This window comes from Collinsella aerofaciens (assembly GCF_015561195.1).
In the GTDB taxonomy this organism is placed as follows: Bacteria; Actinomycetota; Coriobacteriia; order Coriobacteriales; family Coriobacteriaceae; genus Collinsella; species Collinsella aerofaciens_AC.
Genome location: NZ_JADMSU010000014.1, coordinates 1 through 41,420 on the forward strand (window position 1 = coordinate 1; position 41,420 = coordinate 41,420).

Consider the following 41,420-nt stretch of genomic DNA (forward strand, 5'->3'; position numbering starts at 1 on the left):
GATTCGACAAGGGGCGACCATTGTGCAATCGCAAGAAGATGACGGGGCGGAATGTCAATCCTGGTCTAACAGAGCCTAACAAAATGCCGAACCGCTGCTCGAGGCGGCGCTCATGATGGCAGGGTATAATTTGATTGTCACAGACAGCAATTTGGAGGTGCCCCCATAAATGCCCCCGACGCGCTCCAAAACATCCGCTCAAAACACCCCGTTGCATATGTGGTTCTCTATCTCTTTGTCGGCTGGGCATTACTGGTTGTCATCACCCATGCTATAGCCTTTGGAGCAGAACTGCTGATAGCCAGCTCGGACCAGCCCGTCGTCAAATGGGAAGCGACCGATGAGTGCACCGACGGGACCCGGACCGTTTACTACAACAGCCCGTCCCTTTACCAAGAGCTCAAGGTCAAGATAAAGGACTCCAAGGTTGTCGATGCCGAACCAGGCGCTTTCTTGACAATCGGAGCAACCCTCGACGCCGAGCAAGTCGAGTACACGGACAGCCGCGCGACGTATCGTGTCGACCTCAGCACCCTAGGCCGACCGTCACGCATCTGCCTGCTCGAATGCGAGACACGCGGCACCACGCTACACATGTCCGAAATTCAAATGCGCCCGGATAAAGAGCCCCTAAAGGGCTAGGGGTCCTAAGCCCAGCAAGCGATTCTCAACAGTAAAACGACAGCCCACCGGTTGTTTCTTTCCAGCGTTTGCAAATCAGCGCATGGTTAGATGAAACAAACTGCATGATATCGCGTAAATCCCGAGCAGGAATATCGCCCTTGTTATGGGCCAGCTTGCATCCGCCGGAGCGGGTAAGCCATATCTTGGTTGCCTCGGCAGTGGGGCGCTTGACCGCAACGTGAACATGGACAGGTTCGCCGTTCTCCCCCGTCCAGAAGAAGATGATGTACGGCCCGAGTCGAAACAGACTAGGCATAGACTCGTCCGCCTTCGTAGGCAAAACGCAGGATGAGCGGGGCATTGTTGCGCACGAAATCATCGAGTTCTTTGAGGTTCGCTTCGCTAAAGCCCTCGTGTGACACCCAATTGAATGCCGGCAAGATACACTCCGCCGTGTCAAAACCCCAATCGCGCGGGCGCTCCACAACAACCTTCACCGTGTTGTCCTCCCGGACTTCGGAATACGAAACCTGCGTATCGTCCTCAAGGCGGACATATTCCCACATCATAAGCTCGCTCCGTTCAAAGGGTTCTCTTCTTGAGCAGTATACCCGCCTGCGCAGCTACTCCACCGGCTTGAAGATGGTGGACTGGCCGAAGACGCTGCGGATGAGGGCTTTGGCCTCGTCCTCGGTCTGCGGGATGTTCGGGGCTGCGCCCTGATGGCCGAAGGGGCTGCCCGCACCGGGGTTGGACTCCCAGGGAGCCGCGGGGGCGTCGTCGCTTGTGGGGGCCGCGGATGCCGCCGCGGCGGGCTTGGGCGCGGACGCCGCACCCGGCACGTCGAACGGAGGAAGATCGTTCCCGCTCGCATCGCCGGCAAAGCCGCCGACCATAGCGTCGTCGTAGGGCACCTGCTCGGATTCCCACGGCGCGGGCTGCGCGACAGGCTGAGCCTTGGGGGCAGCCGAGCGCTCGAGCGCACGGGGTGCGGGCTCGGTCGGGAGCTTACCCGTGGCAGGAGCGCCGGCGGGGTTGTCGGAGCGTAGCCAGGGGGCTTTGCCCAGGTCAGACGACTTGGGCGCGGGCGAGACGGGCTTGAGCGCGGGGACCGGAGCAGCCGGTTTGGACGCCGCGGGCTTAGGCGCCGACGGGGTCGATGCCGCTACCGGCGCCGCTTGCTGCTGCGGCGCGCTGGCACTCGAGGACACAGGGGCCGCCGAGGACACGGGTTGCGGGTCCGCAGATGCCGCAGCCCGTGCAGATGGAGAATGCTCCTCATGTTGAGGAGCCGGCGTGCCACCCCCATCCAGGACATAGTCGACGGCACGACGACCGAAGACCGCGCAGACCGTCGGCAGGACCACCGACTGCGTATCGGCGCGACCGAGCATCTTAATGGCAAAAGTCGAACCCGCGGGGAACGAGACCGTGAGCTTGGAGCCGTCGTCGGCCGTGGCGCGGGCGTTGAGCAAAAGCCCTGCGTAGGAAGCCTGATGCGCCTTGACACGCTCGACAACCTCGGCCCATTTGCGCTGCAGCTCTCCGGCATCCTCGACCGCGGGCGTCTCGGCAGCACCAGCGGCGGCAACCTGGGCGGCATTGTTGGACTGGGGCTTAGGTGCCGCAGCGGCGGCAGGCGCGGAGGCCGCAACGGGCCGAGGCGTCGGAGCCGGCACAGACTGAGGTGCAGGCGCTGCAGGCTTGGAAGCCGACACGGACGCAGCACGAGACGCCGGCTGGGCCGCCGGAGCGGCAGCACCACGGTCCCAAGGCATACCGCCCTGGCGCGCGGACGTAGCAGCAGGGGTAGCAGATGCCGCCGGAGCGGCAGCTCGGGCACCCGAGATAAGCGTCGGCTGCTGGGCGGCAGCGGGTACGGATGCTGCAGGCGCGGCGGCCTGAGCAGCAGCCACGCTCGCCGGCACCGCGGCATTGGCAACCATGGCCTCCAGGCGTGCCACGCGCTCGGCCAATGCCTCAATCGTTATATCAGCCTCGGGACGTGCCAGGCGCGTGCAGGCGATCTCGAGCACCAGGCGCACATCGCTCGCGCCCCTCATCTCCAGTGCGGCATCGTCGAGCACTGTCAGCACACGGGCCAGGCGGTCGGCAGGATGCTCGCCAAAGGCAGCGGCCTCGGCAGCAAGCGCCTCGGCCTGCTCGGAGCCGCCCTCAAACAGCTCGGCACGGGCACCGGCAACGCAGGCAACGTACACGTCACGCACATGCGCCACCAGGTCGCGCGTCAGTTCCAGCAGGTCGTTTCCTTCCTCGACCTGCGCACGAATCAGTCCATAGAGCTCGGCAACATCGCGATCGGCAATGGCACGGGAAAACTCGCCCAGAATCTGGTCCGAAACCTCGCCTAAAAGCGAGCGGGCGTCGTCCGCATGCACAGAACCGTTGCCAAAGACGCTCAGCTGCTCCAGCGTGGACAACGCGTCGCGCATGCCGCCCTTGGCATGACGCGCCACGATAGCCAGCGCCTCGTCGTCGTAATCGAAACCCTCCTGCTCGCACACGTATGCCAGGCGATGCTCAATATCCTCGTTGCCGATGCGATGGAAATCGAAACGCTGGCAGCGCGAGAGGATGGTCTCCAGAATCTTTTGCGGGTCGGTGGTGCACAGCACAAAGATCACGTGTGCCGGCGGCTCCTCAAGCGTCTTGAGCAGCGCGTTGAACGCCGCCGTCGTGAGCATGTGGACCTCGTCGATGATATAGATCTTGTACTTGCCGCGCACCGGGGCAAAGTTGACGGAGTTGATGATTTCCTCGCGCACATTGTCCACGCCGGTACGGCTTGCGGCATCGAGCTCGTAGACATCGGGGTGGTTGCCCTCGGCAATGAGTTCGCACTCCTCGCAAGTACCGTCGGGCATGCAGCCGCTTGCACCCTCGGCGCGCGCCGCCTCGGCATTGCGGCACAGCAGCGCCTTGGCCAGAATGCGCGCCATAGTGGTCTTGCCCGTGCCGCGCGGTCCGCAGAACAGGTAGGCGTGGGACAGGCGCCCCTCGGTGATGGCGTGTTCGAGCGTCGAGACGATATGCTGCTGGCCCACCACGGAGTCAAAGGTGAGCGGGCGATACTTTCGGTACAACGATTCCATGGGTGCTCCCCCGGGTATACTGAGACTTGTTGCCGCGACGGCCATGCGGTCGCACGGCATACTGCATTCATAATAACCCGTACGGCGAGCCCGCCGCGATAGGAGTCCAAAGAGCATGGCAGACGCAGAGAGCAACCTCATTCCCTCCGAAGCAGCCGACCAGGTCGAGGTCGCGCTCGAGAAGCAGGCCGCGGCCGATGACGGCATTCTGTACCTCAACGAGTATCAGTACGAAAACGACCTCGTCACCGACTTCGCCCGCCTGGTCGCCTCGCCCAGGCGCCGTGGCTCCCTGTACGTCGCCGCCGCGATTGCCGTGCTCATCGGCATCGGCATGCTGGTGGCCGGCGGCAGCTGGATCAAGTTCGGCGTCGTGCTGATCGTGTTCGGCGCCTTTTTGGCCTGGTGGAGCAAGAACCTCCACCACACGCTCGCCCGCGACTTTATCGATGCCGTCGAGGCCGACGAGTCCATGGGCGGCCGCTACCGCCGCGTCGCCGCCAACGAGGACGGCCTGATGGTCTGGGGCAAGAGCGGCAAGTCGCAGTTCTTCCCGTTTGAGAAGCTCGACCACGCGCTCGACGGCGAGCGCATCTTTGTGGCTATGTTCGCCGACCAGGGCGTGACGATCCCCAAGGACACCTTCGTCCGTGGCGATGCCGAGCAGTTTGGCCCCTTCCTCAAGGCGCGCATCAACAAAAAACTCCGCATCGAGACCAAACGCAAGAAGATGAAGGCCGAGAAGGCCGCCGCCGGGGCCAAGCAGGGCGACAAGCCCCAGGAGACCAAAGGCAAGCAGCGCAAGCAGAAGAAGAACAAGAAGAAGCGCTAAGACCAAACCAGACAGACAGCCTCGCATCCCGCTATCCTCCCCATGCACCCGAGCGTGCTACACTAGCAGCATCTATGCCACCGCGAACGCCGGAACGGGCCGCGCCCGTGCCCGCCGCTCGCAAACGAACTTTAAACGCACGAGGGTTGGCCATGCCGCTTTTCTCGCAACATACCGCCCGGTTCTCGCCGGACGTTCCTTTGGAGGGCACCAGCTCTCGCGAGCTGCTCAAGCGGTACCAGCCGCTCGAGACACTTGCGACCGGCGGTTTTGGCTCCATCGAGATCTGCCGCGACACGCACCTGCGCCGCCGCGTCGCCATTAAGCGCATCCCCCTTATCAACGGCGCCGGCATGCCCGCCAGCGACATCATGGATGTCCTGCGCGAGGCGCACACTGCCGCCATGCTTCAACATCCCAATATCGTGCAGGTCATCGACTTTACGCATGACACCGCCTATGCCTACCTGGTCATGGAGTATGTCGACGGTATGTCGCTGGCCGAGTTTTTGCATCGCGTGGACGGCCACTCGCTCACCTTTGACGAGGCCGCGGCCATTGCCGATGCCCTGGGCCAGGCGCTCACCTTCGCCCATAGCAATGGTGTACTCCACCTGGACATTAAGCCCGCCAACGTGCTCATCGACCACTCGGGCAATGTAAAGCTCACCGACTTTGGCATGGCGCGACTGTCGTCCGCCGGTGGCTTTGGCGGCTCGCGCGGCGGCACCATCGGCTACATGCCGCCCGAGCAGCTCGATATCGAGACCGGCACGGTCGACGAACGCGCCGATGTCTTTGCCCTTGCCTGCGTTATCTATGAGGGCTTGTGCGGCAGCGCTCCCTTTATGGCGGCCACGCCCGCCGACTCGCTCGACCGCATCATCGGCGGCGCCACCTATCCCAGCGAGCTGATACCACACTTTCCCCCGGGAGCCGAGGCCGCGCTCATGAGCGCGCTCTCCCCCATGCCGCAGGACCGCCCCAACAGCATCGAGGCATTTTGCGACCAACTCCTTGCCGGTCTGGGCAGCGTGCGCGAGGGCCGTCGCAGTCTGGAGCAAATGGTTGGCGAGCTTTCGGATGACGAGCAAGAGCTCGACGATATCGAGCCGTCGTACTACGAGGACGACGCCATCGAGGTCGACCCCGCGCTCGGCTGGGCGGGCACGCGCTGGAGCCATGCGCGCGACTACACCATGCACGCTATCTCGGCGCTAACGTGCGGCACCTTTAGCTTTTTGCTGATGCAAACGGCCGGGGTCGCGGCGCTTCCCGGCCTGGTCATTGCGGCCATCGCGATCGGAGCGGCGGCTGGCCTGGCCCCCCAGATTGGCTCGGCCATCTCGGCTGTGGGCTTTTTGGTGCTCATGGCCAACGCCACCATGCAGGCGCAGGGCATCCTGTCGATGTTGCCCGTCGCGGTGATCTTTGCCGCTGCCATGTCCGGTTGGTGGATCGCCTGGGGTCGCACCGAGGCTGCCGCGAGCGCCGCACTCACCTGCGCGCTTGAGCTTGGCTGTCTGACCGGCAATACCTTCCTGGCAGCTGGGGTCGCCGCCGGCGTCGCGTCATTTTGGCTCGGCCCGGCAAGCGCCGCCGCGGCAACGGGCATGGGCGCGCTTTTTGCCCGTCTGGCCACGGTCGCGCTTTCAGCCGGAGGCGTGCTGGGGCTCGGCAACGTTGCCGCAGCGCTGGAAGACCCGCTCCTTTGGGCTGCCTTTGCGCTGGTCGCGACAACTGCCGCGGCGTCATCTGCGCTGCTCAATGCCCATGCCAAGCGTGCCGATCAGGGCCCAAACCTTGCCGCCATCGCCGCCATCGCTGTCACCGGCATCGGCTGCGCAGCGGCATCCTGTCTTGCACACCATATGGAAATTGCCAGCCTTGCAGCCGCGGTCGCCGCCAAGGCGGCAGTTGCGGGAACCCTATCCTCTATAATCGTTGGGATATGCCTATATTTGCTCGGATACCAAAGAACCTATACGGAGAGTGATCTTTCGTGAACTTCCTGAACATCTTCGAGGACCACGTGGCCGGCATCTTCGGTGCCACCCGTGCCCCGTTCTCCTTTAAGAAGCTTGCCAAGCAGGCCGCTCGCGACATGGAGGATCAGACTCTGGTGATCAATGGCGTCAACACGGCGCCGGCACTCTATACCATCCTGATCGCCGCCGACGACGATCCCATGCTCGCCCCGTTCTACCCCGAGCTTTCGCGCGAGGTCCGCGAGTTTGTGAAGGCACAGGCCGAAAAGCGCCGTTATGTCTTTGTCGGCGAGCCCCTCGTGCGCTTTATGATCGATCCGCAGCTGCGCGCCGGCAAGTTCTCGGTCTTTGCCGAGAACGTCGATGCCCCCACGCTCGGCCGCCTGTACGAAGAAGAGCGCGCCTATCAAAACGGTCTGGGCCAAAACAACTCCGCGGCAAGCCGTGCCGCCAGCGCCCCGCGCGCCGGCCAGCAGCAGTTTGCTGCCCCGCAGCAGCAGCGCCCCGCCGCCATGCCCCAGCAGCAGCCGACGCCTCGCGCCGCCGCTCCCGACCCGCTTGCCATGGCAGACCCCTTCGCGCCTAGCGTCCCCGACCCCGCCGCCGCACCCATCCCGGTGCCGCAGACCGTCTCGCGCGACGCGCTTGCCGGCATGGGCGGAGCCGCCGCGACCGGTGCCGCCGTGGGCCTAGGCGCCGCAGCCGGCATCGCCTCCAACATGGCGAGCACTCGCGCCCCACAGCGCCCGCTCGCCCAGCTCGTCGACGTCGTGAGCGGCGAGAGCCATAGCATCACCTCCGCACAGGTGACTATCGGTCGCGAGCGCTCAGTTTCCGATATTGCCCTGCGCGACCCCAACGTGTCGCGCCGCCACGCCCAGCTCACCTTTACGGGCTCGGATTGGTCGATCGAGGACCTCAATTCCACCAACGGCACGCTCGTCAACAACCGCCGCATTACGCGCTGCCCGCTGCGCAACGGCGATCTGCTGACGTTTGGCCTGAGCACCTTTGAATTTAGGGGATAGTCTCTTATGAACATCGATATCGTCCTTTTTGCAGGCCGCATCGTCCTGGTCGCCCTGCTCTATATCTTCCTGTTCGCCGTCATGAAGACCGGCGTGGGACTTGTGCGCGGGCAGCGTCGCGACTCGGCTATCTGGACGATCGATGTGGACAAGGGTCCGCGCGGTATCCGCGGCATCCACGTAGACATGCTCGGCCCCGTCATCGTCGGTCGCTCGCCATCTTCGGACATCTGCATCAACGAACCGTTCGTCTCGGCCTCGCATGCGCGCTTTTCGCTGCAGGGCCCGGCGCTCATCATCGAGGACCTCAACTCGCTTAACGGCACGCTCGTCAACGGCCGCCAGCTTGTGGAGCCCGCAACGCTGCGCGAGGGCGACGAAGTCCAGATTGGCGACGTGGTCATGAAGGTGAACCGTCGATGATCGACGAGGAGAACAAGTCCGCAACCATGACCGAGGCACCGGCTGCCGCCGTAGCTGCACCGGCCCACGCCGCTCCGGCGGACTCCACACCCGTGGAGCCCGAGGACACCGTGTTCTCCCTGCCTCTTTCGCATGTAACGTATGATATTTCGGATCTCGCCGATAACGAAGGCGAAGAGGATGCCGTAGCGGCGCCCATCGGCGCACATGCTGCGGAACAGCCCACAGCGCCCGAAGCAACCCCGGCGCCGGCTCACTTTGCAGAGCCCGTCGCCGCGGCAATCAACGAGAGCGCTGCGGTGTTTGCGGCACCCGAACCCGCCGCGCCGGCGTTTCCCATAGCCCCGGCATCCGAGGTTGCGCCCGCGTCTACGCCGGCGCCCGAGGCTGGGCCATCCCCCGAGGACGGCCCTGCACCCAAGGCCCCGCAGCCTGCGCCCGCAAGCGAGTCCGATGCCGTGGCCGAGCCCGCCGCCCAGTCGCAAAGCACACCCGCGCCGTCGCACTTTGCGACGCCCGAGCCTATAGACGCCAGCCCGCAAGACGACGAGTCGACCGCCTGCGCGTCCGAAGAGCCCGGCTCCCCGGACACCGGCGATTCCGAATCAAACGCCGAGACCGACACCGTCTCTCCCGGTGACACAGCCGAGATCGACGTTGCCGCCGTTGAGGCCAAGCTCAAAGACCCCGGCTCGACCATGAGCTTTGAGCCCCTGACCGAGGAGCGCATCGAGACCGACTCGACCTATGATGCCGGCACCACCACGCAACTCATGTGGGGCGCCCGCTCTGACGTTGGCTGCGTACGCCCGCACAATGAGGATTCCTACCTGGTGCAGTCGCCGCTCTTTTGCGTATGCGACGGCATGGGCGGTCACGCCGCCGGCGAGGTAGCCTCTTCCATCGCCGTCGAGACTATTGCCAAGACGGCCCCGCAGTCCGCCGACGCAGCACGCCTGGCCGCAGCCGTCGAGGCAGCCAACGCCGCCGTAATCGAGGCCGCCTTGAATGGCCTGGGCAAGCCCGGCATGGGCTGCACAGCCACTTGCGCCTATATCGAAAACGACACGCTCGCCATCGCCCACGTGGGTGACTCTCGCGCCTACCTGCTCCACGAGGGCACGCTCATCCGCGTGACCCGCGACCACTCCTACGTGGAGGAGCTCGTGGACGCCGGCGAGATTACGGCAGACGAGGCTCGCGTCCACCCCAACCGTTCGGTCATCACCCGTGCGCTGGGCTCGGACCCCGCCATGTATGCCGACCACTTCACTCTGCATATCGAGGAAGGCGACCGCCTGATCCTGTGCTCCGACGGCCTTTCGAGCATGATTCCCGATAGCGATATCGAGAACATCGCCACGCAGTCCTCAACCGCGCAAATCTGCGTCGACAACCTAGTGGACGCGGCGCTTGCCGCCGGCGGCCACGACAACGTGACCGTAGTAGTCGTTGACCTGGTTGACGATGGCGTTATGCGCGAAGCGCAACGCGTGCGTCGCCGCAACATTACTATCGCCGCCATCCTGGCCCTCGTCTTTGTGCTGGCAGCTGGCATCTGGGCCTACACGGGTGTCACCGGCTCGTACTACCTGGGTACCTACCAGGGCAATGTCGCCGTTTGGCGCGGCCTGCCCGGCAAGCCGCTCGGACTCAAGCTCCACTGGCTCGAAAGCGAAACCAGCATTAAGCTGTCCGACCTGCCCGAAGACACGCAAAACCGCCTCAAGGCGGGCATTCCGCAAACAAGTGTCGACGATGCGCAGGACACGATATCCAAGTACCGCCACCAGATCGACGAGGAGCAGACCCGCCAGGTGATCGACGCGCAAACGATTCGCGACAACACCAATCAGGGATCGACCTCCGAATCAGATTCTGAGAAAACCGCCGAACAGTCCGCCGAGGCCGAAGCCTCCGATAAGAATTAGAAAGGGAGTGCCGCTTATGAGTCGCCGCAACACCGAGCTGCTCTTGCTCATCGCCTCGGCGTTCCCCGTCATCCTGCTGTATGCGATGTACGTCCTCACCGCGGGCGCTGCCATCTCCTTTGAGACGCTCGCCGTACCGATCGGCCTCTTTGCCGCCTTTGCCGCGGCCCACATTGCCGTGCGCATCTTGGCGCCCGGTGCCGACCCCGCTATCCTACCCATTGTCTTTGTGCTTTCGGGCATCGGCATCACGTTCGTGACGCGTCTCGCCCCCGCTCTCGCCATCTCACAGCTCATCATCCTGTTTGTCTCGGTGGCCCTGATGGTGGGAACGCTCGCGTTGGTTAAGAACCTCGACGTGGTCATGCGCTACAAGTACACCTTTGGCATTATCGGCATCATTCTGCTGATGCTGCCTATCTTTATCGGCACCACGATCTCGGGCTCCAAGCTGTGGATTCGCATCGCAGGCTTTACCATCCAGCCCGGCGAGTTCGCCAAGGTCTTTATCGTGCTGTTCCTGGCCGGGTACCTGGCCGAGAACCGCGAGCTGCTCTCCATCTCCAACCGCAAGATCTTGGGCTTTAAGATCCCCCGCCTGCGACTGCTGCTGCCGTTGTTTGCCGTGTGGGGTGTGTGCCTGCTCGTCGTCGTCTTCGAACGCGATCTGGGTTCGGCCGTGCTGTTCTACACCATCTTCTTGCTGATGCTCTACGTTGCCACGGGACGATTCTCGTATGTCGTTATCGGCCTTGCGCTCTTAGCCGTTGGAGCCGTGGGCGCCTACAAGTTCCTGTCTCACGTTCAGGTGCGTTTCCAGGTTTGGGTCGATCCGTTTAAGGACGCCCAGGGCCAGGGCTACCAGATCGTCCAGTCGCTCTTCTCGCTTGCCGATGGCGGTCTGGTCGGTGTTGGTATCGGCAACGGCATGGCCAACAACATCCCTGTCGTCGAGTCCGACTTTATCTTCTCGGCTATCGGCGAGGAGATGGGCCTTTTGGGCGGCGGCGCCGTGCTCATCCTGTTTATGCTCTTTGCCGTGCGTGGCCTCACCACGGCTGCCCGCGCTAAATCCGACCTCGCCGCCTTTAGTGCCACGGGCCTTACGGCCGCCATCAGCTTCCAGGCCTTTTTAATCGTGGGCGGCGTTACCCGCCTGATCCCGCTGACCGGCGTCACCCTACCCTTTATGAGCCAGGGCGGTTCCTCGCTGCTGGCAAGCTTTATCATCGTCGCGCTCCTGCTGCGCGCCGGTGACGAAGCGACCGGACGCGAGGCCGAGCTTACCGGCACCGGCACCATGACCGCCATCACCGATGATCAGGTCGCATCTGCCGCCGCCCCGACGGGCACGCGCTTTGCCACCTCGTCTTCCTACGGCAACGGCAGCCATTCCGTCGGCTCGCGCATGCGCCGTCGCCTGCTCGACACGCCTGAATCCGGTGTGCTCGGCCGCGTTGCGCTCGCCAACCGTCTAACCCGTGCGGTGCTCGCCTTTACGGCGCTGTTCGCCATCCTTATCGGCAACCTCACCTATGTCCAGGTCATCAAGGCCAAGGACTACCAAGATATGCCGACCAACAACCACACCATCGCCCGCTCCAAGTACATCCAGCGCGGCTCCATCATCACGTCCGACGGCGTGACGCTCGCCGAGTCGCTGCAGCAGGAGGACGGCACCTACGTACGCTCCTACCCCAACGGCAACCTGGCAGCGCACGTGGTTGGCTACGTGAGCCAGCAGTATGGCACCACCGCCATCGAGAGTGTCATGAACGACACGCTCACCGGCTCTAAGGATTACTCCAGCTGGAGCAACGCCATCGCGTCGCTCGCGGGCCAGACCCAGCCGGGCAACACCGCCAAGCTCACCATTGACTCGCGTATCCAGACGGCGGCCGAGCAGGCGCTCAAGGGCTTTAAGGGCGCTGTAGTGGTCATCGACCCGCGTACCGGCGCGGTGCTCGCATGTGCCAGCTCGCCCACCTACGACAACACCAACATCGACGCCCTGCTGCAGGCGGGCGGCGGCGAGGACGGCTCTATGTACAATCGCGCCATGGACGCGCTGTACACGCCGGGCTCCACGTTTAAGGTCGTTACGCTTTCCGCGGCACTCGAGACCGGCACCGCCAGCCTTACCAGCACCTACCAGGCGCCCGGCTCCATGGACATCGGCAACGCGCCGGTCACCAACTATGCCAACGAGAGCTACGGCACCATCAGCCTGCAGCAGGCCTTTGCCGTGTCTTCCAACGTCGTCTTTGGCCAGGTGGCAAACGAAGTTGGCGCAAACACGCTCGTGCAGTTTGCCAACGCCTTTGGCTACGGCCAAAAGCTAGGCCAGGACCTGACCTCCGCGGCCTCCATCATGGCCGACCCGTCGCTCATGACCGAGTGGGAGACCGCCTGGGCCGGCGCCGGCCAGCCTGTCGGCATGGACCACACGCCCGGGCCGCAGACCACCGTCATGCAAAACGCCGTGATTGCCGCCGCCATCGCTAACAGTGGCGTGGTCATGGACCCGTACTTTGTAGCCCAGGTACTCGCCCCGGACGGAACTGTGGTCAAGACCACGCAGTCCCGCTCGCTGGGTCAGGCCGTCAGCTCCGCCACGGCCGACCAGGTCAAGCAGGCCATGCTCGCCGTCGTCCAGTCCGGTACCGGCACCGATGCCCAGGTCCCCGGCGTCAAGGTCGCCGGCAAGACCGGCTCGGCCGAGACCGGCGGCACCAACGTCAACTCGATGTTCGTTGGCTTTGCGCCTTACGATTCACCCACGGTCGCCATCTCGGTGGCCTTGGAGGATTACGACAAGCATGACGTCAAGGCCGCCAAGATCGCCGGTATCGTCCTGACCGCGGCGCTTGCCGCACAGGGAGCGTGATGTCCATGATCGAATCGGACACCCGAGGCGCGCCGCGGCCGAAAAGTTAGCGGCAACGCGCCACACGGCCCCAGCGGCCACATCGTAGGTACTACACACATCGTTGAGCGAATAGTTATGTTAGGAGCAGGAATGGAACAGAGGGTCCTCGGGGGAAGATACCTCCTCAAGGATAAGGTGGGGACAGGCGGCATGGCGACCGTCTTCCGTGCGCAGGACCAGGTCCTCGACCGCACGGTAGCCGTCAAGATCATGCTGCCGCAGTATGCTGGCGACGCAACCTTCGCCGCACGCTTTAAGCAGGAGGCCCAAGCAGCAGCCGGTCTCTCCTCCCCCTATATCGTGGGCGTCTACGATTGGGGCAAGGACGGCGACACCTATTACATCGTCATGGAGTACCTGCGCGGTACCGACCTTAAGAGCGGCATCAAGAGCCACGGCGCCCTCGACCCCAAGAAGGTCGCCCAGATCGGCTCGCAGATCAGCTCCGCGCTTTCGGTCGCCCACAAGCACGAGATCATCCACCGCGACATCAAGCCGCAGAACATCATGGTGCTGCCCGACGGCAACATCAAGGTGATGGACTTTGGCATCGCGCGCGCCAAGAACAGCCACCTCACGCAAGACAACAACGTGCTGGGAACCGCCCACTACGTCAGTCCCGAGCAGACCCGTGGTCAGGACCTCGGCCCCACCTCGGATATCTACTCGCTGGGCGTCGTGATGTACGAGTGCGCCACCGGCCGCGTGCCCTTTGACGGTGATGACGCCATCTCGGTCGCACTCAAGCAGGTCAACGAGCTGCCTATTCCGCCGAGCCAGATCAACTCCGGTGTCGACGCCGACCTTGAGCGCATCATCCTCAAGTGCATGGAGAAGGACCCGGCAAACCGCTTCCAGACCGCCGACGAGCTGCGTCAGGTGCTCAACAGCTACCTGTCGGGCCGTGCCGTCAACATCTCGGAGCCCACGCGCATCATCGGTGCACCCGGTGAGCTGGGCGCCACCAAGACTCGCGAGCTTTCCGATCAGACGCGCGCCATGGTACGTCCCGTCTCGGGCGTGAGCGGCCAGAATACCGCCCGTAGCTCGGTTTCGGGCTCCACCGGCTCCTACGAGGTCGAAAAGCCCAAATCCAACAAGAACAAGATCATCGCCGCCGTGGTGGCAGCCGTTGCCGTCATCGGTATCGTGGTGGCCTTTGCCACAGGACTCTTTGGCGGCGAGCAGGTCACCGTGCCCGATGTGCTGGGCAAGGACCAGCAGACTGCCGTCGAGCTGATCAAGGAAGCCGGCCTCGAGGTCGGCACCATCGACCAAAGCTACAACGACGATGTCGACGAGGGCAAGGTCGCCGAGCAGACGCCCAACGGCAACACCAAGAAGGCCAAGGGCACTAAGGTGAACCTGGTAATCTCCAAGGGCCCCAAGCCCTCCGAGAAGGTTGAGGTTCCCCAGCTTCTCGGCCTGACCAAGGACCAGGCAGAAGCCGCGCTGGCAAGCGTTGGCCTGAAGGGCAACGCCTCCGAGGAGGCCAACGAGGCCGATGAGGGCCAGGTCTTTGAGCAGGGCACCGAAGCCGGTAAGGAGGTCGAGAAGGGCACGACCATCTCGTATAAGGTCTCGAGCGGCCCGGATACCACGTCCGTCCCCGACCTGACCGACATGACCGAGGCCCAGGCGCGCAACGCCCTCGATATGGCAGGCTTCGGCGTCGACGTGAGCTACCAGGAGAACGACTCGGTTACCGAGGGCACCGTGATCAGCTGGAACCCCAGCGGTAAGCAGAAGCCCGACGCCACGATTACCGTCGTCATTGCCAAGAAGTCCGGCAAGGCCACCGTCCCGGGCAACCTGTACGGCAAGAGCATTTCCGCCGCCGTTACCGCGCTCAACAACGCCGGTTTCTATAACATCGCATTCTGCGATCAGAACGGCAACCCCGTGAGCGGCAACGAAAACGCCACCGTTACGGGCGTCTCCCCCACCGGTAAGCAGTCCACCGACAACACGATCACGTTGACGGTTTCGATTTCTGGCTCTGGTACTGATTCAGGCGACGATTCCGGTACGACCAACTAGTCGCCACCCCACCGCTCATTACGGCTCTCGCCGCAAACATATTCGCTCACAGGCGCCTGCTTGCTCCCCCAGCAAGCGGGCGCCTCGTTTTTGACATGGCATGAACCAGAAGAGCCCGGCACCATAGCGGTGTACCGGGCTCGATCAATCTCTGCTGTCCCCGGGCGGATTCGAAAACTCCCCCCCCGCGGGGAAATGAGTGACGCGGGTGCCGACGGTCCGAATCCTGCCCTTAGACCAGAAGAGCCCGGCACCATAGCGGTACCGGGCTCGATATTCCTCTGGTGCCCCCGGGCGGATTCGAAAACTCCCCCCGCGGGAAAATTGGTGACGCGGGTGTCGGCGGTTCGATTCCGCCGGCAGCCCCTACAAACCAGAAACGGCGCCGCTCTCGCGGCGCCGTCATTTTCCCTGGTGCCCCCGGGCGGATTCGAACCGTCGACACCCGCTTTAGGAGATATGATTTAATGCTACCCCCTACCATTCATCAAGCATCATTGAACATCATATAACCGCAGATAAACATAGCAGTTTGTGTCTTTTGCCTCCGGTAGCTGCGCCTACGCTTTTACAAACATATTACTAACAGCTTTAGCTAAACTGCACTCAATGAATTGTTGAAAACTATTCAAAGAAACGGAGTGCAAAGATGTCAGAACAGCCACTCATTAGCGGAAGGGGCACGTGTTGGAAAGACAAGAGATCACCTAACACCTATCGCTATTATTTTTCCCTTGGAGTCAAGGACCCTAAGACAGGGCGCTACAAACGATCCCCAACTTATACGGTTCGTTGCAAGACTAAGACAGAAGCTAAGGCTGCAATGCAGGCCAAGCTGGCTGAAATCAACTCCTCTGGCACGATCACTAAAACTAAAAAGCCCACTTTGCTTGCGTCCTACTGCTGGGCCTTTCATGAAAATAGGGACACCGAGCTTGCGCCAACGAGCTATGAAAGAGAAGCGTACGATTGCAGGCATATCGAAGACCTATTCGGTGCGTTTCAGACAATTGAGGGGCTAACTCCCGATCTAATCGAAGAAGCATATGCCGAAGCTCGTCGTACGGGAAAATACAAACCATCAGAGCTTGTACGAATCAATTCGAAACTGCGTCAGATTCTGTCGAATGCAGTCGCAAAGAGAGTAATTGACCGAAACCCCTGCGCTACCGTTCATGTTCGCAGACCACGCAACAAAAGAGAATCACTGACAATCGACCAAGTAGCTACCCTATGCACACATCTTCAACACATTGAGCTCACCGCCGAAGCTGTTGGTACGCTAGTACTAGTGTATACGGGTATGCGGAAAGGCGAGATGCTGGGCCTCGAATGGCGCGATTGGGACCCTGCCAATAAAACCTTGAAAATTGACAGGCAGTACACCAACGACCATGAACTGAGGGCACCCAAGTCACAAGAAAGCCAACGCAAAATCCCCGTTGGAGAAACCTTGGCCGAACGTCTTCAATCATGGTCAGCCATACAAAAAGAGCTCCTGGCCTCTCTGGGGCTGTCCCAGACTGGCAGCACTCCCATCATTAGCGATATTGCTGTCAAGCAGAGAGTCCCTACTGTCTGTCACATGAAAAACTACATCTTCAACCATTGGTTTCGCGATTTCGCAGTTAGCTGCAATCTTGGAATCTATGAGCCGAACAATTCGACTGGCGGAAAACTATATAAGGGCATCTGCCCGCATCAGCTCAGGCATTGTGTAAGCACTTTTATGCTGGCGAACGGATCGGACGTTAGAAGCGTGCAAGGTATTCTTGGCCACGCGGACCCCAATATCACGCTCAAAACGTATACAAGCCTCGTTCAACAATCAGAAATAAAAGCAGTTAAAGGCTACGAAGACTTCATCAACGCCTATATACAGAAAAGCGAGAAATAGCATGTTATTCATTCATCGTTTCATCAATAATATTACGGTACTATACTACTATTTCCGCAGGTAGACGCTTTATTTGATTGACATCTAATGAGTTTTAATAGATTCTAAAGCTGTCAGATGGCTACGCATGTAGTCATAAAAACCGGCCCCCCAAGTGCTTATGAACCTGGTAAGTCTTACAAGCACAGGGAGGGCCCTCATTGAAAGGATAGCTCATCATGGCTACTCCACAGATTAGCACTCAGGCGTCCACACCGACTTTCCCCACTGGTGCCGCTCAGTGCGATCGGTTGCTCCGCGTTAACGATATCCGCGAACTCACTGGCTGGAGCGAAAACACCGCGCGCAAGTTTATGCGCGAGTCCGGCAAGCTCATCCAAATCCATCGCTCGAATTACATGTTTGAAAGCTCCTTCTACGAACTTTTCAAGCAGCTTGAAGGTCGTACCGCCCACCTTGACTAGGCGGTAAACATGAGCGAGCTACCGTCGATTTCCGACAAATATTCCGATGATGTTACTGAGCAACGAGAGATTAGAAGGAAAATGGATAACGCGAATTTTATTTCGGTGCCCGACTGGGCGTGTTGTGCCACCACTGTCGCTGCCGAGCGCCTCATCCTCGGCCTAGTATGGAAGCTTGGAAATCCTTCCAAAAACAAACGAGCCATGGGCTTTTACGCAAAAAGCAAATGGATTGAGGAGCGCTACCACCTGAGTAAGAACACGATCTCCCGGGCCTATACCTCTTTGAAGGATAAGGGGTTTATTCAAAAAGCGGGCGATGGCAGCTGGATGCTTAATTACTCCGCAGTCTACCCAGCCGCAATCGAAAACGGCTGGGAGCCCAAGAAATCTTAAGTCCATAGCCCGACTATCGAGGTCGTGAAGGTCGGTAATCGCCAAGCGTCTATAAGAGCATGCCGCGGATGTAAAATGAAACAGGGTCGAACCGAAACAGTTCCCGGACAATTGGCGTCCGGCCAGACACTTCGATTCGACCCTTTTTCATGCCCGCATCTAAAACAATCCCATAATCATTCTCGACATCTTTAACGCCATCACTCTCCCGCCACCAACACGTCGTAGGTGCCATTTTCAACGAATCGATATGGCCGTCCATTCATGGTCTTTAAGGCGCGTGATACCATGAAAACGTGCGGTATTTCTCCAACCGAAAACCTGCGTGAATGCATGACTTGAGACGCCTTTTAGAACTCACCGATCGCAGGGCGAACACAACTCAACAGCGGCCGCGTATTTGTTCCCAGCCGTACGGCGTGGCGGAGCCATGCCTGTTGTTGATTGGAGTGTCGCACCATGGCAGACGAGAGAAAAATCAGGGAGATCTACGGTTACGGCCTGAAATCCGTCCTCGATGAGGCCGCCGAGCGGATCGAGGCGACATGGCGGGAGAAGCTGCTGCGCGAGACCGCCGACCTCAAGACCGAGAACGCACTGCTCATGGCCCAGGTGGATGAATTCAGCCGCAAGCTCGTCGAGGCGACGGATCGGAATGAAAAGCTTGAGGCCGACTGCAATGAGCGGGTCGCCTTTATCGAGGAGAAGTTCGAACTCGATACCGCGAGTCTGGAACTCGAGAACAACGAGCTCCACGCCGCGAGCGTCAGGCACCTCTCCCGTGCTAAGGGGCTCGGCAGGCAGGTTGTCCAACTCCATGCCGAGGCGGAGGCCATGGTCGATGAGATCGAGCGGCTGCGCGGCGAGCGTGACGCCGCGTTGAAAGCCCAGGTTGAGCTGAGCGATGCGCTTCTGGCCCAGTACGACCTGATGGCCGAGGTCGCCGCCCTCAAGGACCGCCTTGCTGTAGCCGAGCAGCGGGCGGCTGTGGCCGAGGCCAAGGTCGAGGTCATGACCCAGATGAAGGGCGAGTAGCCCCGTGCTTCTCCTGTCGGGCTGCTGATTTCTAGGAACCTTCTAGAGCGCTTCTAGAAGGTTCCTAGAACCGGGCGCAGCACTTTCGATCGGCACGATGTCTCGATAGACCAGACGGTGCTTGTCGTCACGCCACTCGTCACCGTGGTAGTGCCCGAAGAACCAAGCGCGGTAGTCGAGCCGTTCGTCGAGTTCGCCCAGGAATCGTTGCAGCAGGTCGTCTCGATACTCGCGTCCGCGCTCGCGGCACAGCTTCTCTGCCAGTGCGGCAGGAGCCTCGTGGGTCACAACGTGGTCGACCTTCCAGCCCACGCGGTCGAGCGAGGAGCGGCAGTGTTCAATCTCTTCCTCGCTCGGCATCTCCTCGGGCCACCAGCTCCTCCCCTCCCTGCGATACTGCCTGTCGTTGCTCGCGGCACCGCCCATGGCAAGGACCGTGAGCCCGTCGATATCGAACACCTCTCCACGCATCAGGTGCAGCACGTGCGGTCGCGCCTCATGGACGAGCCCGCCGTTCCACTCCCGCACCGGCAGCCCAGCCAGGGCGTGGTGGTTCTCATGGTTGCCGTCTACGAAGCACGTGGTCCAGGGCTTCGACTCGAGCCAGTCGAGCCAATACCTCTCAGCATTCGAGCCGTCCCAGACAAAGCCGAAGTCGCCGGCCACGATCACCGCGTCATCGCGCGTCAGGGTCCGGCCCAGTGGCCAAGACCTGAAGGCGAACCTGCTGGCCCCGTACTCGGCCCTGCCGTGCACGTCTCCTGTCACATAGACAGCCATCAGTACGCGCCCCACGGCAGGAGTTTGTCCCCGAGCCTCACGATCCGGTCATACAGCACCGTGTGTCGTTCCTCCGGGTTGCCGTCTCGGTGAAAATGGCCGTAATACCAATGTTTATAGTCCAGGCGGTCCTCGAGCTCGTCGAGGAATTCGGTCAGCCGGTCCACATCAGGGCGTTCCCAGCCTGGGTCCGGGTAGAGCGTCGGCGAGAGCATGCGCGTCGGGCAGGTATGGGTGATGACGCAGTCGACCTTCCAGCCGACCTCGTCGAGCTTTGTCCGCGCGGTATCGAAATCGCGCTCGTCCGGGAGCTCCTGAGGCCACCAGCTGGAATACGGCACGCGGTATTCCCTGTCCACGCTAGTGGCACCGCCCATGGTGAAGACCGTCGATCCGTCGAGCTCAAAGACCTCGCCGCGCGTCAGGCGCCGAATGGGCGAGGCGTCCGACAGGCGCTGCGTCAGCCCGCCATGCCACGGCTCCATGGGGCGCTCCTCCCAGTGATCGAAGCGCTCGTGGTTGCCGTCGACGAACAGTACCGTGTAGGGGCGCGACTCCAGCCAGGCGATGTCGGCGCATTCCTCGGCAGAAAAGTCCCACGGAAAGCCAAAGTCACCGGCAACGATGAGATGGTCGTCGCTGGTAAGACTATCGCCGAGCTCCCAGTCGCGGAGCTTTTGCATGTCGAGCCCACCGTGAATGTCGCCCGTCACATAGACCGTCACAGAATCACCTCTTCCCCCTTGTACGCCGCCAGCTCGCGCTCGACCTGCCTGTCGCCGGTCTCGTTGACCCACCAGGGCCATTTCACCCGGCCGCACGGCTCGTCGACTCCGGCGAACCATTCCCTCAGCCCGTCGAGGCTCACCGGGGAGTGCCCGTTGGCATCGCAACCGACGTCGTAGCGCAGAAGGCCCTGCTTGCGGTTGAACTCGTTGTACGCGCCGCCGCTGCTGTGGATGTGCCCGTGGAGGTGCCACGATCCATGGCTCATGCCCTGCCAGTCGGCCATGGGGTAATGGCTCAGGACGATCTTCTGCCCGTCGATCTTGAGCACGCAGATCGGCGGCTCCACGGTGAAGGCGCCCGCGACCGACGGCTGGGTCCAGTCCTTGTCGTGGTTTCCCGGGACGAGGTGGATGCGCCTGCAGGCGATCTGCTTGCGCAGGGCATAGGCGTCCTGGGCGGTCATCTTGAATGAGAAATCCCCCAGGATGTAGAGCTCGTCGTCCACGGCAACCCTGCCGTTGATGCTGTCGACGATGGCGTCGTTCATCTGCCAAATCGTCTCCCACGGGCGGTCGGTGAACTTCAGCACGTTCTCATGCCCGAAGTGGGTGTCGCTGGTAAACCAGATCATATTTATGTCTCCTTTTATCGCTAAAAAACGTTCTCCTTCGAGGTCAGGAGACGTTTTATGAGCGACATGAGGTGCATATCCCTCATGTTTCAAGCTCCAATCTGCCGGATTTTCCCAACTAAAAGTTTACGCCCACGCGCGAACAGGATTTGATTTTTGAAATATGGACGAATTCCTCGTCAGGAGGGTAAAATGATGCCGACGGCAGCCCAAGTTGTGGTGAGCTGGGCAGAGCCGTTGCTTAGTAGAGTTAGGTCATCGTCTTAGCGACGGTGGCCTTTCTTTTTGGGCTTCGAACCCTGCTTGAGTGCCTTGGAAAGGCCGACAAGGGCCGTGAGGAGCGAGACCATAGCGGTCAGGAGCTTCACGAGCTCGGTGAAATCGGTCATGGGCATCACCTCCCATCGGATGGAGGGCTCTGCCCGGCACGAGGGCTGCCGCCAGCAAGGACGATTCTATCAGAGCGGCTGACTCCCGCCGATCAATTCATACTCCTCACCCTCGCCGAATTGCGAGCATGAAAGAATCGGCACTGGATGGCAGCGCGCTAGGGCACCGACGATAGGCTTTCCAAAACTAGCGAGGCGTGTCTCCGCGAGCGTAATCGCCTCGGTCGACCGCGCGATCGACCTGCGGCGAGATGTCGACGTTGCCACCATGGGCTCGGCCTGCGGCGCGAACGCGGTCATCGCCAGCATCGAGAACGGCGCCGGCATAACGGTTGCGAATCTCCCTTGCGTAACCGCGCCGGGCAAGAAGCTCATCACGAACCGCCGGATCCTCGAGCAGATCTTCATCGCACTTCGGTGCGATGAACTTAGGGAAGAGATTGTAGGCGACGCCCTTGCTCGCCTTTGCCTGCTCGACCCACGCCGAATACGCCTTCTTCAGCCGTTGAATGTAAATCTCGCAACGCCTCTCATAAGGAAGGGCTCGCTCGGCCTCCAGCACGTTATTTTTGAAGGCCGCCTCAAGTTGCTTGACAGCAAACCTCCCGTCAAGACGAGTCAGGTTGAAAGTGCACTTCGGGTTGCCGGCCTCTTTGATATCAAGATCTGTCGCATAGACTCGATTGTTCTTGATGAAAATATCTACGCCCCATGAGGCAAGTAACTTTTTAAACTGCTCCATATTCTTCGAATGACCTTCGTTGATTGCAAGATGGATCAACTCGCGCAGATTGTTTTTATAACTGTACTCACCGCGACCGACAATCTCCTTTTCTGTGTCGCGCGGCTGGCGATCGCGAATCTTCGAATTCTTCTTTCCCTTTTCAAGTTGAGTAAGATTCCAGTCCTTATCGAGTTCGCGGACCCACGCGGCGCGTTCGAATTTTCCGCGACGCCCGCCCGTCTCGCAACGCTTACCCGTCAAAAGATCCGTGCGGTTAATCGCCATATGAACCGCGTAACGTTTTCCCGCCTTATCGCTTTCCTCATGCAACGCGACAATCACTTGTTGATGCGGGTAGTGTTTTGCAAGCCATTGCTCCGCGTAGGCCATACATGCATCGGGGGTCATCTTGCCTCCGTTGCAGCTGCACTCCTCGGGCAGAAACGCGAGAATCTGATGAAGCATCGTTATGTTCTTTGCGCCGGCACGCGCGGGCCTGTCGTGATGAAACATCTTCCGCGTCATAGCCATTTCGGAAAACCAGTGCTTTCCGTTCGCGAGATTCCAGCCGCCGCGGGCCAAAGCATTCTTTCCGTTAATGTACTTGCGCAGGTGCTTCGCGTAGCGCTCGGACGAAACACCTTTCTGCTTAACGACGGTCATCGAGCTCACCACCATCGGTGAAATAGCGCCGTTCGAGCTCTTCGATGAAGAGAGTGACTTTACGGGCATTTTGGTAAACCTTTTCGAGTGTGCGGAAAACAGCTTTCTCGTTGTAGGCCGGAAGGCCTTGCGCATGCACGAAGTACATCAGCTGGTTGAGGTTCGTCCCCTCGCGATACAGCTCGTGATAGATTTTCGCGACCTGGCTCATATCGAAATCGATCTTCTCGATTTTCCCAGTAAGCATCACGCGGCGGGCATACGCACTGACGGTCGTGCCGAGCGCATCCGCCTGCTTGCGGATCGCCTCGTGCTCCCCATCGGTGACTTTAACGTAAATGACCGCCGAGCGCTTTTCGTTCGAATCCTCTGAAACGGTTTGCAGCTTTTTACTGCGGCCACCGTCATCATTTTTGGAAATGACTAGATCATCGAGCGATTCACTCCGATGACTCAAGGCATAGCGAATGAGTTCAGCTTTCGTCATGCCTGCCTTGTCCGCCAAAGCGGAAAACGTTTCGTATTCTTCAGAAGTGAGTGTTGCCCTAACGGTGTGTGGACGCTTGCAACTCATCATGCCCCCAGGAAAGCAGAGTGAATCGGTGAGGCCACCGATTCAAAACCAATATGAGATTGCTTTCCTTTTTGGGAGCGACTGACGTCGCGCCGATTTTTGAAGTGACGCCGTCACTTTACTTAGAAATGAAAGGCGAACTTCATTTCTAACTTTATCGCCGTGGGAGGCGATAAACAAGATGTGTTGGCAGATAAAGGGGGCGAGTATGGCCCCATTTATCTAGCCCAACACCAATCTTGCAATCACCGGTACGGCGATTGGGCGGAACGCAGTGTAGACATGGAATGAGAGGCCTCATTCCAAGCGAGATGCCTCGCGTTGTCGAAACGAAAGTGAAGACCGTGAGCAGAAGCGAATTTTTAACGCGAAGGATGCTGAGTGTTAGAGATTCGCTGTAGCGAGAGCGAAGCGGTAATGTGAATGCGAGGGATGCCGAGTGTTTGCATTACCGCGCAGCGGACTCCGGGCGAGGGCTGGAGCAAGTTGATGGAAGACCTTACCGATTTGCGGAAGGTTTTGCCCGAAGCATCTGGCACCGCCGGATTCTTTTGGAACGGCCTCTCGTTTGATTGCTTTCCTATCGCTTACTCCCAGACTGGGCGTTTAAAAAGGGCGGCCGAAACCGGCCGCCCGCAAATAAATATCTATTTACCAAATGTAAGAGGAGAGGAACGATGTACATTACTCCCAGTGACCGGCGACGTCGACAACCCAATGCTGTCCCGTAGCCTTCTGCTCATAATGACCCTGGTCCTCAGAGGTGGTATACGAATCATCGACAATTGATCCGCCGATGCCGCCTGAAAACGCATCATTTTCACTCCACGAATAGGCGGCATCTTCGGAATCGAAGGGTCCTACCATAGTGCCACCGTGGTTTACCCAATAGCGGGGATGACGCGTGTATACCACATTCGGCACCCAGACCTGGCTGTAATCGGTCTCCCAGTGCCCCTGCTCGGCAACCCATTTCTTCTGGCTACCGCCATTGGAAGAGGAATTGTTGCCGCTTGAACCTTGAGAACTGCCGGAATTCTGCTTGGACTGGGAAGAATCGCCCTTGTTGTCCGACTTCGAGGAATCGGAAGACTTGTTATCCTCCTTCTTGGAGTCATCGGACTTCTGGTCCTTGCCGTCGGATTCTTTCTTCTCCTCGGTCTTGGCTCCAGAGGCCTGCGCCGCCTTTTCTTCGCTCGGCTTCTTTTTGTCTTTATTCTTTACCGCTGTGGCGGCCCTTTCCGTAGAGCCGCTTCCTTGCTTTGCAACGCCGGAACATCCAAGTTGAGGTGCCGAAAGGCACACCAGAAGCGCAACGATAATAGCCTTTGTTCTCACACCGATCTCCCCGTCCATGAAACCGGGCGTTGGACACCGGCCGATATCCAACGCCCGGCTCGCTTTTACATCTGCTCGCGGCGCTTCTTCTGGTCGAGAAAGACGCCGGCCGCCACGAGGACGGTACCGCCGATGGCGAACGTCTCGCCGATCAGTCCCGCGCGGTCGCCGGTCTGAGCGAGGCTGCCGGTCTGGGCGGTCTCCGTGCCGGCGAGGTGCTTCGGGCTGTATGCCGCTTGCTTCTTTGTGGCCTCCTCCGCCTCCTGACGGGCGATCTCATCGGAAAGCTCCTGCTCCGCTGCGATGCGGTCGGACTTCGCCTGCTCGTAGGCGGTGAGTGCCGCATCATAGCCGGGCTGGAGCCCGTCCACCGCATCCTGCTTCTCGTCCAGGATGGCCTTGGCTGGCGCGACCTTGGCACGTGCCTCGACTGCGGCGGCGAAAAGCGCGTTGAGGGCATCATCCGCGTTCGCGTCATGGCCGGAGGCGAGCGCCGCATCGGCATCGATGGAGTTCAGCTTCGCCAGCTTGGCGTCTGCCTGTGCCTTCGCCTGCTCGGCGGCGGAGACCAGGGACTCCGCGGCGATGGCGTTAGCCTTTGCGGCATCGAGATCGGCCTTGGTGTCATTGACGGTCTTGGCTGCATCCTGCTCGCGCTGCTGTGCCTCTGCGAGCTTCGCGGCAAGACCGGTGAGGATGTCGAGGTTCGACTGTGCGTCCTCGAGATCGGTCTGGGAGCCGGTGAGCTTGTCGGCGGCAACGCCGGTGTCGGCCTTTGCGGTATCGACGGCACGCTGGGCATCCGCGAGGGCACTTGCGGTGCCGTCCGCCTTTTGCTTGGCGGCGGCGAGGACGGCCGCCTTCTCGGCCTGATCGGCTGCCGCCGCGTCATGGACGCTCTTTGCTGTATCGAGCGCCTTCTTGGCGTCGGCGACGTCCTGGAAGAACTTCGCGAGGTCGGCGTTCGCATCGTCCACGCCCTGCTGCTTGGAAGCGGTGTCCGCCTTGGCGGAGTCCAGCTTGGACTGTGCGGTTGTTACGGCTGCGTTGGCGGCATCAAAGGCTACCTGCTTCCGCTGGACGGTCGACTTTGCCGTATCGACTGCCGCGTTGGCGGCATCGAGATCCGATTTCGCCGCATCCAGCTCGGTCTGGGCATCCGTGACACCCTGCTGCTTGGCGGCGACATCAGCCTTGGCGGCATCGACGGCACGCTGGGCATCGGTGACGCCCTGCTTTGCGGCATCGACACCTGCCTGTGCGGAATCCGCTGCGTCCTGCTTCCGCTGGACGGTTGCTGCGGCGCCGGCGCCTGCCTGCTGCTTGGATGCGAGATCGGTCTTGGCTACGTCGAGTGCGCTCTTAGCGTTCTTGAGACCGTTGATGTAGGAGGTCAGCTTCTGCTCGTACTCGTCGACGGAGATGGCTCCGGTATTCCAACCCGAACCGGCCCAACCGCCGTATTGCAGCGTGAGCGAGAACGTCAAACGGGTGTCATCGTTCAGACCGCATCCCATGACAGCATAGTCAGGGTTGATGATGTTCATGTAATGACCGATACGGTAGTAATCGAACTTGTCCTGGTTGGCATACCAGAAGTCGTAGGCGTCCTTTCCGGAAAGATTCGTCGCACCAAGGGATGCTGCAGTCTTGTCAAACAGATCCTTTTCCTGATAGATCCAGGCCTTGCAGGGATCGCGATAGCTCCAGGCAAGGTTTTCACCGACATCGAACTGCTGGGCATGCTCTACATTTTTCGTCGAATAGTTTGCATCTGCGATCGCTGCCGCAATGAGCTTATAACTTACCTCAAGCTCGGAAAGGCCGACGGACTTGCGGTAGGCGTTCACGTTCTTCATGACCGTGATGGACAAAAGCATGTTGTCGAGGCTCGTCGCATCAAGGCTGTTCCCAACCTCGGTGTAGTCCTTGTACGTGCAGTTCTGGATGATCTCGATGGCTGAATCGGCACCCATGGCACGGAAGAAGCCGATGGCTCCCTGCTTGAGCTGCGCGTCGGCGGAATCGAGTTTCGCCTGGGCCTCGTCGACCTTCTGCTGCGCGGCGGTCACGGCGGCGTCTGCGGTATCCTTTGCGACCTTGGCGTTCGCAAGCTCTACGTCGGCGGCTGCCTTGGCGGACTCGGCGTCCTTGACAGCCTGCTTCGCGGCATCCAGCTTGGCGACGGCGTCGGCATTCGCCTGCTTGGCCGCATCGAGGCCGGCGTTCGCGGCATCGAGAGCGGACTGGGCGTTGCCCACGCCGGATTTGGCATCGGCCGCGGCCTGCTGCTTTACGGAGAGGGACGCCTGGGCATCATTTAGCTCGCTCTGTGCCGTTGCTGCAGCGGACTGCGCCTGCTCGAGCTCGGACTCGCACTGGGACTGCACCGCTCGTGCGGCAGCGAGGGCTGCCTCTGCATCCGCGACCTTCTGTTTTGCCGCATCGTACTCCGGACCGCTGGCGCCGGCCTCGGCTGCGGCGAGGTCGGCTTTCGCCTTCTCGTAGGCGGCGCTGGCGGCTGCGGCCTTCGCATCCGCCGTGTCCTTGTTCTGCTGGGCTGCGGCGAGGACGGAATCGGCGGAATCCTTTGCAGACTGGACCGCAACCAGCTTGGACTGGGCATCGGCAAGCGTCGCGTTGGCGTTGGCGAGATTGGCCTGTGCCCTGTCCACGGCAGCCTGGGCGTCGCGCACGGCCTGCTCGGCGGCACTGATTGCCTCCGGGGTGGCACCTACGGCATCGGCCTTGGCTTTATCGAGGGCATCCTTGGCATCCTGGGCCACCTTGAGGGCGGACTGGTACGCTTCGTCCTTCTCGGACGCATCTGCCTTGGCGTCTGCGAGACCCGCCTTCGCCTGCTCGAGGTCCTTGCCGGCGGCATCGGCGGCGTCCCTGCCCTCTGCGACCTGACGGGCGTACTCGTCCATTGCCGCTCGGTCGGCTGCCGTGCCGGCGCTGACTGCCGAATCGTAGGATGCCTTGGCCTGGTCGCGGGCGGAAGCCGCCTCGTTGTAGGGGCCGGCGGCCTCATCGTAGGATGCCTTGGCGGCGTCCTCCTTCGCCTTCGCCTCGTCGACTGCCTTCTGCAGGTCCGCGATGGTCCGTGCGGCGGATTTCGCGCCGGCACCGGATGCCGCGCCGGCGTGGGCGGCGATCGGCGACATCACGGCGGGGTGCTGCGTGCCCCCGTCACCGGTCTGGGCGAATGCCGTGAACGGTGAGATGAGGCTCGATCCGGTCATGGCGGCCATGGTCGCCGCGGTGACGGTCAGACGCGCGATCCCCTTCGGGGCGTGAATCTTTTTGCTTGGCAGTGTGGCGAAGTGATCGCCACCGGCAGCGAAATGCTTTCCCTGAGTCATTGCTATTCCATTCCTTTTCATGCCATGTCCGACTAGGCATCAGAACTCTTTCCAATAAAGGTAATTATGCGCCTTAACAGGGATTGTTGTATATAGTCCGTTGGCATAAATACAACAATCCATGACTCTTTTTGTCATGGATACGAAGACGCTTCAGAAATCATTCGGCATGAGATGCAAAGAACTCCGCGCTGGACTCGGGTACAGCCAGGAGCAGTTCGCCAATTTGATTGAGATGGATCGTTCCTACTACGCGAGCATTGAAGTCGGACGAAGAAATGTCAGTCTTTCAAACCTCTGCAAAATTGCCAATGGATTCAACATGTCAATTGCTGCACTCATGACTGGTGTTACTGAGAAAACGGATTAGTCTATCAATCAATCAGCGAACGCAGTGAGCGAATCAATCGACGGCACAGCCGGCGGCAAGGTCACGGCACGTGACCGCGCAGCGAGCTCTGCGAGCGAAGGGGACGGCATGGCCGTCCTTATTTCTTTATAGGTTATTTCTCTATTAATTGGTTTCCCCAAAATGGGTATGACACAAGCTTCTGAACAGGCCTTTTATCAAAGATTCAAATCCGTCAAATCATCAAAATGGTGATATTTTTTACCCAAAATGGGGGAGCACTTCACCAAAATGGAATCGACTAACAGCTGTTGAAAACTATTATCCCCAAAATGGTGATTTCCTGTTTTCTGTGGAAAACTCGGGGAGTCATATTATTTACTTACCAGATTTACAAACGAAAGCGATTCTTAGCCCCAAAACCAGAACAGGTCAGAAGCAAAATTAGCTCCTGACCTGCTGTTTTTTCTGGTGCCCCCGGGCGGATTCGAACCGTCGACACCCGCTTTAGGAGAGCGGTGCTCTATCCCCTGAGCTACGGAGGCATGTTGTACTAGTGTAGCAGATTTACACGTCGTGATGCAGCGTGTAGCCACTCTTCGAAGTTACGGTGGAACAGCCCTCCGGAATGTGCGTCCCACTATCCAGACAAATCTTGGGTCAGACTTTCCCCATGGGACCTCACTGGGAAACTGTGTCCCAGAATTTAGGCTCGAAACGGGACACGGTTTCCCAAACGACCCCGTTCCGGAAACTACATCCCGAAATCAGCGCTCGAACTGGGATGCACTTTCCCGATCGAGCCCAATGGGAAACTGTACCCCACTTTGAGGGTGCGCTCTTTAATGACTAGTTGCCTTTGTGGAAGAGGTTTTTGATAACGGAGGGGATGCTCTTGGCGCCCTTGGCCGTCACATCGATAAAGTCAGGCGAACGCACGAGCTTATCCTCGTCAACGTACTTGCGGACCGCACGAAGCGTCTCTTTGTCGTCGCGCGTCGAAAACGTAAAGTGACCATTGTCCTTGGTGAAGATAGCAAAACGCGTAATCTTCTTGGTGCCGCGCAAAACCTCAGCGGCAATATAGTCGACCTCATCCCACGGGATTTGAATATAATCCTCGGGATTGCGCTCGTTATAGTACTCAAACGCCTTATTGCCCACCATTACGTTACCGTGACTGGTAAGCCCCATCAGGCAGGTTGCCGGCGTTGCCAGATCGACCGTGCTGTTCTGAGATTGCGCCATGCGCGCCTCGCCCTCCAAATAAAACAATCGGACCGCATCCAGTGTACCCACCGGGTGCGGTCCGTTTCAATGGCTCAAAAGCCCTTGCCTAGCAATTCTCGGTCTTAAGCCGAAACGTGCTTACATGAAGCCGCAGACGCGACCGATGATGCCGATGGCGAAGAGAGCCAGGATGATGACGATCGGGCTGACCTTCTTCTTGAGGAGCTTGCAGACCAGCAGGGTCAGGCACACGGCAGCAAGGCCGGGGATGAGCTGATCGAGGTTAGCCTGAAGCGTGGTGACCTTCACCTGATCAAGGGCGTTAGCACCGATGGAGTTATACATCGTCAGTGCTTCCTTGACACCCTCAGAACCGGAGGGCAGGTTAGCCCAGTCGATAAAGGCGCCAGCAGACTGCGTGACCTTGGAGACGACCGGGGTGAAGGAGATGGACACCCAGCGCTCGACCAGGGCGCCGATGATGAACATACCCAGGATGGAAGCACCCTCGGTGACCTTGCCCATCAGACCGCCGGAGAGGTCCTTGGCGATGGAGGAGCCGACCTTGTAGCCAAACTCCTGCGTGTACCACAGGAAGGCGTAACGGACGATGTTCCACGCGAAGAAGAACAGCAGCGGACCGGCGATGCTGCCGGACAGGGCCAGGGAAGCGCCCAGAGCGCCCAGAATCGGGCGAAGGGTGAACCAGAAGGCGGGGTCGCCGACGCCGGCGAGCGGGCCCATCATACCGACCTTGACGCCCTGAATGGCGACGTCGTCAATCGGAGCACCGTTGGCGCGCTCCTCCTCGAGAGCGAGGGTAACGCCAATGACGGGGGCGGAAACATAAGGGTGGGTGTTATAGAACTCCAGGTGGCGCTTAAGAGCGGCAATCTGGTCATCCTTGCTGGTGTAGAGCTTCTTGATCGCAGGGATCATTGCGAAGCACCAGCCGCCGTTCTGCATACGCTCGTAGTTCCACGAGCCCTGAAGGAACTGATGACGGAAGCAAACCTTCTTGCGGTCAGCCTTGGTGAGCTGAATCTTGTTCTCTGCCATATGTATCACTCCCCTCCTACTCGTAATCGTTCAGAATGTCGCCGAGCGGGTCGCCGGAGCCGCCGCCCATGCCGCCACCCTGCTTAGCCAGATCCTTAAGGCCAAGGTAGATGAGGGCAAGGGAGATGCCGATGAGGCCAAGGGCGATCAGCGTGAGCTGAGGGATGGCAGCAAGGACAAAGCCGAGGATGAAGAACGGCCAGGTCTCCTTGGTGGCCATCATGTTGATGACCATGGCGTAACCGACGGAAGCGACCATGCCGCCGCCGACAGCCATGCCGCCGGACAGCCAGTCGGGCATAGCGTTAAGCGCGTTGGTAACAGCCTCGGCCGGGATGATGCACAGAAGCACTGCCGGGATGGCGATACGAAGACCCTGCATGAGGATAGCAGCGTACTGCCAGCGCTCGATGCCGGCGAAGTCGCCCTTCTCGGCGCAACCGTCCATGGCGTGAGCGATAGCGGTAGCCAGGGTACGGCAGATCATGGTCAGGAACAGACCAGCGACCGACAGAGGCACGGCGACGGCGATAGCGGCGGTAACGGCCTTGGCCGAATCAGTGGCGCCACCGTTGAGGGCGAGCACCATGATGATCGAAGAAGCGACCGAGGCCAGGGCGGCGTCAGGCGCGACGGCGGCGCCGACGTTAGCCCAGCCAAGGGCCATCATCTGGAGCGAACCGCCCAGGAGGATGCCCTCCTGAAGGTGACCGGTTACGAGACCGATAAGCGTGCATGCCACGAGCGGCTGATGGAACTGGAACTCATCCAGAACGCCTTCCATACCGGCAAGCAACGCGACAATCGCAACAAGCAGAATAGTGATTGCAGACATGTATCGGACCCTCCTTTACTATGCTTGAGCGGCCAGTTCGGCCTTAGCTTTCTTCAACATGGCGTCGAGATCCTCGGAGGAATCCGAAGGAACCTTGCGGACCTCGAACTTGACGCCCTTGGCCTTGAGGGCCTCGAGAGTCTTAACGTCGTCATCGCCCATAGCGACGGCGTTGGTGACGACGACCTTGCCCTTGGAGTGAGCCATGGAACCGATGTTGACTTCCTTGATGTCGACGCCGGCCTCGATGGCCTTGAGCAGATCCTGCGGGTTCTCGAAGAGCAGCATGGCCTTGGTGTCACCAAAGCGCGTGTCCTTGACGACCTCGGCCATCTTCTTGATGGGCACGACGTTGGCATGGACTCCCGGAGGGGCAGCCTGCTCGATCATGGTCTTGCGGAGCTCGTCGTGAGCAACGCCGTCGGAAACCACGATGATGCGGTTGGGGTTGATCTGCTTGGTCCACGTGGTGGCCACCTGACCATGAAGCAGACGGGTGTCGATACGGACGTGGGCGATCTTGATGTGCCCGTCGCCGATGACCGTTCCCGGAGGGATGGCGCCTGCAGGAGCAGCGGCGGCCGCAGCCGGCTTCTTCTCCTCGGGCTCCAGAGACTCGGGCTTGACGCGCACGCCAGCCTTAGCCTCAGTCACGAGATGTTTTGCGATCGCATGTGCAGTGTTCTTTGCGTCAAAGCGCTGCGAATATGCCTCGATGAGCATAGGCAGGTTGACACCGGTGACGATAGCCCAGGAATCGTGGCCCTCGATGAGCCCGCTGATCTGGTTGAACGGCGTACCGCCCCACAGATCAACGAGGAAGAGCACCTGCTCCTGGTCCTCGAAGGAAGCGACTGCTTCCTCGACCTTGGCACGGAAGTCGTCGGGGCCCATGCTCGGCTCGAGCGAGACCACGGCTACAGACGGCTGATCGCCAAAGACCATCGAGCCCGTCTGCTTGATTCCAGCCGCCAAGTCACCATGGCTAGCAAGAACAATACTTACCATCACATAACCTCCTTTTTGTCTACGTATTTCCTACACGACAAAAAAGAGTATAGCCGCAAGTGTGGCAAATTTATAGGAAAAAATGTGAATGGTTGGATTATTTGTTTAAACGTCATGCTTTTGTTACAAGTTGGTTACATCGCTGGTTTTCAGCTATTCCTCGCTAAACATAATTAGTTTGACCATCTTAGAAAACAGATACAGGCACAGCATTCACTAATACCGATTTAAATCGGATAAGAACCTGCTTGACTCTTCGATATTTTGTTTAAACAGACGTGACTTGACTAATTTCGTTAGTTATGCTCTAGCAAACCGTCAAAAAAGAATAGTCATTGGGGACGTTCTTTAATGACTAGTCGTTTAAGAACGTCCCCAATGACTAAGTTAGGCGATGTGGAGGGGGTTGGCGGCGTCGACGGCGTCAGGAGCAGCGGGACCATCAGGGGTAGCGTCTGCCAGGTTCTCGTCGGGGGTCTCGATCTGCTTGATCATGACATCCTGGCCCTGCAGCAGATAAGTCTCGCCGCTACCGCAATGGGGACAGGTCTTTCCGTACTCGACCGTCGCGTAGTCGCGGCCGCACGCCTCGCAATGTGTCACGGCCTCAACGGGCTCCACGATAAGCTCCGAGCCCTCGGTGATAGGCTTTTTATCTGCTGCCCAGCGCCAAGCGTCGAGCAGCAAGTCGGGAACGACGCCCGAGACCTCGCCCAGCAGCAACGTCACGCTCGAAACGCGACGCACGCCATTGGCGCGAGCCACATTCTCAACATCGCGAATGATGTGATAGACGATTCCGAGCTCGTGCACTTTTATATTCCTTCCGCCGTTCCCGTTATGACTACTTACTTGCGACCGAATTTGATCTTGATGGCACGCTTGAGTGCATACTTGCCCAGGCTGGGGAGCTTTTGCTCGTATTTGACCATCGTTGAGCACTCGGGGCGGTCGCGATCCAGATGGATGGCGTCGAACGCGCACTTGGTGGTGCACAGGCCACAGCCGATGCACTTGTTGGGGTCGACGATCGAGGCGCCGCAGCCCAGGCAGCGGGCGGTCTCGGCGCGCACCTGCTCTTCGGTAAAGGTCTCGACGTACTCGCTAAACGGCGCGGCCTTCTCGCGCTCGCGGTCCACGTGGGCAACCTCGCGGCTCGCGTTGTCGTAGCTCTCGATCACGACATCGTCGCGGTCGAGCGCGGTGTAGCGGCGCTGGTTGCGGCCGATGGTGAGCGTGGACCCCGGCTGCACAAAGCGGTGGATGGACACGGCGGCCTCGTGACCGGCGGCGATGGCATCGATGGCAAAACTCGGACCGGTGTAGACGTCGCCGCCCACAAAGATGTCTGGCTCGGCGGTCTGGTAGGTCTGAGGATCGGCAAGGGCACCCTGACCGCGGCCAAGCTCCACCTTGGAGCCAGCCAGCAGGTCGCCCCACACAATGGACTGGCCGATGGACATGACCACGCGGTCGGCATCGACACGACGCAGGTCGTTCTCGTCGTACTCGGGCGCAAAACGGCCCTCGTCGTCAAAGACACGCGCGCAGCGCTTGAAGGTGATGCCGCGCACATGACCGGCCTCGTCCAGGTGAACCTCCTTGGGGCCCCAACCGCAGCTGATGTGCGCGCCGTCCTCGATGGCCTCGCGACGCTCCTCCTCGCTGGCGGGCATCTGGGCCTCACTCTCCAGGCAGAACATCTCAACGTGCTCGGAACCCAAACGGCAGGCGTTGCGCGCGACATCGATAGCAACGTTGCCGCCGCCCACCACAATGGTGCGGCCGGGCAGCGCGTCGATCTTGCCGCTGTTAACCTCGCGAAGGAAGTCGACGGCCACGGTCACTTCCTCGGCATCCTCGCCCGGAATACCGGCAAGGCGGCCGCCCTGGCAGCCGATGGCAACGTAGAAGGCCTTAAAGCCCTGCTCGCGCAGCTCATCGAGCGTCACGTCACGGCCGACCTCCACGCCATAGCGGAACTCGGCGCCCATCAGGCGAATGATCTCGACCTCAGCCTCGATAACGTCCTTTTCCAGCTTAAAGCTGGGAATGCCATAGGTGAGCATGCCGCCCGGGCGCTCGTTCTTCTCGAACACGACGGGCTTGTAGCCCTTCTCGGCAAGATAGAAAGCACAGGACAGGCCAGCCGGGCCGGCACCGATGATGGCAATCTTCTGATCGAAGCCGCCGGCGCGCGTCGGCGTCACCACGGACGGGACATAGCGGGTCGCGGCATCCAGATCGCGCTGGGCGATAAACTTCTTGACCTCGTCGATAGCCACGGCGGCGTCCACACGGCCGCGGGTGCAGGCATCCTCACAGCGGCGGTTGCACACACGGCCGCAGATAGCGGGCAGCGGGTTCTCGCGCTTGATGAGCGCCAACGCCTCGTCATAGCGGCCCTGCGCCGCGAGCTTCAAATAGCCCTGAACGGCAACGTGCGCGGGGCAGGCCGTCTTGCAGGGCGCGGTGCCGGACTCATGCGTCTCGATGCGGTTGTCGTTGCGGTAGTTGGGCGACCACTTGGTGTGGTCCCACTTGGTGGCATCGGGCAGCTCCTGGCGCGGATACTCGGGCACCTGTCCGCCGGCCTTTTTGCTACAGAGCTTCTGGCCCAGCTTAGCGGCGCCGGCCGGACACACCTCAACGCAGCGACCGCAGGCCACGCACTTGTCCTTCTCGACCTTGGCGACGTAGGCCGAGCGCGACAGGTTGGGCGTGTTGAACAGTTGCGAGGTGCGCAGGGCGTAGCACACGTTGACGTTGCAGTTGCAGATGGCGAAGATCTTGTTCTCGCCGTCGATATTGGTGATCTGGTGCACAAAGCCGTTGTCCTCGGCCTGGCGCAAGATGTCGTAAACCTCGTCGCGGGTCACGTAATGGCCACGATCGGTCTCAACCACGTAGTCGGCCATATCGCCCACGGCGATGCACCAATCGGCCGGGTCGTCGGCGCAGCCCTCACCCATCACGCGACGGCTCGCGCGGCAGCTGCAGGTGCTAGCGGCATATTTGCCATCGTATTTGTCGAGCCAATGCTCGATATGCTCGATCGGCACCGAGGTGCTCGCCGCGTCGATAGCCTTCTCGACCGGAATGACATGCATACCGATACCGGCGCCTCCGGGCGGCACCATCGGCGTGGCGCGGGACAGCGGTCCCTTGGACGCCTGCTCAAAGAACTTGGCATAGACCGGATGCTCCTCGAGCTGGCTCACGCGCATGTTGAGAAACTCAGCGGAACCCGGCACCAGCATGGGCAGCACCCACTGCTTGGCGCGCTCGGGGTTTTCCCAGTTGTACTCGAGCAGACCCGTGTAGCTCATGTCGTCGAGCATCTTCTCGATATCGGCTTCGGGCATGCCGGTGAGCTTGACCATCTCGGGCAGCGTATAGGGACGGCGCATCTTCATCTTGCAGAGCACTTCGGCCTGCTCGTCGGTTGCGGCCTCGGCAAACGACCAGTACTCGTAGCCCAGCAGCTCGTCGCGATGCAGCAGACGGTTGGTGCAGTGCTCGCACAGCTTGACGATTGCCTCGCGCGGATGCTCCGGCAGCGGCGGCACAAACTCCGCGCCGATATCGGGCTCGGTGTAACTAATCCCCGGTCCGTTGAGAATCATGGTTGTCCCTTCTCTTGCCGCAGCCCGACGAGGCCGCGGCGCCCCTCTTTTTTTGCAGGCCGGGCATGCCCCCATGCCGTTCACCCGCCATTGTTGACATTGTGTCAAAAATAGTATTGACGAACCGTCAACAATATTCAAGACTGTTAGGCGAACGGTCAGGCAAAAGAGGATGAAAGGCGGCAAAACATGGGCGACAACACAGCAGATACCTCTGTGGTCGATGCCGTCCCCGCATCCGATAGCGCGGCAAAGCGTCTGACGGGCGACGAACGCCGTCGCGAGATCCTCGATGCCGTGCGCACCGTAAGCTCCGAGTTGGGCGTGTCCCACCTATCGGTATCGGCCGTGACCAAGCGAGCAGGCTGCACGCGTTCATTGTTCTACCACTACTTTGCCGATATGGACGCCGCCGTCACCGCTGTTATGGACGAGGCGATCGACGGCTTTATCTCCGAACTCGAGCAGTGGAACGCCGGCCGCACGGTTGGCGACATCGAAGGCGCACTCGACACCGTCGCCCCGCTCTTTAAGCGCCTGGTCGCCAGCGGCCACGAGCTGCCGAGTACGCTCACCTCAAGCAGTGGCGCGCTCTACGGCGGCTTTTTACACAACGTGGTCCAGCGTGTGGCGCAGTATATCTGCAACACCACCGTGGTGGATTTTGTCGCCCATCATGAGCTACGCATCGACCATGTCTACGAGACGTTCTACACCCTCATCATGGGGTTGTTGATGTATATCCGCACGCACCCCGATGTGCCCGACGAGACGGTCAAGGAAATCATCGCCTCGACACTCCACATCGAGGGCTATACCGCCAAGTATCCGGAGCGCAAGCCCCAGGACTGACGACATTTGGCCAAACTGCCCGCGATCGGAAGAGGGGCCGCGGGCGTGTGAAAGGAGAGCAGCATGCTGTTCGATGTTTGGGGTAGCGATACCCTTATCCACTGGGCCGGCTGGGCCATGGTCTTTATTGGCCTGATCGTGCTCAACGAGGTCGGCCGCCGCACCAAGCTGGGCGCGGCCATCATCTTTGGCGTGGCTCCGCTGGCCATGACCATCTACTGCGTCGCCATCGCCGTCGGCGTTTCGCAGGGCGCCGAGTGGGCGCTCACCAACCCCACCCATGTGTACCAGAACAGCTGGTTCCACTACGCCAAGGTATACGCGGCGCTTGCCGGTTGCTGGGGCTTCATCGCCATTAAGTATCAGTGGGGCAAGATCGGCAAGGCGCACTGGTTCCGCGCATGGCCGTTTGTGATCGTCGCCATCAACATCATGATCGCCGTCGTGTCCGACTTCGAGAGCGCCTATCACTTCTTTGTCCTGGGCCAGTCCACTTGGGTCACCTCCGAGGGCGCCACGCAGCTCGCCGGTTGGAATAACGTGTTCAACGGCATCGCCGGAATCATCAACATCTTCTGCATGACCGGTTGGTGGAGCGTCTACGCCTCCGAGGACAAGACCGACATGCTGTGGCCCGACATGACCTGGGTCTACATCATCGCCTACGACATCTGGAACTTCTGCTACACCTACAACTGCCTGCCCACCCACTCCTGGTTCTGCGGCTTTGCGCTGCTGCTGGCGCCCACCGTCGCCGCCTTTATCTGGAACAAGGGCGGCTGGATCCAGAACCGCGCCTTTACGCTTGCTATTTGGTGCATGTTTGCCCAGGTGTTCCCCTACTTCCAGGAGGAGTCCATCTTTGTGACCCACTCCACACTCGACCCCGGCGCCGCCACCGCGGTCTCCATCGCCGCGCTGATCGCCAACGTCGCCGCGATCATCTACATCGCCTACCGCGCCAAGAAGCTCGGCCGCAATCCCTACAAGCAGGATGTCTTTGAGGGCACCAGCGATTGGGAGAAGGCTACCGCTCGCCGCGCCAAGGTGGATTACGCACACGCCGAATAACATGCCCGGCGCAAACGCCGCTTGAATGTGAAGCAGCATAGCCGGCTCCGCGCAATGCAACGTATTGCATGCCCCCGGAAAGCGATTTGCCCGCTTTCCGGGGGCTTTTTGTTGTTGCGCGCATCCACGCACACATTCAAAACCTCTCGCACAGATAAAATCAGATTTCCGATCGCCTGACAGCTCTATATGACCCTGTTTTTGGGTACATTGTTGTTCCGATATTGAGCTTGGGGGATATATGAAAGATGAGACGATGGGCCAAGAGGATGCGGCCCAAGATGCAGAAGCATGCGCCGAGGCCCTGGAGAGCCTAGACCAGATCGCGCTGGCCGAGATTGCGTTTGACGATTCGAGCGTTGATGTGCAGGATGAGCCGGAGATCGAGGCGCAGCCCGATGATCAGGATGCAAAAGACGATGGCGCCGCGCCCACCGAAGACGAGGCGAGGCACGAGGAATCCGAATGCGAGGCCGACGACCAGCCCAAATCCGACACGAGCGAGGAAACCATCTTGCTCGACAGCTTGCCGGCCGAAGATTCGCTGACCCGCGAGCTCCCTGGCTTAGGCTCCGCGCCTGCCGTGGACGAGACCATCGCCATGGGCGATATTCCCCTGCCGTCCGTTCCCTCGGCACGCGAGGCCGAGGTTCGTCATCGCAAGATGTCGCCCAAGCGCCGCAATCTGATGGTCGCTGGCGTTGTGGCCGTCGCGCTCGTCGCCGGCGGCGCAGGCTATGCTGCCTGGAACGGATATCAGCAAGAGCAGGCTGCCGCTGTCGCCGCCAGTGCACACACGATGATGTCGGTGCAGATTGGCGTGCATGCCACGGGCCTCGACTGCTCAACTGGCTCCAAGATTCCCGTACAGGTGAGCGGGCAGGATTCCGACGGTTCTTCTGTGAGCGAAACGCTCTATGTTGACGAGCACGGCCGTGGCATCAAACTGCTACCCGGCGATTACACGCTCTCCATTGCCGCCTCCCCCATCGCGTCCGACGGCACCGTCTATACCGTGCCGACCACCAAGGCGCAGGTCACGATCAAGAGCGACGGACAGGATCTGAGTGCCCAGGCCACCTTTAAGCTCAAGGTGCCTTCGGCCGACACGGTGACTGACGACCAGATCGATGCCGCCGCCAAGCATGCCGAGGAGGGAGGCACGAGCTCCGCCGCGGCTGCCAAAGTGCTCCAGCAGGCGGCAACCGCACGGCGCGACGCCGCCGTCAATGCCGTGAGCGCGCAAAAGGCACAGGCAGCCCGCGATGCTGACGCTCGCCACAAGGCAACCGACCTCTACCAGCTCGATATCCCCGTCGAGTGGTACGGCAAGGTCGAGACTTGGCAAAATGGCAGCACGCTATGCATCTATCTTGCCGGCGACAGCGATACGCCGATTGTGGCGCTCGTCGCGGTGCGCGAGGGCGAGAGCTTTACGCCCGATGAGGGCGATACGGTTTTGGGTGCGGCCAATCTAGGCAACGGTTATACCGTCTACGCCAGCGGCCCCGTCTATCCGTACGTGGTGCCCCAGACCATCAACGGACGGACGCAGAATCCCGTGTCAACCTACCCCATGGACACGGCCATTGAGCTTGTCGAGCTCACGACCGGTAACCGCTACACCTATAGCCAGATCAAGAACGTACTGGTCGGCAAAGACGGCAAGGCAGACGCCGCGACCAAACTTGAGACCGACTACCTCGCGCAGATCCTGCTGCCGAGTATCAAAGCCCAGGACTAGCCTGGCGCAGCAAGGTGCTCCCCAACCGTGATGAAGGAGCCAGGAAGTCCTGACCCCACAGGTCCATAGATGATTAGGCAAGGAGCCACTTCCATGCGGGCGTAACGTGTACCACACCGTGCTCGCATGGAACATCGGTCTGTTCATCCATGGTAACGATTGCCGACTCGCCAAGATCAAACTGGGCCATCGAGGCATCAAGCGCGGCAATTTCGCGCTCGCGCGTTTTCTCACTTGCCATATCCGTACTCACCTGAATCAGGCTATAAGCCCGCATGAGAAGCGCGTCCCCAGCCACAAAGTCCACCTCATGGCTTTTGCTCTTCTCTTTGATTAGCAGGCGGCAGACCGAGCCGGTCCTCACCGCGGGAGTCCTTCTTCTTAGCGCATTGAACACTGCGGTCTCGAGCCTCTGGCCCTGGTCCAATGCCGATGCGGGAGAGAATGCTCCAAACATCGCAGGGTCGACAGCGTAGACCTTAGACGCAGACCGCATGTTATTTGCCAGTGAACGCGTGAACTCCGGCACAGAAAATAACAGGTAGGCGTCCTCATAATACTCAAGTAAATCGCTGAGCGAATTACGACTGACGGGTATCTGTCTGCTCTTGAACTCGTTGTACACTTTGTTCACTGACAGCTCTCGTCCCGAAGATGCCATACACCGCGTCAAGAACAGCGATGCCAGGCGAGGGTTCTTGACGTCGTAACGTTCAACGACGTCCATGGCGACCGTTCGCGAAGCATATTCCTGTAGCAGCTGAATCGCGTCTGCAGGCGTCTGCTCAAGTGTCGCAATGAATCCCCCTCGTTCAAGATACCCGATCAGATGATGCCGAAGCAGCGCTGCATCGCTCGGGGAAAAGGTCGCATCTGGCTCGGGAACGCTCCCCGTCTTATATCGAACGTATTCCGAAAAACTCAACGGAAAAAGCTCTCGCACAAGAGAACGACCCCTGAACTCGCTCTTAAGTTCTGAGGACAGCATCTTGGAAGAAGATCCCGTCACATAGACGGTCGCTTTCTCCGTATCGACTACACGCCGCAGAAACGCACCCCATTCGGGAATTTCCTGGATCTCGTCAAAGAAAATGTAAGCGCCCTCGGTTCGAGCAGCAGGATACAGCGCATAGAACGTGTCGAGCACGTCCGCCAGCAGCGATGGCTCATACGGGCGCAAGCGCTCATCCTCAAAATTGAAGTAAAGCATCCGGTCAAGCTCGACGCCCCGGCTCTGAAGCCGCCGCATCTCCTGATACAGGCGATACGTCTTTCCACAACGGCGGGCCCCCACAATCACATTTACGATGTTGTCGCGCTTTGGCTCCTGTGGGTTTCCTAGATCAAGGTCTCGCTCAAAGACCTGCGGAACCCCCTGCTGTTCAAAGTCCTTTATTTTCTGGGCGATCAAGTCGTTGAATGCCATGATTCTCCAATCTTGCTCTCTAGCTAATCAAAATTATAGCGATTCTTGATTAATTAGAGAGCAAGATAATATCTGACTTGATTAACACTTAAGCAAGTTTTTTCACTATTACTGCTCGAAGGATGCCGAGTGGCTGAGAGGACAACCAAGCTCGAATGCGACTCCCTGGACAGTCGATTTGGGACGGGACTTTTTTGACTACCCCATTACAGTTTGAGTCGTCCGAAAGGGCGGCTCTTTTCCGTTGCATGGCTATACGATTGAGCCGTACCGGTGGTCGCTGGCCGACCGCCCCGGACGGCCGTCAGCCCCTGCCCCGTAGAGGGC

The 41,420-nt window shown here is 60.1% G+C and carries 35 protein-coding genes and 1 tRNA gene; 16 read left to right on the forward strand and 20 right to left on the reverse strand.

Annotated elements, in window-relative coordinates:
- Nucleotides 1-219 precede the first annotated feature (219 nt).
- Nucleotides 220-642, forward strand: a complete 423-nt coding sequence (locus I2H81_RS09590) for a hypothetical protein (protein WP_195645389.1) — start codon at nucleotides 220-222, stop codon at nucleotides 640-642.
- Nucleotides 643-667: 25 nt separating this feature from the next.
- Here the strand turns inward: I2H81_RS09590 and I2H81_RS09595 are convergent, their stop codons facing one another.
- From I2H81_RS09595 to dnaX, 3 genes are read right to left on the reverse strand one after another with little or no spacing between them, the layout of a single operon-like run.
- Complete coding sequence (locus I2H81_RS09595; RefSeq protein ID WP_099432548.1) at nucleotides 668-940, reverse strand: DUF4160 domain-containing protein; 273 nt, start codon at nucleotides 938-940, stop codon at nucleotides 668-670.
- The gene (locus I2H81_RS09600; RefSeq protein WP_117638144.1) at nucleotides 933-1,193 is read right to left on the reverse strand and encodes a hypothetical protein; all 261 of its coding nucleotides are present in this window, start codon (nucleotides 1,191-1,193) and stop codon (nucleotides 933-935) included. Before I2H81_RS09600 ends, I2H81_RS09595 begins: the two co-directional genes overlap by 8 nt.
- A 54-nt stretch (nucleotides 1,194-1,247) precedes the next feature.
- Complete coding sequence (gene dnaX / locus I2H81_RS09605) at nucleotides 1,248-3,737, reverse strand: DNA polymerase III subunit gamma/tau (RefSeq protein WP_195645390.1); 2,490 nt, start codon at nucleotides 3,735-3,737, stop codon at nucleotides 1,248-1,250.
- 115 nt (nucleotides 3,738-3,852) lie between these two features.
- On the opposite strand from dnaX, the gene I2H81_RS09610 reads away from it, so the two are divergent.
- From I2H81_RS09610 to I2H81_RS09655, 10 genes are all read left to right on the forward strand, one after another.
- Entirely contained in the window at nucleotides 3,853-4,569 is a 717-nt protein-coding gene (locus I2H81_RS09610; protein ID WP_195645391.1) for a hypothetical protein, read from the forward strand.
- Nucleotides 4,570-4,721: 152 nt separating this feature from the next.
- The gene (locus I2H81_RS09615) at nucleotides 4,722-6,575 is read left to right on the forward strand and encodes a serine/threonine-protein kinase (RefSeq protein WP_195645392.1); all 1,854 of its coding nucleotides are present in this window, start codon (nucleotides 4,722-4,724) and stop codon (nucleotides 6,573-6,575) included.
- Nucleotides 6,572-7,585: an FhaA domain-containing protein gene (locus tag I2H81_RS09620; protein ID WP_117773736.1), complete on the forward strand. Its 1,014-nt coding sequence runs from the start codon at nucleotides 6,572-6,574 to the stop codon at nucleotides 7,583-7,585. The genes I2H81_RS09615 and I2H81_RS09620 overlap by 4 nt, the downstream gene beginning before the upstream one ends.
- 6 nt (nucleotides 7,586-7,591) lie before the next feature.
- The gene (locus I2H81_RS09625; protein ID WP_006235180.1) at nucleotides 7,592-8,008 is read left to right on the forward strand and encodes an FHA domain-containing protein; all 417 of its coding nucleotides are present in this window, start codon (nucleotides 7,592-7,594) and stop codon (nucleotides 8,006-8,008) included.
- Nucleotides 8,005-9,939 (forward strand): Stp1/IreP family PP2C-type Ser/Thr phosphatase, encoded by a 1,935-nt coding sequence (locus I2H81_RS09630; protein ID WP_195645393.1) that lies wholly within the window; start codon nucleotides 8,005-8,007, stop codon nucleotides 9,937-9,939. The genes I2H81_RS09625 and I2H81_RS09630 overlap by 4 nt, the downstream gene beginning before the upstream one ends.
- A 16-nt stretch (nucleotides 9,940-9,955) precedes the next feature.
- Nucleotides 9,956-12,826: an FtsW/RodA/SpoVE family cell cycle protein gene (locus tag I2H81_RS09635; RefSeq protein WP_195645394.1), complete on the forward strand. Its 2,871-nt coding sequence runs from the start codon at nucleotides 9,956-9,958 to the stop codon at nucleotides 12,824-12,826.
- 132 nt (nucleotides 12,827-12,958) lie between these two features.
- The gene (pknB, locus tag I2H81_RS09640; RefSeq protein ID WP_195645395.1) at nucleotides 12,959-14,908 is read left to right on the forward strand and encodes a Stk1 family PASTA domain-containing Ser/Thr kinase; all 1,950 of its coding nucleotides are present in this window, start codon (nucleotides 12,959-12,961) and stop codon (nucleotides 14,906-14,908) included.
- An 823-nt stretch (nucleotides 14,909-15,731) separates the two neighbouring features.
- Entirely contained in the window at nucleotides 15,732-16,805 is a 1,074-nt protein-coding gene (locus tag I2H81_RS09645; RefSeq protein WP_195645396.1) for a site-specific integrase, read from the forward strand.
- Nucleotides 16,806-17,023: 218 nt separating this feature from the next.
- The gene (locus I2H81_RS09650; protein ID WP_117629696.1) at nucleotides 17,024-17,269 is read left to right on the forward strand and encodes a hypothetical protein; all 246 of its coding nucleotides are present in this window, start codon (nucleotides 17,024-17,026) and stop codon (nucleotides 17,267-17,269) included.
- A 9-nt stretch (nucleotides 17,270-17,278) separates the two neighbouring features.
- Nucleotides 17,279-17,665, forward strand: a complete 387-nt coding sequence (locus I2H81_RS09655) for a hypothetical protein (RefSeq protein ID WP_195645397.1) — start codon at nucleotides 17,279-17,281, stop codon at nucleotides 17,663-17,665.
- A gap of 49 nt (nucleotides 17,666-17,714) precedes the next feature.
- Here the strand turns inward: I2H81_RS09655 and I2H81_RS09660 are convergent, their stop codons facing one another.
- Nucleotides 17,715-17,927 carry a hypothetical protein gene (locus tag I2H81_RS09660; RefSeq protein WP_118288898.1) on the reverse strand — a complete coding sequence of 71 codons (213 nt, stop codon included), beginning with the start codon at nucleotides 17,925-17,927 and terminating at the stop codon, nucleotides 17,715-17,717.
- Between the two features lie 197 nt (nucleotides 17,928-18,124).
- On the opposite strand from I2H81_RS09660, the gene I2H81_RS09665 reads away from it, so the two are divergent.
- Nucleotides 18,125-18,700 (forward strand): hypothetical protein, encoded by a 576-nt coding sequence (locus tag I2H81_RS09665; protein ID WP_195645398.1) that lies wholly within the window; start codon nucleotides 18,125-18,127, stop codon nucleotides 18,698-18,700.
- 42 nt (nucleotides 18,701-18,742) lie between these two features.
- Here I2H81_RS09665 and I2H81_RS09670 read toward each other — a convergent pair whose 3' ends face one another.
- The 8 genes from I2H81_RS09670 to I2H81_RS09700 form a co-directional block, all read right to left on the reverse strand.
- On the reverse strand, nucleotides 18,743-19,480 hold the full coding sequence (locus I2H81_RS09670) for a metallophosphoesterase family protein (protein WP_195645399.1): 738 nt from the start codon (nucleotides 19,478-19,480) through the stop codon (nucleotides 18,743-18,745).
- Nucleotides 19,480-20,205, reverse strand: a complete 726-nt coding sequence (locus I2H81_RS09675; protein WP_195645400.1) for a metallophosphoesterase family protein — start codon at nucleotides 20,203-20,205, stop codon at nucleotides 19,480-19,482. The genes I2H81_RS09670 and I2H81_RS09675 overlap by 1 nt, the downstream gene beginning before the upstream one ends.
- Nucleotides 20,202-20,840 carry a metallophosphoesterase gene (locus I2H81_RS09680; protein ID WP_195645401.1) on the reverse strand — a complete coding sequence of 213 codons (639 nt, stop codon included), beginning with the start codon at nucleotides 20,838-20,840 and terminating at the stop codon, nucleotides 20,202-20,204. Before I2H81_RS09680 ends, I2H81_RS09675 begins: the two co-directional genes overlap by 4 nt.
- 263 nt (nucleotides 20,841-21,103) lie before the next feature.
- Nucleotides 21,104-21,229, reverse strand: coding sequence for a hypothetical protein (locus tag I2H81_RS10535; protein WP_255413117.1), 126 nt, complete (start codon nucleotides 21,227-21,229; stop codon nucleotides 21,104-21,106).
- Between the two features lie 187 nt (nucleotides 21,230-21,416).
- Nucleotides 21,417-22,616, reverse strand: a complete 1,200-nt coding sequence (locus I2H81_RS09685; RefSeq protein WP_195645402.1) for a relaxase/mobilization nuclease domain-containing protein — start codon at nucleotides 22,614-22,616, stop codon at nucleotides 21,417-21,419.
- Nucleotides 22,603-23,190: a plasmid mobilization protein gene (locus I2H81_RS09690; protein WP_195645403.1), complete on the reverse strand. Its 588-nt coding sequence runs from the start codon at nucleotides 23,188-23,190 to the stop codon at nucleotides 22,603-22,605. Before I2H81_RS09690 ends, I2H81_RS09685 begins: the two co-directional genes overlap by 14 nt.
- 684 nt (nucleotides 23,191-23,874) lie before the next feature.
- Nucleotides 23,875-24,528, reverse strand: coding sequence for a hypothetical protein (locus tag I2H81_RS09695; RefSeq protein WP_229108185.1), 654 nt, complete (start codon nucleotides 24,526-24,528; stop codon nucleotides 23,875-23,877).
- A gap of 65 nt (nucleotides 24,529-24,593) precedes the next feature.
- Complete coding sequence (locus tag I2H81_RS09700; RefSeq protein WP_195645404.1) at nucleotides 24,594-27,893, reverse strand: CAP domain-containing protein; 3,300 nt, start codon at nucleotides 27,891-27,893, stop codon at nucleotides 24,594-24,596.
- 169 nt (nucleotides 27,894-28,062) lie between these two features.
- Between I2H81_RS09700 and I2H81_RS09705 the strand changes: the two genes are divergently transcribed.
- On the forward strand, nucleotides 28,063-28,263 hold the full coding sequence (locus I2H81_RS09705) for a helix-turn-helix domain-containing protein (protein WP_229108195.1): 201 nt from the start codon (nucleotides 28,063-28,065) through the stop codon (nucleotides 28,261-28,263).
- Nucleotides 28,264-28,711: 448 nt separating this feature from the next.
- On the opposite strand, the gene I2H81_RS09710 is transcribed toward I2H81_RS09705, so the two are convergent.
- The 7 genes from I2H81_RS09710 to I2H81_RS09740 form a co-directional block, all read right to left on the reverse strand.
- Nucleotides 28,712-28,787: transfer RNA gene (locus tag I2H81_RS09710), tRNA-Arg, on the reverse strand.
- 304 nt (nucleotides 28,788-29,091) lie between these two features.
- A complete protein-coding gene (locus I2H81_RS09715) occupies nucleotides 29,092-29,490 on the reverse strand; it encodes a DUF956 family protein (RefSeq protein ID WP_006235193.1) in 399 nt (132 codons plus the stop codon).
- 120 nt (nucleotides 29,491-29,610) lie between these two features.
- On the reverse strand, nucleotides 29,611-30,531 hold the full coding sequence (locus I2H81_RS09720; protein WP_195645406.1) for a PTS system mannose/fructose/sorbose family transporter subunit IID: 921 nt from the start codon (nucleotides 30,529-30,531) through the stop codon (nucleotides 29,611-29,613).
- A 16-nt stretch (nucleotides 30,532-30,547) separates the two neighbouring features.
- Nucleotides 30,548-31,366, reverse strand: coding sequence for a PTS mannose/fructose/sorbose transporter subunit IIC (locus tag I2H81_RS09725; protein ID WP_195645407.1), 819 nt, complete (start codon nucleotides 31,364-31,366; stop codon nucleotides 30,548-30,550).
- Between the two features lie 18 nt (nucleotides 31,367-31,384).
- The gene (locus I2H81_RS09730; protein ID WP_148332486.1) at nucleotides 31,385-32,374 is read right to left on the reverse strand and encodes a PTS sugar transporter subunit IIB; all 990 of its coding nucleotides are present in this window, start codon (nucleotides 32,372-32,374) and stop codon (nucleotides 31,385-31,387) included.
- Between the two features lie 387 nt (nucleotides 32,375-32,761).
- Nucleotides 32,762-33,187 (reverse strand): hydrogenase maturation nickel metallochaperone HypA/HybF, encoded by a 426-nt coding sequence (locus tag I2H81_RS09735; protein ID WP_195645408.1) that lies wholly within the window; start codon nucleotides 33,185-33,187, stop codon nucleotides 32,762-32,764.
- 35 nt (nucleotides 33,188-33,222) lie between these two features.
- On the reverse strand, nucleotides 33,223-36,000 hold the full coding sequence (locus I2H81_RS09740) for an FAD-dependent oxidoreductase (protein ID WP_195645409.1): 2,778 nt from the start codon (nucleotides 35,998-36,000) through the stop codon (nucleotides 33,223-33,225).
- 189 nt (nucleotides 36,001-36,189) lie between these two features.
- Between I2H81_RS09740 and I2H81_RS09745 the strand changes: the two genes are divergently transcribed.
- From I2H81_RS09745 to I2H81_RS09755, 3 genes are all read left to right on the forward strand, one after another.
- Nucleotides 36,190-36,852, forward strand: coding sequence for a TetR/AcrR family transcriptional regulator (locus I2H81_RS09745; protein WP_195645410.1), 663 nt, complete (start codon nucleotides 36,190-36,192; stop codon nucleotides 36,850-36,852).
- Nucleotides 36,853-36,915: 63 nt separating this feature from the next.
- Nucleotides 36,916-37,923, forward strand: a complete 1,008-nt coding sequence (locus tag I2H81_RS09750) for a DUF5692 family protein (RefSeq protein ID WP_195645411.1) — start codon at nucleotides 36,916-36,918, stop codon at nucleotides 37,921-37,923.
- A gap of 241 nt (nucleotides 37,924-38,164) precedes the next feature.
- On the forward strand, nucleotides 38,165-39,667 hold the full coding sequence (locus I2H81_RS09755) for a hypothetical protein (RefSeq protein ID WP_195645412.1): 1,503 nt from the start codon (nucleotides 38,165-38,167) through the stop codon (nucleotides 39,665-39,667).
- 73 nt (nucleotides 39,668-39,740) lie between these two features.
- Here the strand turns inward: I2H81_RS09755 and I2H81_RS09760 are convergent, their stop codons facing one another.
- Complete coding sequence (locus I2H81_RS09760) at nucleotides 39,741-41,093, reverse strand: ATP-binding protein (protein ID WP_195645413.1); 1,353 nt, start codon at nucleotides 41,091-41,093, stop codon at nucleotides 39,741-39,743.
- Nucleotides 41,094-41,420 lie beyond the last annotated feature (327 nt).

Coding starts and splice junctions, on each gene's coding strand:
- I2H81_RS09595 (WP_099432548.1), bottom strand. CDS start 940: ATGCCTAGTCTGTTTCGACTCGGGCCGTACATCATCTTCTTCTGGACG.
- I2H81_RS09600 (WP_117638144.1), bottom strand. CDS start 1,193: ATGATGTGGGAATATGTCCGCCTTGAGGACGATACGCAGGTTTCGTAT.
- dnaX (WP_195645390.1), bottom strand. CDS start 3,737: ATGGAATCGTTGTACCGAAAGTATCGCCCGCTCACCTTTGACTCCGTG.
- I2H81_RS09610 (WP_195645391.1), top strand. CDS start 3,853: ATGGCAGACGCAGAGAGCAACCTCATTCCCTCCGAAGCAGCCGACCAG.
- I2H81_RS09615 (WP_195645392.1), top strand. CDS start 4,722: ATGCCGCTTTTCTCGCAACATACCGCCCGGTTCTCGCCGGACGTTCCT.
- I2H81_RS09625 (WP_006235180.1), top strand. CDS start 7,592: ATGAACATCGATATCGTCCTTTTTGCAGGCCGCATCGTCCTGGTCGCC.
- I2H81_RS09630 (WP_195645393.1), top strand. CDS start 8,005: ATGATCGACGAGGAGAACAAGTCCGCAACCATGACCGAGGCACCGGCT.
- I2H81_RS09635 (WP_195645394.1), top strand. CDS start 9,956: ATGAGTCGCCGCAACACCGAGCTGCTCTTGCTCATCGCCTCGGCGTTC.
- pknB (WP_195645395.1), top strand. CDS start 12,959: ATGGAACAGAGGGTCCTCGGGGGAAGATACCTCCTCAAGGATAAGGTG.
- I2H81_RS09645 (WP_195645396.1), top strand. CDS start 15,732: ATGCAGGCCAAGCTGGCTGAAATCAACTCCTCTGGCACGATCACTAAA.
- I2H81_RS09650 (WP_117629696.1), top strand. CDS start 17,024: ATGGCTACTCCACAGATTAGCACTCAGGCGTCCACACCGACTTTCCCC.
- I2H81_RS09655 (WP_195645397.1), top strand. CDS start 17,279: ATGAGCGAGCTACCGTCGATTTCCGACAAATATTCCGATGATGTTACT.
- I2H81_RS09660 (WP_118288898.1), bottom strand. CDS start 17,927: ATGGACGGCCATATCGATTCGTTGAAAATGGCACCTACGACGTGTTGG.
- I2H81_RS09665 (WP_195645398.1), top strand. CDS start 18,125: ATGGCAGACGAGAGAAAAATCAGGGAGATCTACGGTTACGGCCTGAAA.
- I2H81_RS09670 (WP_195645399.1), bottom strand. CDS start 19,480: ATGGCTGTCTATGTGACAGGAGACGTGCACGGCAGGGCCGAGTACGGG.
- I2H81_RS09680 (WP_195645401.1), bottom strand. CDS start 20,840: ATGATCTGGTTTACCAGCGACACCCACTTCGGGCATGAGAACGTGCTG.
- I2H81_RS10535 (WP_255413117.1), bottom strand. CDS start 21,229: ATGACCGATTTCACCGAGCTCGTGAAGCTCCTGACCGCTATGGTCTCG.
- I2H81_RS09685 (WP_195645402.1), bottom strand. CDS start 22,616: ATGACCGTCGTTAAGCAGAAAGGTGTTTCGTCCGAGCGCTACGCGAAG.
- I2H81_RS09690 (WP_195645403.1), bottom strand. CDS start 23,190: ATGAGTTGCAAGCGTCCACACACCGTTAGGGCAACACTCACTTCTGAA.
- I2H81_RS09700 (WP_195645404.1), bottom strand. CDS start 27,893: ATGACTCAGGGAAAGCATTTCGCTGCCGGTGGCGATCACTTCGCCACA.
- I2H81_RS09705 (WP_229108195.1), top strand. CDS start 28,063: ATGAGATGCAAAGAACTCCGCGCTGGACTCGGGTACAGCCAGGAGCAG.
- I2H81_RS09715 (WP_006235193.1), bottom strand. CDS start 29,490: ATGGCGCAATCTCAGAACAGCACGGTCGATCTGGCAACGCCGGCAACC.
- I2H81_RS09720 (WP_195645406.1), bottom strand. CDS start 30,531: ATGGCAGAGAACAAGATTCAGCTCACCAAGGCTGACCGCAAGAAGGTT.
- I2H81_RS09725 (WP_195645407.1), bottom strand. CDS start 31,366: ATGTCTGCAATCACTATTCTGCTTGTTGCGATTGTCGCGTTGCTTGCC.
- I2H81_RS09730 (WP_148332486.1), bottom strand. CDS start 32,374: ATGGTAAGTATTGTTCTTGCTAGCCATGGTGACTTGGCGGCTGGAATC.
- I2H81_RS09740 (WP_195645409.1), bottom strand. CDS start 36,000: ATGATTCTCAACGGACCGGGGATTAGTTACACCGAGCCCGATATCGGC.
- I2H81_RS09745 (WP_195645410.1), top strand. CDS start 36,190: ATGGGCGACAACACAGCAGATACCTCTGTGGTCGATGCCGTCCCCGCA.
- I2H81_RS09750 (WP_195645411.1), top strand. CDS start 36,916: ATGCTGTTCGATGTTTGGGGTAGCGATACCCTTATCCACTGGGCCGGC.
- I2H81_RS09755 (WP_195645412.1), top strand. CDS start 38,165: ATGAAAGATGAGACGATGGGCCAAGAGGATGCGGCCCAAGATGCAGAA.
- I2H81_RS09760 (WP_195645413.1), bottom strand. CDS start 41,093: ATGGCATTCAACGACTTGATCGCCCAGAAAATAAAGGACTTTGAACAG.